This is a genomic window from Pseudoalteromonas sp. APC 3495 (assembly GCF_030407645.1).
Classification (GTDB): domain Bacteria; phylum Pseudomonadota; class Gammaproteobacteria; order Enterobacterales; family Alteromonadaceae; genus Pseudoalteromonas; species Pseudoalteromonas tetraodonis.
Window position 1 is genome coordinate 1 of the sequence record NZ_JASDDA010000022.1, and the last position, 51,359, is coordinate 51,359.

42 protein-coding genes and 2 tRNA genes are annotated in these 51,359 nt (G+C 40.5%); 19 read left to right on the forward strand and 25 right to left on the reverse strand.

All coding sequences use genetic code 11. The annotated features are described in order from the left end of the window. The first annotated feature begins 51 nt into the window (after positions 1 to 51). Complete coding sequence (locus QL984_RS10415) at positions 52 to 567, forward strand: hypothetical protein (RefSeq protein WP_290172653.1); 516 nt, start codon at positions 52 to 54, stop codon at positions 565 to 567. 447 nt (positions 568 to 1,014) lie between these two features. On the opposite strand, the gene QL984_RS10420 is transcribed toward QL984_RS10415, so the two are convergent. From QL984_RS10420 to lrp, 9 genes are all read right to left on the reverse strand, one after another. Then, positions 1,015 to 1,341, reverse strand: coding sequence for a YggL family protein (locus QL984_RS10420; protein WP_128583628.1), 327 nt, complete (start codon positions 1,339 to 1,341; stop codon positions 1,015 to 1,017). A gap of 426 nt (positions 1,342 to 1,767) precedes the next feature. After that, a complete protein-coding gene (locus QL984_RS10425; protein ID WP_128583629.1) occupies positions 1,768 to 1,989 on the reverse strand; it encodes a hypothetical protein in 222 nt (73 codons plus the stop codon). Positions 1,990 to 2,109: 120 nt separating this feature from the next. Next, a complete protein-coding gene (locus tag QL984_RS10430) occupies positions 2,110 to 3,705 on the reverse strand; it encodes a DUF4435 domain-containing protein (protein ID WP_208597486.1) in 1,596 nt (531 codons plus the stop codon). A gap of 383 nt (positions 3,706 to 4,088) precedes the next feature. After that, positions 4,089 to 5,393 carry a serine--tRNA ligase gene (gene serS, locus QL984_RS10435; protein WP_024601694.1) on the reverse strand — a complete coding sequence of 435 codons (1,305 nt, stop codon included), beginning with the start codon at positions 5,391 to 5,393 and terminating at the stop codon, positions 4,089 to 4,091. Between the two features lie 9 nt (positions 5,394 to 5,402). Beyond that, positions 5,403 to 5,783, reverse strand: a complete 381-nt coding sequence (gene crcB, locus QL984_RS10440; protein WP_010389726.1) for a fluoride efflux transporter CrcB — start codon at positions 5,781 to 5,783, stop codon at positions 5,403 to 5,405. Further along, positions 5,776 to 7,119, reverse strand: coding sequence for a replication-associated recombination protein A (locus QL984_RS10445; protein WP_013464762.1), 1,344 nt, complete (start codon positions 7,117 to 7,119; stop codon positions 5,776 to 5,778). Before QL984_RS10445 ends, crcB begins: the two co-directional genes overlap by 8 nt. Beyond that, the gene (gene lolA / locus QL984_RS10450; protein WP_290172659.1) at positions 7,112 to 7,738 is read right to left on the reverse strand and encodes an outer membrane lipoprotein chaperone LolA; all 627 of its coding nucleotides are present in this window, start codon (positions 7,736 to 7,738) and stop codon (positions 7,112 to 7,114) included. The genes QL984_RS10445 and lolA overlap by 8 nt, the downstream gene beginning before the upstream one ends. Beyond that, positions 7,738 to 10,227 (reverse strand): DNA translocase FtsK 4TM domain-containing protein, encoded by a 2,490-nt coding sequence (locus tag QL984_RS10455; protein WP_013464760.1) that lies wholly within the window; start codon positions 10,225 to 10,227, stop codon positions 7,738 to 7,740. The genes lolA and QL984_RS10455 overlap by 1 nt, the downstream gene beginning before the upstream one ends. A gap of 196 nt (positions 10,228 to 10,423) precedes the next feature. Next, complete coding sequence (lrp, locus tag QL984_RS10460) at positions 10,424 to 10,903, reverse strand: leucine-responsive transcriptional regulator Lrp (protein ID WP_008110073.1); 480 nt, start codon at positions 10,901 to 10,903, stop codon at positions 10,424 to 10,426. A 139-nt stretch (positions 10,904 to 11,042) separates the two neighbouring features. Between lrp and ald the strand changes: the two genes are divergently transcribed. Beyond that, complete coding sequence (ald, locus tag QL984_RS10465) at positions 11,043 to 12,164, forward strand: alanine dehydrogenase (RefSeq protein ID WP_273181747.1); 1,122 nt, start codon at positions 11,043 to 11,045, stop codon at positions 12,162 to 12,164. Positions 12,165 to 12,282: 118 nt separating this feature from the next. On the opposite strand, the gene pssA is transcribed toward ald, so the two are convergent. Next, positions 12,283 to 13,608, reverse strand: a complete 1,326-nt coding sequence (pssA, locus tag QL984_RS10470) for a CDP-diacylglycerol--serine O-phosphatidyltransferase (protein ID WP_028835872.1) — start codon at positions 13,606 to 13,608, stop codon at positions 12,283 to 12,285. Between the two features lie 276 nt (positions 13,609 to 13,884). Between pssA and trxB the strand changes: the two genes are divergently transcribed. From trxB to infA, 5 genes are all read left to right on the forward strand, one after another. Beyond that, positions 13,885 to 14,835, forward strand: coding sequence for a thioredoxin-disulfide reductase (gene trxB, locus QL984_RS10475; RefSeq protein WP_008110078.1), 951 nt, complete (start codon positions 13,885 to 13,887; stop codon positions 14,833 to 14,835). Positions 14,836 to 15,130: 295 nt separating this feature from the next. Further along, a complete protein-coding gene (locus QL984_RS10480) occupies positions 15,131 to 17,944 on the forward strand; it encodes a bifunctional aconitate hydratase 2/2-methylisocitrate dehydratase (RefSeq protein WP_081844607.1) in 2,814 nt (937 codons plus the stop codon). A gap of 180 nt (positions 17,945 to 18,124) precedes the next feature. Further along, positions 18,125 to 18,841, forward strand: a complete 717-nt coding sequence (gene aat, locus QL984_RS10485) for a leucyl/phenylalanyl-tRNA--protein transferase (protein ID WP_290172666.1) — start codon at positions 18,125 to 18,127, stop codon at positions 18,839 to 18,841. After that, positions 18,834 to 19,538: an arginyltransferase gene (locus QL984_RS10490; RefSeq protein ID WP_064663105.1), complete on the forward strand. Its 705-nt coding sequence runs from the start codon at positions 18,834 to 18,836 to the stop codon at positions 19,536 to 19,538. Before aat ends, QL984_RS10490 begins: the two co-directional genes overlap by 8 nt. A gap of 90 nt (positions 19,539 to 19,628) precedes the next feature. Beyond that, positions 19,629 to 19,847: a translation initiation factor IF-1 gene (gene infA, locus QL984_RS10495; protein ID WP_002962494.1), complete on the forward strand. Its 219-nt coding sequence runs from the start codon at positions 19,629 to 19,631 to the stop codon at positions 19,845 to 19,847. 192 nt (positions 19,848 to 20,039) lie between these two features. On the opposite strand, the gene clpA is transcribed toward infA, so the two are convergent. Then, positions 20,040 to 22,301, reverse strand: a complete 2,262-nt coding sequence (gene clpA / locus QL984_RS10500; RefSeq protein WP_016899877.1) for an ATP-dependent Clp protease ATP-binding subunit ClpA — start codon at positions 22,299 to 22,301, stop codon at positions 20,040 to 20,042. A 68-nt stretch (positions 22,302 to 22,369) separates the two neighbouring features. Next, positions 22,370 to 22,678 carry an ATP-dependent Clp protease adapter ClpS gene (gene clpS, locus QL984_RS10505; protein ID WP_008110102.1) on the reverse strand — a complete coding sequence of 103 codons (309 nt, stop codon included), beginning with the start codon at positions 22,676 to 22,678 and terminating at the stop codon, positions 22,370 to 22,372. 209 nt (positions 22,679 to 22,887) lie between these two features. Between clpS and cspD the strand changes: the two genes are divergently transcribed. Both cspD and QL984_RS10515 read left to right on the forward strand, forming a co-directional pair. After that, a complete protein-coding gene (gene cspD, locus QL984_RS10510) occupies positions 22,888 to 23,106 on the forward strand; it encodes a cold shock domain-containing protein CspD (protein WP_013464751.1) in 219 nt (72 codons plus the stop codon). 453 nt (positions 23,107 to 23,559) lie between these two features. Beyond that, the gene (locus QL984_RS10515) at positions 23,560 to 25,782 is read left to right on the forward strand and encodes an NADP-dependent isocitrate dehydrogenase (RefSeq protein WP_128583635.1); all 2,223 of its coding nucleotides are present in this window, start codon (positions 23,560 to 23,562) and stop codon (positions 25,780 to 25,782) included. A gap of 156 nt (positions 25,783 to 25,938) precedes the next feature. On the opposite strand, the gene QL984_RS10520 is transcribed toward QL984_RS10515, so the two are convergent. The 3 genes from QL984_RS10520 to QL984_RS10530 all read right to left on the reverse strand — a co-directional run bounded on the left by QL984_RS10520 (position 25,939) and on the right by QL984_RS10530 (position 29,461). Beyond that, on the reverse strand, positions 25,939 to 27,180 hold the full coding sequence (locus tag QL984_RS10520; protein ID WP_128583636.1) for an amidohydrolase family protein: 1,242 nt from the start codon (positions 27,178 to 27,180) through the stop codon (positions 25,939 to 25,941). A gap of 12 nt (positions 27,181 to 27,192) precedes the next feature. Next, positions 27,193 to 28,575, reverse strand: a complete 1,383-nt coding sequence (locus QL984_RS10525) for an amidohydrolase (protein ID WP_138764695.1) — start codon at positions 28,573 to 28,575, stop codon at positions 27,193 to 27,195. Between the two features lie 100 nt (positions 28,576 to 28,675). Further along, positions 28,676 to 29,461 carry a hypothetical protein gene (locus QL984_RS10530; protein WP_138764694.1) on the reverse strand — a complete coding sequence of 262 codons (786 nt, stop codon included), beginning with the start codon at positions 29,459 to 29,461 and terminating at the stop codon, positions 28,676 to 28,678. Between the two features lie 244 nt (positions 29,462 to 29,705). On the opposite strand from QL984_RS10530, the gene QL984_RS10535 reads away from it, so the two are divergent. Next, positions 29,706 to 30,068 carry a DUF3718 domain-containing protein gene (locus QL984_RS10535; protein ID WP_138764693.1) on the forward strand — a complete coding sequence of 121 codons (363 nt, stop codon included), beginning with the start codon at positions 29,706 to 29,708 and terminating at the stop codon, positions 30,066 to 30,068. 97 nt (positions 30,069 to 30,165) lie between these two features. Here the strand turns inward: QL984_RS10535 and QL984_RS10540 are convergent, their stop codons facing one another. Continuing rightward, positions 30,166 to 30,858 (reverse strand): hypothetical protein, encoded by a 693-nt coding sequence (locus tag QL984_RS10540; RefSeq protein WP_013464744.1) that lies wholly within the window; start codon positions 30,856 to 30,858, stop codon positions 30,166 to 30,168. A 122-nt stretch (positions 30,859 to 30,980) separates the two neighbouring features. Between QL984_RS10540 and QL984_RS10545 the strand changes: the two genes are divergently transcribed. Together QL984_RS10545 and QL984_RS10550 are read left to right on the forward strand one after the other, a co-directional pair. Beyond that, complete coding sequence (locus tag QL984_RS10545) at positions 30,981 to 31,850, forward strand: fructosamine kinase family protein (protein WP_076920906.1); 870 nt, start codon at positions 30,981 to 30,983, stop codon at positions 31,848 to 31,850. A gap of 213 nt (positions 31,851 to 32,063) precedes the next feature. Further along, complete coding sequence (locus tag QL984_RS10550; RefSeq protein WP_138764692.1) at positions 32,064 to 32,267, forward strand: CPXCG motif-containing cysteine-rich protein; 204 nt, start codon at positions 32,064 to 32,066, stop codon at positions 32,265 to 32,267. Here the strand turns inward: QL984_RS10550 and QL984_RS10555 are convergent. After that, on the reverse strand, positions 32,264 to 32,890 hold the full coding sequence (locus QL984_RS10555; protein ID WP_028835882.1) for a riboflavin synthase: 627 nt from the start codon (positions 32,888 to 32,890) through the stop codon (positions 32,264 to 32,266). The genes QL984_RS10550 and QL984_RS10555 overlap by 4 nt on opposite strands. 192 nt (positions 32,891 to 33,082) lie before the next feature. Between QL984_RS10555 and QL984_RS10560 the strand changes: the two genes are divergently transcribed. From QL984_RS10560 to QL984_RS10575, 4 genes are all read left to right on the forward strand, one after another. Continuing rightward, a complete protein-coding gene (locus tag QL984_RS10560; protein ID WP_033102521.1) occupies positions 33,083 to 34,438 on the forward strand; it encodes an MATE family efflux transporter in 1,356 nt (451 codons plus the stop codon). Beyond that, complete coding sequence (locus QL984_RS10565) at positions 34,416 to 35,465, forward strand: DUF3080 family protein (protein ID WP_033102522.1); 1,050 nt, start codon at positions 34,416 to 34,418, stop codon at positions 35,463 to 35,465. Before QL984_RS10560 ends, QL984_RS10565 begins: the two co-directional genes overlap by 23 nt. A gap of 112 nt (positions 35,466 to 35,577) precedes the next feature. Continuing rightward, positions 35,578 to 35,654, forward strand: a tRNA-Val gene (locus QL984_RS10570). 250 nt (positions 35,655 to 35,904) lie between these two features. After that, a tRNA-Val gene (locus tag QL984_RS10575) sits at positions 35,905 to 35,981 on the forward strand. A gap of 443 nt (positions 35,982 to 36,424) precedes the next feature. Here QL984_RS10575 and QL984_RS10580 read toward each other — a convergent pair. Next, positions 36,425 to 36,796 (reverse strand): transposase, encoded by a 372-nt coding sequence (locus tag QL984_RS10580; RefSeq protein ID WP_283241274.1) that lies wholly within the window; start codon positions 36,794 to 36,796, stop codon positions 36,425 to 36,427. Positions 36,797 to 37,451: 655 nt separating this feature from the next. Between QL984_RS10580 and QL984_RS10585 the strand changes: the two genes are divergently transcribed. After that, positions 37,452 to 38,225 (forward strand): transporter substrate-binding domain-containing protein, encoded by a 774-nt coding sequence (locus tag QL984_RS10585; RefSeq protein WP_033102523.1) that lies wholly within the window; start codon positions 37,452 to 37,454, stop codon positions 38,223 to 38,225. A gap of 36 nt (positions 38,226 to 38,261) precedes the next feature. Here QL984_RS10585 and QL984_RS10590 read toward each other — a convergent pair whose 3' ends face one another. After that, a complete protein-coding gene (locus QL984_RS10590) occupies positions 38,262 to 39,185 on the reverse strand; it encodes a hypothetical protein (RefSeq protein ID WP_013464737.1) in 924 nt (307 codons plus the stop codon). A gap of 196 nt (positions 39,186 to 39,381) precedes the next feature. Here QL984_RS10590 and QL984_RS10595 point away from each other — a divergent pair, with 196 nt between their 5' ends. Further along, complete coding sequence (locus tag QL984_RS10595; protein WP_138764704.1) at positions 39,382 to 40,281, forward strand: transporter substrate-binding domain-containing protein; 900 nt, start codon at positions 39,382 to 39,384, stop codon at positions 40,279 to 40,281. A gap of 47 nt (positions 40,282 to 40,328) precedes the next feature. Here the strand turns inward: QL984_RS10595 and QL984_RS10600 are convergent, their stop codons facing one another. The 6 genes from QL984_RS10600 to QL984_RS10625 form a co-directional block, all read right to left on the reverse strand. Then, positions 40,329 to 41,624 carry a diguanylate cyclase gene (locus QL984_RS10600; protein WP_138764705.1) on the reverse strand — a complete coding sequence of 432 codons (1,296 nt, stop codon included), beginning with the start codon at positions 41,622 to 41,624 and terminating at the stop codon, positions 40,329 to 40,331. 220 nt (positions 41,625 to 41,844) lie between these two features. Next, positions 41,845 to 43,020, reverse strand: a complete 1,176-nt coding sequence (prpF, locus tag QL984_RS10605) for a 2-methylaconitate cis-trans isomerase PrpF (protein WP_138686849.1) — start codon at positions 43,018 to 43,020, stop codon at positions 41,845 to 41,847. A 12-nt stretch (positions 43,021 to 43,032) separates the two neighbouring features. Further along, complete coding sequence (gene acnD, locus QL984_RS10610; RefSeq protein ID WP_138764706.1) at positions 43,033 to 45,642, reverse strand: Fe/S-dependent 2-methylisocitrate dehydratase AcnD; 2,610 nt, start codon at positions 45,640 to 45,642, stop codon at positions 43,033 to 43,035. Positions 45,643 to 45,755: 113 nt separating this feature from the next. Continuing rightward, positions 45,756 to 46,883, reverse strand: coding sequence for a 2-methylcitrate synthase (gene prpC, locus QL984_RS10615; RefSeq protein WP_138764707.1), 1,128 nt, complete (start codon positions 46,881 to 46,883; stop codon positions 45,756 to 45,758). A 25-nt stretch (positions 46,884 to 46,908) separates the two neighbouring features. Continuing rightward, positions 46,909 to 47,787 carry a methylisocitrate lyase gene (gene prpB, locus QL984_RS10620; protein ID WP_013464731.1) on the reverse strand — a complete coding sequence of 293 codons (879 nt, stop codon included), beginning with the start codon at positions 47,785 to 47,787 and terminating at the stop codon, positions 46,909 to 46,911. A gap of 336 nt (positions 47,788 to 48,123) precedes the next feature. Then, positions 48,124 to 48,837 carry a GntR family transcriptional regulator gene (locus QL984_RS10625; protein ID WP_024601689.1) on the reverse strand — a complete coding sequence of 238 codons (714 nt, stop codon included), beginning with the start codon at positions 48,835 to 48,837 and terminating at the stop codon, positions 48,124 to 48,126. Positions 48,838 to 49,101: 264 nt separating this feature from the next. On the opposite strand from QL984_RS10625, the gene rsmF reads away from it, so the two are divergent. Further along, a complete protein-coding gene (gene rsmF, locus QL984_RS10630) occupies positions 49,102 to 50,541 on the forward strand; it encodes a 16S rRNA (cytosine(1407)-C(5))-methyltransferase RsmF (RefSeq protein ID WP_138764716.1) in 1,440 nt (479 codons plus the stop codon). Positions 50,542 to 51,359: the final 818 nt, after the last annotated feature.

The window sequence follows — 51,359 nt, forward strand, 5'->3', positions numbered from 1 at the left end:
TTTTTCACCCAAATTTGTATGCTTATTAGCATAACATTTCTTTCTTAATGGGTGGCCAAAATCACTGTACCACTACAAGAACTAGGCAGAAGAGCCAAGCGAATAGTTCCATTTAGCTCTAATTTATTATTTAATGCGCCTGCTTGTTCAATGCTTGTAAAGGGAATAAATACAAAGGATGAAGGCTTACTTGGTCGCCTTCGAGATAACTTTGCTATTTTGCTTACCATTATAGAAAGCCGGATAGAATTTATTGAACAACAATTAGAAAAAGCGACGATACGCCAACAAGCTTTAAACACTCTAAAAAGTCAACTTGCTGATGATTTTAGTACCATAAAAAAGCTATGCTCAGAGCAAGATAAACAAATAAAAATACTCGTAAATGACTTATCTCAAGCTATACAATCAAAAATGATCACTCTAGGCTTAGATGAAGAGCAAGAGTCGGAGCTAGTAGGATTAGTTGATGAAACGAAAGAAATTGTAGAAGAAACCTTAATCCTGTCTTTTACACTAGAAGATAAATTACAAGCCATTACAAAACGCTTAAAAGCTGTTGAATAATATAAGTACAATTTATAGACCAAGCCCGACAGAACCATGACGTTAAAACTTCAACCTTACTTCGCTCTTTTACAATTAAGCTCAAGAGTCAGTGATTATTGTAGTGTTACTAATGACATTCATGACAATTTCGCTGCTTTTAAAGGGTTATAAACACATAAATTAGTAACTAAATTAATTAAATCATCAACTTGTGTCACCTAAATTAGAACTCTGTTGGGTGGCGCCTTCGGCTTAACCAACCTACCTTTTAACGTAGGTCGGATAAGTGGCGAAGCCACGCCATCCGACAAAAATGATGAATTGACTTGGGGCAACCCGATTTATCATGCTGTGCTTAATATGCAAAATAACGGCTTTTAAGCCTCTTTTGTAAATTTAAGTTCTGATATGTGAAGTTAATATTTGATCATTCTGTTCTTTAACCAAATAATTTTAGATAAATCATTACACTGCGTAGTTTGCATCAACTAATTGACTAACAACAATATTTGAAATATTTTTGTTAGACTTTAACCAAAGCTCAACGTCTGCTCTATCTTGGTTAGTCGCCGAACCATAACGATTAACAGAACAAATAAAACCACTGAATGACTTACAGTCACCTCCACCAGCAATACAAAGTTTTCTTTTATCGATGAATTCTAAAAGCCCATCTAGTAATAAATCAAATTCCGCTTCAGTAGCATTTAAATTACAAGTAAATTCAAAACCTAGAATAGCAAATTCATCTAAATACAATTTCTTGCGTAATCGTCTACTTTTAGTACTCATAAATATCCTTTGGCATATGACGCCAACTTATTAACCCGCCAATGAGGTATATAGAATAAGTTATAAAGAAACAAAATCCAAAGATAATTTACTATTTAACAAATAGTTAGAACATAACTAACTATTAAGTTGTTATCTGAGTGCTTTTTAATGAAGAGATTTATTCACAAAAAGGATAAGAGACGCTGCGCTTTTAGAGGAAAATAGCGGCTTGAATTAAGCCACTTTGAAGAATTTATGTTCTGATGTCTGAAGTCAAGATTTGACCCCTTTGGTTTTTTTATTCAAACCAAGGTGCATATTCACACCAATCGACGTCATTACTGGATGCATAGTCATATTTAAAGTGAGTTTAAAAAGTAACAACACTTGGTTTTTTGAATAAAAAGATCAAGAAAACACAGCTGCTTGCTTGACCGGAACTTTCTAATAAATAACCCCTTTGGTTTCAACATAGTATAAAAGTGCCAAAATATTAAAAAACGGAACGACACCTATTAATAGCGCAGTGACTTTATTTCTATTTTTACTTTTTGCTAATATTAAACAAAATGTTCCAACAGCAATAGCCTCTACGATAATGAGGTGTGGGACAATCACCGCCATTAAAGACAGTTCACCACTTCTTAACATCTCCATAATATCCATATACTTCTCCAATTCCTATCAGGTAGCTAACGCCCAAATAACAGGCTAAGTAATGGTTGGCTAAAATGTGTAGCGAAGCGTAACGTAGCCAACTGTTACGTGTCCTTGTTTATTTTCTTGTTATGTCATGTGTTGCTGAAAGTTACCAAAATATGGCTTTATGGCTGTTATTAATGACTCTTTACACTCTCCCTTTATCAGTCTTACTACTGTCTCAGGTAAACTACCATTAGATAAACCTAATGATGTACTAACTTGAGTACAAAGTGATTTACGATTATATAAGGCAAGTAATTGTTTATAATCTTTAGCTTCCAATACATCGGTGAATCGTTGATTTATATCTGAATATATTTGATTAACATCGATACTTGTTACTAAATCTTGTAGTGCTGTATTAATATTAGTAGCGCCTTTTTGGCTCACATCAAATACATTAAGTTTAAATTTTATTTCGCTTGATACATGTAGTGATACTTGTGTATCAAGTTCAGACTGGAGTCGACCAAAAATTGTATTAGATACTGTAGAGAAATCATTAGCTGAATCACGAGCAAGCCTTTCACTTACGATTTTTAATACCTCCTCTGCACAAAATAGATTTTCAACTTCAGCAACTTCTAGAACATATATAGAACCTTGCTCTAGCTGCGTTATTTCAGCTTGGAGGCGTCTATCTCTATCTATTACCCCAAATACATTTAAATGATGAATTTGCGAATTGGCTTTTAGTGCCTTTACAGATTGAATGACTTGTGTGCAACTACCGCGAGGAATGACAAGAAAGTTAGGTAATAATTCTCGGTAAAGACTGCTATCGAAGCTACCATTTTCTCCTTCGACAAATACAACTGGTTTTCTACTGCCTAATACTTCAATGAGCAGCTCATTCGGTAAATTTTCATCCTCATTGATAAGCTCCCAATCCCACTTTTGACCATCGAATGACTTCAACCAGATAGTTTTTGCTGCTTCTTTAGCTGCTGCAAAATCGACGTCATGGGTTAAATAAACAAAAAGGCAGTCTTGACGTAGTTTTTCTATAGCATCCCACAGAGGCGCTTGTACTGATTTATGTAAGTGTAATTCAGGTTCATCTATTACTATAATGCCATCTTTTGGAGCCGCTAAGCACTGCCCTATAAGATAAAATATAACTCTCTCTCCATCACTCATTTCGGAAGAATTATATACTTTGTCTTCTTGGCCTTTTATTCGTGTTTGAATCCGCAGCCCTCCAATAATCAATTCTCTATGAGGGAGAGTTTTTTCCCAAAGCTCTTTGACATGATCAATTTTAGTTTTTGGCGGCTCAACACGATCTTCCGAAGCAATGCACGCTCTTTTGAATTTGGCATTCTCTTCTGTTTCGTCAGAAAATAAATAAACCATGAGCTTTTGGAAGTCATTCAAAAATGTAGTTGCAGGCTTACTACTCCATTTATTTACTTTGTGATGATAATTCCACCCAGGATTCCCAAATAGTAAGTCTTTTTCCGCTTGCTCAATTGATTGTGGAGTCGTGGAATCCGGCAAGGCTAAAGATTTTTGCGCAGAGATTCTATGCACAAATTCTTTCTGTGGTGAATTTATTTCTATCCATGTACCTAATCTGGTTTTACCTGAACCATTAGCACCTATAAGTAACATACTTTGGCATACTTCAATGGATTCAGTTATATTTTCTTTGGGAAGGGTTAGTGCTTTAGTGACCAATTTTATCTACTCCATCAGAATGACCTAACAACTTTGTATCCGACATTTGTCGTTTTATAAACCGACAAATGTCTAAATATTACAATTAATCTAATGTAACCAGCGAATAAACACATGTAAACAATTAGTTAGCTCTTACTTGAATTTACTGGATGCAGAAAAACACCAAAATGGTAGAGATCAGTAATATTGGATAAAAAGTGTTGTGCAAATAAACAATAAAGGCAGGTTTATTATTTTTACTGACAAATAGCGTAACTTAGACTTTTATTTTCGCCTTGAGCCTTTCTCCTTGAACCTTTTACCTTTAACTTTTTATCCACAAAAAAGCCACTGTTCATTACAAACAGCGGCTTTCTTTATTAAAGCTGACAGCTAGTATTTTACGCTTTACCAATCACTTCAAGTCCACCCATGTATGGGCGTAATACTTCTGGTACGACTACAGAGCCGTCGGCTTGTTGGTAGTTTTCTAGTATTGCTACAAGTGTACGACCAACCGCTAAACCTGAGCCGTTTAGTGTGTGTAAAAGCTCTGGTTTTTTAGCGCCTTCACGACGAAAACGTGCTTGCATACGGCGTGCTTGGAAATCAACCATGTTTGAACATGATGAAATTTCGCGATAAGTGTCTTGTGCTGGTAACCATACTTCTAAATCGTATGTTTTAGCTGCGCCAAAACCCATGTCGCCCATACATAAAATCACTTTACGGTATGGCAATTCTAGCGCTTGTAAAATTTGCTCAGCATGGCCTGTTAGCTCTTCGAGTGCTTGCATTGAATCTTCTGGTTTTACAAGCTGTACAAGCTCTACTTTATCAAACTGGTGCTGACGGATTAAACCGCGTGTATCGCGGCCGTAGCTGCCTGCTTCACTTCTAAAACACGGTGTGTGCGCTGTTAAGCGAATAGGTAAATCGCTTTCTTCGTAAATTTCATCACGGGCGCTGTTTGTAAGCGGTACTTCTGCCGTAGGAATAAGGCTAAAGCCAGCTTGCTGCTCGCCATCATCGTTCACTAGGCCTAACGTGTGAAATAAATCGCCCGCAAACTTAGGTAATTGGCTGGTGCCGTAAAGGCTTGCGCTATTCACTAAGTACGGTACATACATTTCTGTGTAGCCGTTTTTATCTGTGTGGGTGTCTAGCATGTATTGGGTAAGTGCACGGTGCATACGTGCTACTTGGCCGCGCATTACGGTAAAACGTGCGCCACTAATTTTAACGCCCATTTCAAAGTCTAGGCCGTTTAGGTCTTGCCCTACGTCAACGTGGTCTTTAACTTCAAAATCGTACTTTTTAGGGGTGCCCCAAGTTAAAATTTCTACGTTGTCGTCTTCGTCAGCGCCTTCTGGTACCGACTCATCCGGTAAGTTTGGAATTGCTAAGGCAATTTGTTTAATTGCTTCTAACACTTCGTCTTGCTCAGCTTTAGCCGCGTCTAACTCGCTGCCTAAGTTAGCAACTGCGTCTAGCAATGGTTGTGCGTCTTCGCCTTTTGCTTTTGCTTGGCCAATGGCTTTAGCACTGGCGTTACGTTGACTTTGAAGTTCTTGCGTTTTTACTTGTAATGTTTTGCGTTTTTCTTCAAGTTCAGTCACTACCGCTACATCTAGCTCATAACCACGTGCGGCTAAACGTGCTGCAGTTTGTTCGACATCTTGACGTAAATATTTAGAATCTAACATGTTAGTTTTTTAACCTTTTTGCATTACTAGCTGAAGGCCCAGCCAAGCCATAAAAATACACACCATCACGTTTAAGATGATATTGAGGGCCATTTTAATAAAGTGACCTTGTTGTAATAACAACAACGAATCCATTGAGAATGTTGAAAAGGTGGTTAACGCACCTAAAAAGCCAATTCCGATGAGGGTTTTAGCAGGACTGACGGCAATAACTTGTTTATCTATTAAACCGTATAAAATGCCCATCAACAATGAACCCAGAATATTAACCGTCAACGTGCCAAAAGGGAATCCCCTACCGAGGAGTTTTAGCATGGTTTCGCTAATAAAAAACCGTAAACAGGCTCCTGACGCTCCGCCAAGGGCTATCATCATGTAAAGTTTAATCATGCTCATAACGTTTTATTGGGCTTTGTGCGTCGCGCTCTTTTAAATAATCGAGCTTTTGTTTAATTTTTTGCTCAAGTCCACGATCACTTGGCTGGTAGTATTGTTTGCCATCCATTTCTGGCGGTAGGTATTTTTCGCCAGCAGCAAATGCGCCTTCTTCATTATGCGCATATCGATACTCTGCGCCATAGCCTAAGTCTTTCATTAAATTGGTGGGGGCGTTGCGTAAATGCTCTGGTACTGGGTAGCTTGGCTCGTTTTTAGCGTCTTGTTTGGCTTGATTAAACGCCATATAAACCGCATTACTTTTAGGTGCACTAGCCAAGTACAAAGTGGCCTGTGCAATGGCGCGCTCACCTTCGCTTGGGCCAACACGTTGGAATATATCCCATGCGTTCAAAGCCACTTCCATCGCGCGTGGATCGGCGTTGCCGATGTCTTCTGTGGCAATTGCTAATAAGCGCCTTGCAACATAAAGCGGGTCGCCGCCACCGGCTAAAATACGGCAGTACCAATAAAGCGCACCATCGGGCGAACTGCCCCGTACTGATTTATGAAACGCCGAAATTAAATCGTAAAATTCATCGCCGCCTTTATCGTATTTAGCTAAATGCGTAGGGAGTACTTGGCTCAGTACCTGTTCGTCTACGTTGTACTTGCCGTTTTGCTCAGTGGTTAAATCGACTGCTTGCTCGAGTAAATTAAGCACTTTACGAGCATCGCCACCGCTTGCTTGACACAGCGCTTGTTTGGCGTTATCTGCAATCACGATTTGCTTTTGGCTAAGTTGTTCGTCTTGTTTGAGTGCGCGCTCTATTACTGTGTATAAATCGCTTTCCTGCAAGGATTTTAATACATACACCCTTGCGCGAGATAAAATCGCATTATTAAGCGCAAACGAGGGGTTTTCGGTGGTGGCGCCTACAAATATAAAAGTGCCATCTTCAATATGCGGTAAAAACGCATCTTGCTGAGACTTATTAAAGCGGTGTACTTCGTCAACAAACATTAAAGTGCGCTGACCGCGGCTTTGTAAGTTATCGCGCGCTTGGGTTACGCTATCGCGTATATCTTTCACCCCGGCAGTTACCGCCGACATTTGAATTAGTTCAGCGTCGGCATGGTTGGCAATAATTTGCGCCAGCGTAGTTTTACCTACCCCCGGCGGCCCCCATAAAATTAAACTATGGCAGCGCCCTGCTACTATCGCTTGATGAAGAGGTTTATCAGCGCTGAGTAAATGTTGCTGCCCTATGTAATCGTTAAGCGATAAAGGGCGCATACGCGCAGCGAGTGGGCGCACATCGGGCCCAAAGTTAAATCCTAAATTACTCACCGTTACTCTGATCGTCTATTTCTACACCCGCTGGCGGGGTAAATTCAAAAGTTGTTTTATCAAGCTCAGTATTAACCTGTGCATTGCTAAATGTAAACGCAGACAGCTGGCCTGAGTTATCTTTAACTACCAGTTTTGCAAGCCCTTGCTCGTTATCAGCAAAAGTAATATCAAGCTGCTCTACTTGGCTTTCTACGCCTTTATTTGGGGTAATCCTAAAGCCTAAATCGGTAGCGATCACGCTGTATTTTTCCCATTGCGCAGGGTCTTTAGAGGTGAGCAATATAAACGGCGTTGAGTCAATTAAACCGCTGGTTTTCATAATGGTTACTTGCTCAGCAAAGCTATCAAAGTAATAGGTTTTATCGCCGTTTGATACAAATAAAGTGTCGTCTGGGTTAGTTTGCTGCCAGCGGATCATTAATGGCTGTTGCAACGCAATATTGCCTTGACCTTGCATTACCAGTTGGCCTTCACCGTCGGTTACGTTTTGTTTAAATTGTGCTTTAAAGCTTTTTAAAGTCGATAACTTATCTTGTAATGCTTGGCTGTCGTCAGCAAAGCTTGGCATCGCCACTAAACTGCCCAATACCAATAATAAACTGTTTAATTTTTTCATTAATTTGCTCCATTAGGTACTAATACATCGCGCGCGCCGTTGTGTCCTGGTGCACTCACGATACCTGATGTTTCCATTTGTTCTACTAATCGTGCAGCACGGTTATAGCCTACACGTAATTTACGTTGCACTGATGATACCGATACTTTACCGGTTTCTATTACAAAGGCGACTGCTTCGTCGTATAACGGATCTGACTCTTCATCGCCATTTTCGCTGGCTTCCCCTGGTAATAGAATATCTTCCGTGGCATCACCATTTAAAATCTCGTCTATGTAATTTGGTTTAGCACGGGCTTTCCAATCGTTTACCACGGCATGTACTTCATGGTCGTCTACAAACGCGCCATGCACACGCTCTGGTACACTGGTGCCTGGCGGTAAATAAAGCATGTCACCCATGCCTAATAAATTTTCTGCGCCTTGTTGATCTAGTATGGTGCGCGAATCTATTTTACTTGATACCTGAAACGCCATACGTGTAGGTATGTTCGCTTTTATTAAACCGGTTATTACATCAACCGATGGGCGCTGTGTTGCCAAAATTAAGTGAATACCCGCAGCACGCGCTTTTTGCGCTATACGGGCAATTAACTCTTCAACTTTTTTACCTACAATCATCATCATGTCGGCAAATTCGTCAATAACCACCACAATGCTAGGTAATTTATCTAGCTCATCTGGGCCGTCTTTCATGCCATCGGTATCTTTAAATAATGGATCCATAATTGGGTAGCCCGCCTCTTTGGCTTCCATTACTTTTTGGTTATACCCTTTTAAGTTACGCACACCTAATGCCGACATCAGCTTATAACGGCGTTCCATTTCACCTACACACCAGCGCAGTGCGTTAGCCGCTTCTTTCATGTCGGTCACAACTTCACATAATAAATGCGGAATGCCTTCGTATACTGAAAGCTCAAGCATTTTCGGGTCAATCATGATCATACGAACATCTTCTGGGCCCGATTTATACAGTAAGCTTAATATCATTACATTAACGCCCACTGACTTACCTGAACCGGTTGTACCGGCCACTAATAAATGTGGCATTTTACCTAAGTCGGCACACACAGGTTGCCCTGCAATATCTTTACCTAGCACCATGGTCAGTGGCGATGGGTTTTGCTCAAACTTAGGCGCGTTTATGACTTCTGATAAACGTACAATTTCACGGTATTTATTAGGCAGCTCAATACCGATATAGGTTTTACCAGGAATAACTTCAACCACGCGCACACTAATTGCCGAAAGTGAACGCGCTAAATCTTTTGACAGCCCTGTAATTTTAGACACCTTAATACCCGGTGCTAAATCAAGCTCAAAACGAGTAACAACAGGCCCGGGGTAAACCCCAACCACAGTGGCTTGCACGTTAAAGTCGAGTAGTTTTGTTTCTACAAGGCGTGATACGCTATCGAGCTCTTCTTGCGAAATTGGGTTTTTTGCTTTGTCGGGCCTGTCGAGTAAATCCAGTGATGGCAATGGCCCCGGTGGTGGCTCTTGCTCTAATAATTGCTCAAACTTTTCTTTTGCAGTTGGCGGCGGTTGAAACCCTGATTTTGGCTTGTTAATTGGCCTTGCTGGTGAAACCACGGTTGTTGCTGGTTTTTCAGGTTCAACCACAGGGCTTTGATCCAGCGCGTTAAGTGCTGCCTCGGTGTCCATAGGTTCATCGTCTATGGCGCTAAAGCTAATTTCTTGATCGAGTATTTGGTCAAGCTCGTCAAACGGCATAAATTCGTCGTCTTGAGGGGCGTTTACTTTAGTTGTTGGTTTGTCGAGTGCTTTTGGTCTGTCTGCTTTTTTATCAGCAAGTTCAGGTTCTTGTTGGCGTGTATCGTCTTCAAAATAAGCATCGGGTTGCTCGTCTTGTACTTTACCTGCAATGCGTTCGCGTTGCATCCAGCCCCGGGCATAGGTCACCAAAAAGCGGTATAACCGAACAATTAAATCACCTAAGTAATCAACAAATTGTACCCACGACACACCCGTTAACAGTGTTAAGCCTGCAAAAAAGAAACACAGTAGTAAAATAGAGGTACCGGTAAAATTAAACGCTGGCATCATGGCTGATGCAATCACATCACCCACTACCCCACCGGATGAAAAGTTATAAATATCATCAAAATTAATACTGCTAATAGCGGTTGCTGAGGTAATAAACAGCGCAAAACCAATAATGCGTAATCCAAGTGTGGTGTAATCGAGTTGTAAAATACGGTGTGGCTGCTTAAACACCAAGTAACCTAGCAGCTGAATAGCCGCTGGCACAAAATAGGCAAGCCAGCCAAAGGTAAGTAATAGTATGTCGGCCACCCACGCGCCCGCTGTACCCGTAATATTTTGTACGTTGGTAAATTCACCCGTTTGCGACCAAGCAGGATCGGCAGGATGAAAACTAATTAAAGCACATAAAATAAATACCGCTGCAAAGGTGCTGACGATGAGCCCCGTTTCTAATAGTCTTTGTACACCGTTTAGGCGCATAATTACCTATCCCTCATTATTATTTTTTACACTCACTTGGCAATAGAATACCTTAGCAGGAAATGTATTTTGATGCACTTTATCTTAACCATGATGGCCTGATTATGAACAAGTTTTTATTATTTAGTCGTACACTTATTAAAAAAGCAAAGTTGGCTGCAACAATAAAAGTATATTAAAGGCTGTTACTCTATCATTAAGCAACAAAAGGACGGATCACCACGCCCTCTTCACCTTTTACTTCTTCCATGACTACATAAGTGCGGCTTTCACTCACATTAGGCAACTTTAATAGTATATCACCGAGCACGCCTCGGTATTCTGACATATCGTTAACCCGGGTTTTTAATAAAAAGTCGAAATTACCCGAAACCAAATGACATTCTATAATTTCTTCGTGCTTTCTAACAGCGGCACTGAACTCTTCAAATACGTCGGGCGATGTTTTGGTAATGGTTACTTCCACATACACAGAAAGCCCTTGACCAAGCTTGGCAGGATCAACCACGGCTTTGTAGCCTAAAATATATCCTTCGCGCTCTAGCTTTTTCACTCGCTCTAGACAGGGCGTGGCGCTTAGGCCAACTCGTCGGGCCAGTTCAACATTTGACAGGCGGCCATCGAGTTGTAATTCGACTAAAATCTTGCGATCAATACGGTCTAATAAGTTATGCATAGCTTTTTAGTTTTTTATTCTAATAAAATCGATTTAACAGATACTAACACTACAAAGACCTTAAAAAAAGGTGAGACACACTACCCTAGCATGAATATAATAGTGAAAAATTTTTATCCCGTTCTAACAAGGCAAAATTATGATTATTGGTGTACCTAAAGAAATTAAAAACCATGAGTACCGTGTAGGTATGGTTCCTGCGAGTGTTCGCGAACTTGTAAATCACGGTCACCAAGTGATTGTTGAAACTAACGCTGGTATGGGCATTGGTTTTACAGATGATGATTATGTTCAAGCAGGTGCTGAAATTTTAGAAACAGCTGCTGACGTTTTTGCAAAAGCAGAAATGATCATTAAGGTAAAAGAGCCACAAGCTGTTGAACGTGCAATGTTACGTGAAGACCAAATTCTTTTCACTTACCTTCACCTTGCACCGGATCTTCCACAAACTGAAGACCTTGTTAAAAGTAAAGCAATCTGTATTGCTTATGAAACAGTGACTGACTCACGCGGCGGTTTACCACTATTGGCACCAATGAGTGAAGTAGCGGGTCGTATGTCTATTCAAGCAGGTGCACAAGCGCTAGAAAAAGCAAACCACGGTCGTGGTATGTTACTAGGTGGTGTACCAGGTGTTGAGCCAGCTAAAGTTGTTGTTATTGGTGGCGGCATGGTTGGTCGTAGCGCTGCACAAATGGCGGTTGGCTTAGGTGCTGAGGTTGTTGTACTTGACCGTAACATCGACGTACTACGTGCACTAGACGCACAGTTTGGTAACAAAGTTAAAGCTATTTACTCAACAGCTGACGCGCTTGAAAAGCACGTACTAGAAGCTGACCTAGTAATTGGTGGCGTGCTTATCCCAGGTGCTGCTGCACCTAAACTAGTGACTGCTGAACACATTAAAGCAATGAAGCCAGGTGCTGCTATTGTTGATGTTGCGATTGACCAAGGTGGTTGTATTGCAACCTCTAAAGCAACTACGCACGCTGATCCTACTTTCATCGTTGATGAAGTTGTTCACTACTGTGTTGCTAACATGCCTGGTGCTGTTCCACGTACATCTACGTTTGCACTTAATAATGCAACATTACCGTTCATCATTAACCTTGCAAACAAAGGTTACAAAAAAGCACTACTAGATGACGCTCACTTCTTAAAAGGCTTAAACGTAATTAAAGGCCAAGTAACATACAAAGAAGTAGCTGAAGCGTTCAACATGGAATATGTTGACCCACGTACTGCAGTAGAAAACGCGTAACTATTATTGTTACCGCTTATACCTAAGTCATTATTTAGGTATAAGCATTAAAAAAGCAGCTAATTAGCTGCTTTTTTTGTATCTAAATTTTAGGGTCTGTGGTCAACAGACCCTCGTATTATATAAATCGTTTAATAATAAAATCGACTTTTACGCGCTTAGCTTGACCAAGCAGTTTTTTCACCGGCTGCGGGTAATCGTCCATGGTTTCTAAATCATTTGGACCGGTTAAACGACGACAATGCTTTAAAATTTCTTGGCGTTCATTATCAATGTCGCGCATTATCGTTTGCTCAGGATCTTCTATCAGGATGCCATTTTCGATATCGAGCCCCCACGCGCGCGGATTTAGGTTATGCCCGCTAAGTAAATGCACTTTACGGTCGCAGCAAATCCCTTTTAGATGGAACGAGTTACTCTCGTGTTTCCACAGGTATACGTTTAGGTTGCCATTATCTATGTGGCGTTTTTGCGATTTTACAAACTTGTGCAAAATAGTTTCGTATAAATAAGGCAGTGCACCAATTTTACTAAATGGCTCGCTAGGTGGCAGGTAAAAATCGTTTGCGGTTTTATCGCCCACCACAATAGTAACCTGCTTACCTTGCTTTAATAAGCGACGTAAAGAGCGCATTAAAGGCGCTGGAAAATTAAAATACGGCGTGTATAACACCAATTCTTGCTCGGTGGTATCAAATAACGCTTTAATTAAGCGATTGAGCTCGTTATTACGACGGCCTAACCCTAAAAATAAACGAATACCCATTGCATGGGTATTAAACTCTTGCGCATTTTTATAACTTGCCGATTTAAGCTCACGCATAAGTTGCTTTTGTTCAAGCTTAAAGTCAGCCATACGTTTAAGCGGTCGTTGATCAATTCTTGGTACCGCTTCAGAACTTAATAAAGTTGATTCGATAAAATCGACTACTGAGTCACATAATTCGCTTTGCGATACTAAAAAGTAGCGATCGAGCCGGTATCGGTCGCTATATTGCAAATACACATTATTTAAACTGGCACCGCTGTAGAGCAGTGTGTCGTCAATAACAAAGCCTTTTAAATGTAACACCCCAAACAGTTCTTTTGCCTTTACGGGGACACCATACACTTGAACGTTTGAATTAAATTTTTCTAAATCGTCGCAATATAAGCTTGCATTGCCCTCTGACTTTTCAGCTCCAATTAAACCGCGTTGCGCACGATGAAAATCCACCAATACTTTTATCTCAAGCGCAGGATTAGCTAACGAAGCACTGTGTAGTGCAGCTAATATTTCACGACCCGCTTCATCATCTTGTAAGTAGAGTGTGGTGATATAAATTCGTTTTTTTGCGTTGGCAATTAAATCTAACAATTGCGTACGGTATTCTTGCGCATTGGTTAAGACGTTAACGTCTTTTGAAGTCAACCCAAATGCGGGTTTCTCTTGCCAAAATAACATAGTTGCCTATTCACTTAGGTCACATAATTAAGCAGTGACAAATCAAAATTAGTTAAAAGATAACAAAAAAAATCAGGCTGGTCATGAATTAACGTCGTTTTATTGGCTAACAGTCTATTTATTAGTCGAGCACTGCCTATAAGTCATTTACTAGTACACATTAATGAACAGCTTCGGAATTTGCGAAAAAAAATAATCTCATCTTTTATTTACTTCCTGCTTGTTTTTCTTAGAATCGGGCGCATTAAAACCGTATTAAACGTTTAGGAAAAGATCATGACTGAAGCAAAACATTGTAAGTTACTTATTTTAGGTTCGGGCCCTGCAGGCTATACAGCTGCAGTTTACGCTGCACGTGCTAATTTAAACCCTGTTTTAATTACAGGTATTCAACAAGGTGGCCAGCTAACAACCACTACTGAAGTTGAAAACTGGCCTGGCGATGCACACGGTTTAACCGGCCCTGCATTAATGGATCGTATGAAAGAGCATGCAGAACGCTTTGAAACTGAAATTGTGTTCGACCACATCAACAAAGTTGACGTATCTAAGCGCCCTTTCACACTAACCGGTGACCAAGGTACTTACACCTGTGATGCTTTAATCATAGCAACAGGTGCCTCTGCTAAATATTTAGGCTTAGAGTCTGAGACTAATTTCCAAGGTCGTGGCGTTTCGGCTTGTGCAACCTGTGACGGCTTTTTCTATAAAGGTCAAAAAGTAGCGGTTGTTGGTGGTGGTAATACAGCGGTTGAAGAAGCGTTATACCTATCTAACATTGCTGATGAAGTTCATGTTATTCACCGTCGTGATAGTTTCCGTAGTGAAAAGATTCTTGCTGACCGCCTTGCTGAAAAAGCAGCAAACGGTAACGTTGTCATGCACTACAACCGTACACTCGATGAAGTGCTTGGTGACCAAATGGGCGTGACCGGCGTTCGCATTAAAGATGTGGCATCAGATGCTACTGAAGAACTTGATTTAGCGGGTGTGTTTATTGCCATTGGCCATAAGCCAAACACCGATATGTTTGAAGGTCAGCTAGAAATGAAAGACGGCTACTTAGTAGTTGAGTCTGGTCTTAACGGTAATGCAACACAAACTAGTGTGCCAGGCGTATTTGCTGCCGGTGATGTGTCTGATCATATCTACCGTCAAGCAATCACTTCTGCGGGTACTGGCTGTATGGCTGCACTTGATGCAGAACGCTTTTTAGATAATCTGTAATTTAGAATCTAAATTAGAAAAGGGCTGAATTTTCAGCCCTTTTTTGTGCCCAAACATAACTGGACTAACACCAAAATTCATTGTACTTATAATTGAAATTAGTTTTATTTATACAATTAATGGCTTAGGTGCGATAGGATCTAAGGGTGAGCAACAAATACCGTCAAATTATATAAGTAAAACTAGCTATAATTATCGTCAGGAATAAAAGCTTTATTCATTTAGGCATTACTAGAGACTGTAAAATCAGTTAAAATGCTTAACTTCATATCAAGTAAATTACCGAGAGTTTTCTATGAGTTTGTATACAAAATATATGGAAGAAATCCAAACCCGTAAAACGGAGCTTGGATTAAGCCCACAACCAATCGATAGCGCTGAACTAGTATCAGAAATAATTAATCAAATTAAAGATACTAATAACGAGCACCGTAAAGATTCACTGCATTTCTTTATTTATAATACTTTACCTGGAACAACTAGTGCTGCGGGCGTTAAAGCACAGTTTCTAAAAGAAATCATTTTAGGTGAAGAGCACGTTGCAGAGATCACTCCAGAATTTGCATTTGAACTGCTTTCACACATGAAAGGCGGCCCGTCAATTGAAATGCTAATTGATTTAGCATTTGGTGATGACGCAGCAATCGCAGCACAAGCGGCAGAAGTACTTAAAACTCAGGTATTCTTATACGATGCTGATATGGAGCGCATAAAAGCGGCCTACGAAGCAGGTAACGCAATTGCTAAAGAATTACTAGAGAGTTTCTCAAAAGCTGAATTCTTCACAAAACTTCCTGACATCGAAGAAAAAATCGAAGTAGTAACTTACATTGCTGGTGAAGGCGACATCTCAACTGATTTACTGTCTCCAGGTAACCAAGCACACTCACGTGCTGACCGTGAATTACACGGTAAGTGTATGATCACTGAAGAAGCACAACAAGAAATCGTTGAACTTCAAAAGAAACACCCTAATGCTAAAGTAATGCTTATTGCTGAAAAAGGCACCATGGGCGTTGGTTCATCTCGTATGTCTGGTGTAAATAACGTTGCACTTTGGGCGGGTAAACAAGCAAGTCCATACGTTCCTTTCATCAACATTGCACCTGTTGTTGCAGGTACTAATGGTATCGCACCAATCTTCTTAACGACGGTTGATGTAACCGGCGGTATTGGTCTTGATCTTAAAAACTGGGTTAAGAAAGTAGATGCAGACGGCAATACTGTAACTGATGAAAATGGCGATGCAGTGCTTGAAGAAGCTTATTCAGTTGCCACAGGTACTGTATTAACAATCAATACAAAAGAGAAAAAGCTTTATAACGGTGATAAAGAACTGGTTGATGTATCATCAGCGTTCACACCGCAAAAAGTTGAATTCATGAAAGCTGGTGGTTCATACGCTGTAGTATTTGGTAAGAAACTACAAACGTTTGCTGCTGAAACGCTCGGCATTGAAACTCCTCTTGTGTATGCACCTTCAAAAGAAATTTCACATGAAGGCCAAGGCTTAACAGCGGTTGAAAAAATCTTTAACCGTAATGCGGTAGGTGTTCTATCTGATACACCACTTCATGCAGGCTCAAACGTTCGCGTTAAAGTGAACATCGTTGGTTCGCAAGATACAACCGGTCCAATGACAGCACAAGAATTAGAAGCGATGGCGGCTTCAACGATTTCACCACTTGTTGATGGTGCTTATCAGTCTGGTTGTCACACTGCATCAGTATGGGATAGCAAAGCACAAGCTAACATTCCTAAACTAATGGCGTTTATGAATAAGTTTGGTTTGATCACTGCACGTGACCCGAAAGGCGTTTACCATGCAATGACTGACGTTATTCACAAAGTATTGAACGACATTACAATTGATGATCGCGCTATCATCATCGGTGGTGACTCGCATACTCGTATGTCTAAAGGCGTTGCCTTTGGTGCCGATTCAGGTACTGTTGCTGTTGCACTTGCAACCGGTGAATCAGCGATGCCGATTCCTGATTCAGTTAAAGTGACGTTTAAAGGCAAAATGGCTAAGCACATGGATTTCCGCGACGTTGTTCATGCAACGCAAGCGCAAATGCTTAAGCAATTTGGTGGCGAAAACGTATTCCAAGGTCGTATCATTGAAGTGCATATTGGTACCCTAATGGCTGACCAAGCGTTTACTTTCACTGACTGGACTGCAGAAATGAAAGCGAAAGCGTCAATCTGTATTTCAAATGATGAAACGCTAATTAAGTCAATTGAACTTGCTAAATCACGTATCCAAATCATGATCAACAAAGGTATGGATAACGAAGCGCAAACGCTACAAGGTCTAATCGACTTAGCTGACAAACGTATTGCAGGTATTCAATCTGGTGAAGAGCCAGCACTTTCTCCAGACGACAACGCTAAATACCACGCAGAAGTTGTGGTTGATTTGGACCAAATCGTTGAGCCAATGATTGCCGATCCAGACGTGAACAACGATGACGTCTCTAAGCGTTATACTCACGATGTGATCCGCCCTGTTTCTTTTTACAACGACAAACCTGTTGATTTAGGTTTCGTTGGTTCGTGTATGGTTCACAAAGGCGATATGAAAATTATTGCTCACATGCTGCGTAACCTAGAAAAGAAAAACGGTTCTATCTCATTCAAAGCACCATTAGTTGTTGCGCCACCAACATACAACATTGTTGATGAGCTTAAAGCGGAAGGCGACTGGGATATTCTTGCTAAATACGCAGGTTTTGAATTTGATGATGAAAAACCAAAAACAGCGGCACGTACTAAGTATGAAAATATCCTATACCTAGAACGCCCTGGTTGTAACTTATGTATGGGTAACCAAGAAAAAGCAGAACCTGGTGACACTGTTATCGCAACATCAACTCGTCTGTTCCAAGGCCGTGTAGTAGCCGATACATCTGAGAAAAAAGGTGAGTCACTACTAGGTTCTACGCCGGTTGTAGTACTTTCTACTGTACTTGGTCGTTTCCCGACTATCGAAGAGTATAAGTCTGCGGTTGAAGGTATTGACCTTACCTCGTTTACACCTGTTGAAGAAGCAATGACAACTAAGTTTAACGCTGGACAAGCAGTACCTGTAAAAGTGGTTAGCTAATTCGATTAGTTTACCATTTAATTAAGCGCGTTTTTTAACGCGCTTTTTTTATGTCTAAAATTTACCTAACAGGAATGTAAGCCCTGCTCAACCCTATGGACAACAAAATAATTTGTGGTTTGTGATTTTAAAGCAACAGGTTACACTTTACCTTGACCATGCAGTTATTCAATCGGTGTTATGACTAAACAACTCTATCAACTCGCTCAAAGCCACTTTGCTTTTCCTGATCCCAACCATGCATTAGATGATCCCGATGGTTTACTTGCCATTGGTGGATGCTTATCGGTAGCGCGATTAAAAAATGCCTACAGCCAAGGTATTTTTCCGTGGTTTAGTGAGCACGAGCCAATTATGTGGTGGTCGCCTAGTGAGCGCGGTATTGTTGAGCTCAATGACTTTCATGTTAGTAAAAGCCTACGAAAACATTTAAAAAAGCACCCGGTCACCGTAACCATTAATCATGCCTTTGAAGAAGTGATAGAAGCATGTCGCGATCAACGTATTGATACCGATGGCACCTGGATCACCCCACAAATGCAACAGGCGTACATTAAAGCCCATCACCATGGCCTTGCTCATAGTTTAGAGGTTTGGCGCGAGGGAGAGCTTGCAGGTGGCTTATATGGGATTATGCAAACAGGTGTTTTTTGTGGTGAATCAATGTTTCATCATCAAACAAATTGCTCCAAACTGGCTATGTGGGCGCTGGTTAATTGGCTTAAACGCCATAATGCGCACTTTATTGATTGCCAATTAGAAAATCCTTATTTAATGTCGTTAGGTGCTAGCGTTATTCCACGTGAAGAATTTTTAACTAAACTTAATAAAGGACAGTGTTACACCCCAGCTGCCAGTATGTGGCAGCCACAGGAGCTAATCGCGATTTATGAATGAACAACTTCCCGCTCGTATTGGCCTAAGCCAACCATTTGAATGCAGTTATTTGCCTAACCGCCAAGAGCAACTGTTGGTCATACTCGATCCGAGTTGTTACAGTAGTACTAAATTTGAGTCATTGTTAGCATTAGGCTTTCGTCGCAGTGGTAACCAAATTTACCGTCCGCACTGCCCTATTTGCAGCGCGTGTAGTTCTGTGCGCGTTTTAGCTGATGAGTTTATGCCGACAAAATCGCAAAAACGTAAACTTAACAAAGCAAAAAACCGCTTTGAGGTAAAATATTCTCAAGTTGAACGCGAACAATACTATCCACTTTACAGTAAATACATTAGCTTGCGCCACCAAGACGGTAGTATGTATCCACCTGATAAATCACAATTTCAAAGCTTTTTGTTTTGTAGCTGGTTAACCATTACCTTTATAGAGCTTTGGGATCAAGAAAACTTAGTGGCTGTTGCTGTAACTGATTGTATGGACAATGCTATTTCGGCAATTTATACATTTTTTGACCCTGACTATGAGCACTTTAGTTTAGGCACTGTAATGATATTACAGCAACTTAAATTTGCTAAACTACAACAAAAACAATTTGTTTATTTAGGCTATCAAATAGATGAATGCGACAAAATGAACTATAAAACGCAGTTTTTACCTGCTCAAAAACAGTGCAATGACCAGTGGCTGGCTATTTAATTTACAAAAATAGCCCCTGCGCCTTTACTTATTGGCGTATTTTGGGCAAAATCTGCAGCGTTTAACTATTAAAGAGGTGTTACGCTAAACATGGCGAAAGAAGACGTAATCGAAATGCAAGGGACAGTCCTTGATACTTTACCAAATACAATGTTCCGAGTTGAGCTAGAAAATGGTCACGTAGTTGTGGCTCATATTTCAGGTAAAATGCGCAAAAACTATATCCGTATTTTAACCGGCGATAAAGTAACGGTAGAAATGACTCCTTACGATTTATCGAAAGGTCGTATCGTATTCCGTGCTCGCTAAGTAAGTGCGTAAACGAGATTTAGTTTTTGGCTAGTGCAAACTAGCTTTAAGCGTTTATTAAATGTAATTAATGGATACTCGCCAGTAATTACATTTAATAAACAAAAAACCCAGCCTTTGCTGGGTTTTTTGTTGTCTATTTCTTTGGCAAATAAAAAAGCCTGCGCAAAGCAGGCTTTTGTATAACGACCATTAGGCTGGGGTTAAATCACTTTCGTAATCAAAACGCAGCTTTTTATCTTTAACCGATACTTTTACCGTACCGCCAGAAATTAGCTCACCAAACAGTATTTCATTTGCCAATTGCTTTTTAAGGTCTTCCTGAATAACACGTGCCATAGGGCGTGCGCCCATTGCTTTGTCATAGCCTTTGTCAGCCAACCATTCACGTGCTTTAGACGTCAGCTCAAGATTAACTGATTTCTTGTCTAGTTGCGCTTGAAGCTCCACAACAAACTTATCAACCACTTGTAAAATAACTTCTTTATCGAGGTGATTAAACCAAATAATGTTATCTAAGCGGTTTCTAAATTCTGGTGAAAATACTTTATTAATTTCACCCATTGCATCGTGCGTATGGTCTTGCTCACTAAAGCCAATCGACTTACGTGTGGTTTCTTGCACGCCGGCATTAGTGGTCATCACGACTACGACGTTTCTAAAGTCGGCTTTACGGCCATTATTATCAGTTAGCGTACCGTGATCCATAACTTGCAATAAAATGTTGTAGATATCTGGATGGGCTTTTTCAATCTCATCCAAAAGTACAACAGCGTGTGGATTTTTAATGACCGCTTCTGTTAGTAAGCCGCCTTGTTCAAAACCAACATAACCCGGAGGCGCACCAATTAAACGGCTCACCGCATGGCGCTCAACATATTCAGACATATCAAAACGAATAAACTCAACGCCCATACATTTAGCTAATTGCTTGGTAACCTCTGTTTTACCGACCCCCGTTGGGCCTGCAAATAAGAATGAGCCTACGGGTTTGTTCTCATTCGCTAAACCTGAACGCGACAAACGAATGGCAGAAGTTAATGCATCAATAGACTGATCTTGTCCAAACACTAACATTTTTAAGTTACGGTCTAAGTTTTTCAGCGTTTCTTTATCAGACGACGACACATTTTGTGGCGGGATACGCGCCATTTTTGACACAATCAGCTCGATATCAGAAACACCAATGGTTTTTTTACGTTTAGAGGTAGGTAACAAGCGTTGGCTTGCACCCGCTTCATCAATAACATCAATCGCTTTATCAGGCAGATGACGTTCGTTAATGTACTTAGCGCTAAGCTCGGCTGCCGCCTTCAACGCTTTTTGCGTGTAACGAATACCATGGTGTGCTTCATAACGCTCTTTTAAGCCGTTAAGAATTTTAGTGGTGTCTTCCACACTGGGCTCAAGCACATCAATTTTTTGAAAGCGACGTACCAAGGCACGGTCTTTCTCAAAAATGTTTTTGTACTCACCATAGGTGGTAGAACCCATACACCGTAATTGCCCACTGGAAAGTAGCGGTTTAATTAAGTTTGAGGCATCCATTACCCCACCCGATGCAGCACCTGCACCGATAATGGTATGAATTTCATCTATAAATAAAATAGAGCCTGGTTTAGCTTGCAGCTCTTTTAATAAGCTTTTAAAGCGCTTCTCAAAATCGCCTCGGTATTTAGTACCGGCAAGCAAAGCGCCCATATCTAATGAGTAAACAACCGCATCAGCAATAACTTCAGGCACTTGTTCGTTAACAATTCGATACGCTAAACCCTCAGCGATAGCGGTTTTACCCACGCCAGCTTCACCAACCAGTAATGGGTTGTTCTTTTTACGGCGACACAACACCTGTACAGTGCGCTCTACTTCGCTGTCGCGACCAACAAGCGGGTCAATGTTGCCCTCTTTGGCTTGTATGTTGAGATTAGTGGTGAAGCTGTCAAGCTTACTCGCTTCTTCACTGGCAACTTCTTGCACTTCTTCATGTATATCGTCAGTATCATCGCCTAATTCGTCGTCACCTTTGGCAATCCCATGAGAAATAAAATTAACAATATCAAGGCGAGAAATATCATTCTTTTTAAGTAAATAAACTGCCTGGCTTTCTTGCTCAGAAAAAATAGCCACCAGTACATTTACACCCGTCACTTCATTTTTTCCCGAAGATTGCACATGAAATACTGCGCGCTGTAATACACGCTGAAAACCAAGCGTTGGTTGAGTTTCGCGTTCTTCTTCTAAATCAGGAATAACCGGTGTGGTTTCATCAATAAATTCAAGTAACTCTGTTTTTAATCCAGAAATGTCAACACCACACGCATTAAGCGCTTCTCCAGCTGATGGATTATCGAGTAGAGCTAATAAAAGATGCTCTACGGTCATAAACTCATGACGACGTGTACGCGCTTCACGAAACGCGGTGTTCAAAGTTAGTTCTAAGTCTTTATTTAGCATTGGCAACCCCTTACAGAGATAATAATTTTATACCGCACTTCAAAGATGAAAGTTCACCTTTGTGGTATTTATTCCTGCTCACAACTACATAGCAGTGGATGCTCGTTATCCCTTGAGTAGCGGTTAACTTGCTCAGCCTTGGTATGTGCTACATCTGCGCTGTAAACACCACAAATGCCCTTACCTTGCTGATGTATTTGCAGCATCACATCAGTTGCTCTATCGCTATCCATATTAAAAAACGTCATCAAGATCTCAATTACAAAATCCATCGGCGTGTAATCATCGTTGTTTAAAACAACTTTATATTTTCGCGGTGGCTGCAACTTTTGCTTTTCACTATCGCGAACGGTGTCGATAACACCAGAATCTTTCATACCACTCATAATTAAATATAGTCTTGTCTTTGTAACTCAAGCAAACTTGAATAAAAAAATAAATAAAATGTTAAAAAATAACCCAAAACACTTGACTGGTTGCTTAAATAAACTACAGTCAAATGGTGATTGATTAAACCTTAGTCAGTCTAGCAAACAATACAGTTTAGGATAACTAAATTAGTCAACTTATAGAAGGATGTAGAAGTATGGCTTGTGGTAAAGTCAAATGGTTCAACAACGCCAAAGGTTTTGGTTTCATCGTAGAAGACGGTTGCGAGAACGACATTTTTGCTCATTACTCCACTATTGTAATGGACGGATACAAGACGCTTAAAGCTGGTCAAGATGTTACCTTCGAATTACAACAAGGCCCTAAAGGTCTACACGCTACTAATATAGCCCCTAACGGCGATATTTTAGAGTGATTGTAAATATGAGACTAAAGCGAGCGACCTATTTAGATCCTCGCTTAATTCCCTAAAACCCCTAACCACTTCTATATTAATTGCTTCATTGTTCGTTAATTCAACCCCACTCCTTGATTTTATTTTATCTACCCCAATAATTTCATTATTAGATGTTTAACTGCTGGCGTTTGGCGCGTAATCCTAGCCCTTTTTAGCCAAGCTTGTTACACTCTTTATCCTGTAAAACGTAATTACTTTAGCCTAATGGCTAGTTTAGATTTACATAAATTTTAGTTATAAAAGACACTAGTCCGTCAGGTGTGATTATTCTTACCTTGTTTAGGTTATACGAGTACCAACACCTAACAGACTACTCATTGCATACATTAATACTTTATTTATAAGGTATTAGGCGATGATTTCTTTGCATTGTTGAATTTGGCCAATGCGGCCTACTATCTAGGAATGATGATGACATCAAAAATTATCTATACAAAAACGGACGAAGCTCCGGCATTAGCAACGTATTCGTTGTTACCAATTATCCAAGCGTACACAAATGCGGCAGGTGTTGAAGTTGAAACACGCGACATCTCACTCGCTGGTCGTGTTATTGCGAGCTTCCCGGATTACCTAACAGAAGAACAACGCATTGGTGATGCACTTGCAGAACTTGGCGAAATGGCGAAAACACCAGAAGCTAACATCATAAAATTACCGAACATCAGTGCCTCAGTTCCACAACTTCGCGCTGTAATTAAAGAGCTTCAAGAAAAAGGTTACGCATTACCTGAGTACCCTGTAGAACCTAAAAACGATGAAGAAAAAGCGATTCAAGCCGCCTATGACAAAATTAAAGGCAGTGCAGTAAACCCTGTACTTCGTGAAGGTAACTCTGACCGTCGCGCACCAAGTTCAGTAAAAGAATATGCACGTAATAACCCACACTCTATGGGTGCATGGAGCAAAGATTCACAGTCTTATGTTGCAAGTATGGAAGAAGGTGACTTCTTTGGTTCAGAGCAGTCACTAACTGTTGATGAAGCAACGGATGTTCGTATTGAACACGTAGCGGCTAATGGCGATATCACTGTACTTAAGCAAAGCACACCGCTACTTGCTGGTGAAGTTATTGATGCATCACGTATTAGTGCTGCAAAATTACAAGCATTCCTTGAAGCTGAAATTAATGCAGCTAAAGAAAAAGGCGTGTTATTTTCGCTTCATATGAAAGCGACCATGATGAAAGTATCTGATCCGATCATCTTTGGTCACGCTGTAAAAGTATTTTACAAAGACGTTTTTGCAAAACACGGTGCACTTTTTGAAGAGCTAGGTGTTGATGTAAATAACGGTTTAGGCGATGTGTACTCTAAAATTCAAACTTTAGATGACGCTAAGCGCGAAGAAATTGAAGCTGACATTCAAGCTGTTTACGCTGACCGCCCTGCTATCGCAATGGTTGATTCTCATCGCGGTATTACAAACTTACACGTACCAAGTGATGTGATCATCGATGCCTCTATGCCTGCTGCAATTCGTTCAAGCGGTCAAATGTGGAATAAAGACGATAAATTACAAGACACAAGCTTTGTAATTCCAGATCGTTGTTACTCTGGCGTTTACCAAGCAACGATTGATTTTTGTAAAGAGCACGGTGCATTTGATCCTACGACTATGGGTAGCGTACCAAACGTTGGCCTTATGGCTCAAAAAGCAGAAGAGTACGGCTCACACGATAAAACATTTGAAGCAAAAGCTGACGGTACTATCCGTGTTGTAGACACAAACGGTAATATGTTACTTGAGCACAGTGTTGAGAAAGGCGATATCTGGCGCATGTGTCAGGTTAAAGATGCACCTATTCAAGATTGGGTTAAACTTGCAGTAAACCGCGCTCGCGCAACAGGTAATCCGGCTATTTTCTGGTTAGATGCAGAACGTGCACACGATGCTGAGCTAATCAAAAAAGTAAATAAATACCTGCCAGATCACGACACTGCTGGCCTAGATATTCAAATTTTATCGCCAATGGATGCAACCTTGTTCTCACTAGCACGCATCAAAGAAGGTAAAGACACAATTTCTGTAACGGGTAACGTGTTACGTGATTACTTAACAGATTTATTCCCAATTTTAGAATTGGGTACCAGTGCTAAAATGCTTTCAATTGTGCCACTAATGAATGGCGGTGGTTTATTTGAAACTGGTGCGGGTGGCTCTGCACCTAAGCACGTTCAACAATTCGAAAAAGAAAACCACTTACGTTGGGATTCTTTAGGTGAATTCTTAGCACTTGCTGCGTCACTTGAGCACCTAAGCACAACAACGGGTAACAAAAAAGCACAAGTACTTGCAGATACACTTGATAAAGCTACCGGCACATTCTTAGCTGAAAACAAGTCGCCTTCACGTAAAGTAAAAGAGATTGATAACCGTGGTTCTCATTTCTTCTTATCTTTATTCTGGGCACAAGAGCTTGCTAAGCAAAATGATGACAGCGAGCTTAAAGCGCAGTTTACGCAAATTGCTAGCGACCTTGAAACTAACAAAGAGCAAATTGTTAGCGAGCTAAACGATGCACAGGGTCCAGCAATGGACATTGGCGGATACTTCCAGCCAAATGACGATGCAGCTTTTAAAGCAATGCGCCCAAGCACAACATTTAACGAGATTTTATCTAAACTGGTATAAATCCATTAAATGAATGAAAAGGCGCTCCAAAGAGCGCCTTTTTTTGTGCCTAATAGATATTCGCTTATTTAAGTGGTTTACTTTGCGGATTAGTATAAGTAAAAGGCATTCGTAAAAAAGGCCGCTAATGCGGCCTTTATATTCAACTAAACAAGTTTATTTAGTGTATGCACGTGGCATGTTTGATTCTGTTGTATAGCGCTCACGCAGTTTATCTTGGCGAGATTCAGTACTTACCTCAACCCCATTAATAAACATTTTATTTACGTGGCTGCTCAGCTCAAACGGGTCATTACTCCACATTACAACATCAGCGGCTTTACCCACTTCTAAGCTACCAGCATTAATACCAAATACATCAGCCACATTTGAAGTCATCGCTTTTAATGCGCCTTGCTGGCTCATACCGTAAGACACTGCATTACCGGCATCATAGCGGAGCTGGTAAACATTATGACTGGCATCGCCACCCACAGTTAAAAGTACTTTAACACCTGCTTTTTCTAGTATGCCGGCATTATTTAGGCTTGCATGTAATGAATCAAAACTGCCTGGTAAGTTATCCATTGCACTGATGATCACAGGAATACCCGCTTTTGCGATACGATCTTTAACTACAACGGCATCTTGCGCACCATTAAGAACAATATTTACCCCAAACTGCTGTTTCACTTTTATAAGTTCAACAATATCCGATGCACGCGACACACTAATTAGTAATGGCATATCGCCTTTTAGTACTTTAGCCATTATTTTATCTTCAGCACTTGGCTTAGCATCGTCTTTTTTAGCTTCTTTGCTTGCTTTAGTTTGGTGATCATCTAACTTATTGATCAGTGTTTGCAACGTAAATGCACGAGAGCCTTTGCTACGCTCACCCAAATGAACCACTAATGCCGCTTGCTTTTTGTTTACGCTTTCAAAGCTACCACTTAAATCCACCACACTGGCAAGGCCCGCAAAAATACTGTCACCACCGTATGGAGTGATTAAGTCACGAGTAACACCGCCTTTACGTGCATAAGGGATTAGGCTTGAACGAGGGTTAAATGCCAAGCTTGCATCAAAATCAATACCTGCTTTTTCCTCTCCTGCATCGCGAGAGCCTGCAACCGCACCTACTTCAACTAAACCAAGTTGATTTACAGTGGCAATAAAACCAGGGGTCACGATTTGACCTTTGGCATCAATAATTTTATCTGCTTTAACATCGCTAGGATTGATTGCAGTAATTTTGCCATCATTCATTACGATGCTGGCAGACTCTAATACGCCTTGATCTGATGATGTATGTAAAGTTGCATTAATAATAGCAAGAGATTGAGCGCTCACCGCACCCGATGCTAGTAACCCTGCAGCAACCAGAGAAAGCGAAAACGAACGTGATAATTTTTTCATTCTGGGTGCTCCTTATTGTTGACCTAACATAAAATCACTTTGTGCTTGGAATGCGCTATCGTTTCTATCGTAAACTTTTGCGCCATCAACAAACACTTGCTCTGCTTTTGCGTAAACGCTAAATGGGCTTTGATTCCAAATAACCACATCAGCTTGTTTACCTGCTTCAAGTGAGCCTGTTTTATCTTCAATGCCGAGTGATTTAGCGGCATTAGCCGTGATCCACTTAATTGCATGCTGCTCAGAAATATCAAAACCATTTTGGTTTGCACTGTACATTACTTTTGCGGCTTCTTGATTTAAGCGCTGAATCGTCGTGTCTGAGTCTGAATGCACAACGGCACATGAGTTTTTAACTGCATCAACAATCGCTACGTTCTCTTGTACCATATCGTAGGCTTCCATTTTAAAGCCCCACCAGTCTGGCCAAAGTGCTGCACACGAGCCATTTTCAGCCAGTAAATCTGCGATTTTATAGGCTTCAATACCGTGATGGAATGTACCCGCATGGTAATTAAACTCTTTAGAAAGGTCGATCATCATCGCCATTTCTTCAGCTTTATAACAGTGATTGTGAATACGAACCTCACCTTCTAAAACACCGCGTAATGTATCGTATTTAATATCGCGATGTGGAGCTTCTGGGTTTTTACCCGCAGCGTAATCAGCATCGTATTTGTCCCAAGCACGCTTGTACTCTTGCGCACCAATCCAAGCTGTGCGATAGCCTGCCATATTACCCATACGTGTCATCGGTAATTCACCTTTACGGCCATAAACGCGTTTAGGGTTTTCACCACACGCCATTTTTAAACCGTATGGTGCATCAGGAAACTTCATCCCTTGCATGGTGTGAGCCGGTACATTTTTAAGGGTAACGCCACGTCCACCAAATAAATTAGCTGAACCTGGTAAAATTTGTAACGAGGTAATACCGCCTTCACGTGCGCGATTAAAGCCTGGATCTTGTGGCCAAATTGAATGCTCAACCCATACTTCTGCTGTATTTGGGCTAGTCATTTCGTTGCCATCTTGGTGAGACTCAACCGACGGATTTGGATAAGCACCTAAATGAGAGTGAACATCAATAATACCTGGTGTTACCCATTTGCCTTGCGCATCGATAGTGGTGTTTGCGTTAGCGGTTAAATCTTTACCAACTTGCTGTACTTTACCATCAACAAGTAATACATCGGCTTCATCTAAACGCTCACCCGTGCCCGTTAATACAGTGGCATTGGTAATTAATGTGCTTGATGTAGCAACGGGTTGATAAGTACTTGGGTATGGGTTTTTATTAATGGTTACTTTTGCATCTTGCGGGCCGCTTTCTTGGCAACCAACAAGAGCCGCTGCTAAACCAACAGCTAACAATGAGGGAGCAAATTTTTGCATGTTTTTAGGTTCTCCTGTTTTTTTACTACTTTAGCGAAAGCAAACGCATAAAGCTAAAAAAACAGGTGAAAAGGCGGTTATTTAAGGTGAGTTTCTGTAATTATTTTTTTATATAATTGTTATAAAGCTTATCCAGTGCCCCTTCTGTGGTGAGCGATGGATCTTTACTAATAAAGTGTTTAACCGTTCGGGTTACAAAATCCGAATTTTGCTTATGTAATTTTGAAAAATCTTTAATTAATGTATTACCATCTTTTGCGGCGGTGACTTTATCATGACGATGCCTGTATTGGCTCAATGCCTTATTAAAATCGCCTTGATAATCCTCGACTAAAATTTTATAAAAGTCACTTTTTTGCACCTTCAATACATTAATGCAATAGTTAAGCGCTTCTTTAAAGTCTGTAAATATGCTGCCTTCTACATCAAACTCTTTGGTTTTTTCACGCACCGTGACACGCGCTTCTTCAGTGGCATAACTAAAACCTGTAAATGCAAGGCGCTCTGACGCTTCTTTACCGAGTTTCATGCCCGCTTGAATGCTGTGCGCAAATTCATCGCTCATGTCGCCAAGCTCGCTTTCTTCCCACATGTTGTACACACGTAAGGGCTTGGCGTATTTATTTGATAGTTTCTTTTTAAGCTTACTAAAACGCTCATCAATGGTCATTAAGCGTTCATTATGAAGTAATGCATGGCATTCATAACAAGCCGCAATAGCAACAAAATCCGCTTCTTCACCTAGATCAATAATACTTTGTAGCATATGCAATGGCGGGCAATGATCGCGCTCTGTTGCCTCACAGCCGCAATAAAAACATTGGTTAAAATGCTGTTGCTCACACGCATAGGCTTGCTGGTAGTAACTGGCTAACGTTTTATTCACAATTGCGCTCCAAAAAGATAAAATGCCACAAATTTAGGGCGCGATAATAACAGTCTGAAAAAATATTTCAGTAGGAAAACGTTAAAGTGTGTCAAAAATAAATTATTTATGAGCAACTTTTCATACACCTACAAAATAGCACAATTTACATACACATTTTCTTACAGCTTGTCCCATTCAGTTAACAACATTTTGGCTACATTAAGCAATACTTAAGTTGCACATAAACAAAGAGGCAAACACAATGATTTCTCTTAAAGCAACACTATATTCAACTGTATTATTAGGCGCAGCAACATTAACAGCACCTGTAATGGCAACCACATTTATTGCCGCTGACTCATCACCTGGTACACAAGTTTGCATGGCCGTTGCATCTAACAAACAACTGACACTGCACAAAACAATTAAAGAGCTCCATACCAACAAGCATGTAATTGGCAAAAAATTACGCTGCAATGATTTATCAATGAATGATTTTGTAGCGCTTTATGATTTAGACAAATCTGCACGCTTTTTCAATATTGAGGCTACCACCAGCACATCAATAAGGGATTTGGCAAAGGTAAATAAACTGATGGTGGTTATTATGGCGGGATCTAAATAACCTAAATTATGACTAGGGAATCGGTTTTAATACGTTCAATTTACACGAATCAAACACGTTAAGCAGGGCTTAGTACCTGCTTAACGTGTATTTATTATTAAATAAGCGCTGCCAACAAACCAAACAAGCCACCAAATACCCCACCCCATACAACGAGCCAACCTAAATGCTCACGGATCATGGTTTGAATAATTTCTTTTACCATTTTAGGGGTGAGTTCATCTAGGCGTTCATCCACTAATTTAAGTACCGTATTATGTAAGCTTTCCGCGTTATTTCCTTGAGTAAGCATGTCGCTTAGTAGCATTTTAAAATCGTCGGTGTCGCTTATTTGTACCAGTGATAATTGCATTTTTTCGATAAATTTTTCTCGCATTGGCTCTACCGCCTCTGTACCGCCAAACATTGCCAGCATGCTGCCAAATTGTGATTGCTCTATCACCACTAATAAATTATCGAAAGCAGGATTTAAATCTACCTTTTCAATTACCGATTCAAAGTCTATCGTTGGCTGCGCCTTGCTTAGAAGCTTATCTATTTTATGCTCAGAAAAGAACTCCGTAAGTATTAAATTTCTTATAGCTACTTTAAAGCTTTCAAACTTGAGCGCAATCACCCCCGATCCATATAAAAACGGGACTTTTTCAAATAGCATATGAATAGCGAGTAAGTTTGTAACCGCACCAGAGAGTGCAAATAAGCCCACCGAAAGTACAATGGCTTGATCAAATACAAAACCAATAACAACACAACACGCTGCCAATAAGTTAGTGATAAAACTTTTATTCATTTTTATTCCATTTCAGTGATTTGTATTAGAAATTGATAGTCTTAATTTTACACCGATTAATTTGTTTATTTAATCCCTTTTTGCCATAGTTTATTTATAGGTTTAAAAGGTGAGCAATTGTTATGTGGAAAACAATCAATCAACAGATCAGCCAAGCTATCCATTACGATTTTAAACACACCCATAAACGTCAGTTGCAAAACACATCAACCGATAAGCTTTTCCATATAAGTGATGGCAAGCACAATTATTTAGTTAAAATTGCGCAAAAGAATGAGCTCGATCGCTTTGAAGCACAAGCACAGGGCTTAAAACAACTCACTCAAAACAGTATATTTATGGTGCCCGACTGTATTACAACTGGCGCCAATATAGAATATGCGTTTATTGTATTAGAGTGGCTTACACTTGATGACCTTCCCCACACGCATTGGTCAACGATGGGTGAACACCTTGCCATGTTACATCAAAAACACGAGCAAGCGATGTTTGGTTTTGATACAGACAATTATTTAAGCTCTACGCCTCAACCTAATCAATGGCATAAAAAATGGGATGTATTTTTTGCAGAAGAACGTATTGGTTGGCAATTACAGCTATTAGCTGAAAAAGACATTGTGCTGGCAGACCCCGAACAACTGATAAATTTAGTAAAAGAGCAACTGCATAATCATCATGTTTTGCCCTCGTTATTACATGGCGACTTTTGGCGCGGAAACATGGGATTTGTAAATAATATTCCGACCCTATTTGACCCTGCCTGCTATTACGGTGATCGGGAGGTCGATATTGCTATGAGTGAGCTTTTTGCCCCATTACCCGATGAATTTTATAACGCCTATGATCACCATTATCCACTCTCTCAGAACTACCAACATCGCAAGCTTATTTATCAGCTTTACCCTATTTTAAACCATGCCAATATTTATGCAGGCCATTACTTAAATCAGGCTAAAGAACACGTTGAAAAACTACTAAACTTAAATAAATGAGTAAACAAAATATAAGCACTATACTTATACTTGAACTCTACAAAATAAATCTATTCGAGCGTTATTTTTAACGCTAATTGCATTAAATTTACTTGTAATAAGTCACTGTTGAGAGCTCAATATAAGTAAATCATTTAGTCAGAGTTCAAGCTACTTAGTATTAAGCCGTTATGTGCTATCTAGGTAAAATAACTTAATTTTTAAGGGGGTGTTATGAAAGACTTTTTATCACAACGTATCGCCTGTCCACATTGTGGACAGCATATTCATTTAGACCTTGATGCCAGTATGGGCGACCAAGACTACTATGAAGAATGCAGTGCTTGCTGTAATCTAATTCATTTAAATATGCATATAGACTATGCACGTAATAAGTTAGAGTTACACGTGGACAGCGATGACGAACAAATATTTTAGCTATGTTGGCGCATGTAGTTTTCGACGGTGTTTATAATAGTGTATGTTTGCTGATCAACTTCTATATTAAATTCATCACCTACAACAGCTGCACCTAAATTAGTAATATCGAGTGTTTCTGGTATTAAGTGTAACCAAAAGCCATGCTCATCAATATTGCCAACCGTTAAACTGGCGCCATTAATAGATACAAACCCTTTATATAAAACATATTTTTGCCATTTTTTTGGAAGGCTAAGCTGCATTTTGTAGTTATTTTCTAGTTTAACTATTTGCACTATTTTGGCAGTACAATGAATATGACCAGAGACTATGTGCCCACCCAGCTCAGTACCAAACGACACCGAACGCTCGTAATTGACTAAACTACCCAATTCCAGTTGTCCAAGGTTAGTAAGCTGCAAAGTTTCGTCAATAACATCAAAATGCACTTGAGCCACCACATCTTGATTACTAAGCTCTACTTTAACTACCGTTAAGCAGCAACCATTTATAGCGATGCTAGCACCTAAGTCTAAATGCTTTACGTATTGCTCATTAACAGAAACGACTAAACGTAATACACCCTGCGTATGGGTTCTAGAGACTACTGTTGCTTGAGTTTGAATAATACCGGTAAACATAAAAATCGCTTCTCTTTCTAACAAAGTGCTAGTTTAACGTATCAATCGCTAAAATAATTCACTTAATAGCACTTTTATTCGCAACAAAAGTAAGCTTATGCAGCAATTTAATAGATTCGCTGATTGTCTACATAGATAGAGCAATCACAATAGATTACAATGCGCCCATGTTTTTCTGAATAGCTGTTTTTTATGACTTTTTGTAGTTGGGAAGCTAAACGTTTACTTTCCCTCGCCTTTCCCGTTTTTTTAGCACAAGTGACCTTAGTATTAATGTCAGTGGTTGATACCATTATGGCCGGACAAGTGAGTCCAACCGATCTCGCTGCCCTCTCAATTGCTACAGGAATATGGAACCCAATTTTATTAGCAATACAAGGTATTCTATTAGCCCTAACGGGAGTCATTGCTCAATTTGCGGGTGCTAAAGATCGCAACGGCATTAGCCATTATTTTCAGCAAGCGCTTTATTTAACGCTCCTTTTGAGTATTGCAGGTTTTTGTGCTGCCCAGCTTGCCAATACCGTTATTTTACAGCTTGATACTAGCCCGGCGATTGCGGGACTTGCTTTTGATTACATTCATTTTGTTAAATGGGGTGTATTTGGTTTTTTAATTTTTACCGTGTATAGAAATATGACCGAAGGTATGGGGATGACCAAGCCTGCGTTTTATATCAGCCTACTCGGACTTGCGGTAAATATCCCACTCAATTATATTTTTATTAAGGGCTTATTTGGTCTACCCGCATTTGGGGGCGCTGGCTGTGGTATTGCCACCGCACTGGTATTTACTGTAATGGCTATTGCGCAAGTTACTTATTGCCAGCTGAGTAAAAAAATAGATGCCAAAGGCTTATTAACTGGCTTTGAAAAACCCAATTTTAAAACCATTGGTATTATTACCAAACTCGGTATTCCTATTTCACTCGCTACTTTTTTTGAAGTGACCTTGTTTGCCTGTATTCCCCTGTTTATTGCGCATTTGGGTGCGGTGGCTGTGTCTGGCCATCAAATTGCAGCCAGTGTGACTGCACTATTATTTATGATGCCTCTGAGCCTCTCAATTGCCATTAGCATACGAATTGGTAATTTATTTGGGCAAAATCATTTAGATCAATTAAAAGTAGCAGTATCAACAAGTTATATTATGGCGGCTATGGTTGCGTTGTTTATCGCTTTTATTACATTTATAGGGCGTGATGTGATCAGCCAATTATATAGCGATAGCCCTGCGGTACTTGCGCTTGCTTCATCAATTATGATTTTAGCCTGTATTTACCAACTTCCTGATGCATTACAAGTAGCTGCAAACGGTATTTTACGTGGTTTAAAACACACAGCGCCGATTTCGTATATCACTTTTATTTCTTATTGGTTAATCGGCTTTAGTTTAGGCTACGTATTAGCAAGAACAGACATAATAGTGCCAGCAATGGGCCCTCATGGTTTTTGGATAGGTATTATCGTTGGCTTATCAGTTGCAGCTATACTACTGATGCTGACCGTTCATAGGCGATTTAAACGTGAACCATTTATTCTCTCTTAAACAATCAATCTATACCAAACTGCCGCTTAATTGGTTATTGGCGGCATGTTGTATGGTGCTTTTGGGCTGCTCAGAGCAGCCCAGTGAGGCAAATAAAACCTATTTGTCTCGCTTGAGTAATACCTTACAAACGCCTGAGCCACACACAAAGCCACTGCAACAATTAGCCTTAGTAAAGCCAGTTGAAGCGTTGCAACCTGCGATTAAAATTGGCATAACTGAACTAGCTGGTATTAGCCAATGTAAACTTAACGTTCTGATAAGCGAGCATAATAATCAATTAGGCAAAACAGCCACCGCTGCTAGTAAATTGAAGTACCAAATAGATTTTATTCAAAGCGCGCAAAACTGTTTAAACACCTTAGATAAACAAAGCAACGTTCACAGTAAAATTACAGCGGCAAAAAACCAAAAACAAACTCAACTCACTCATTATTTTAATAATGTTTTATATAGTGAACCTGAACTGAGCAGCACTTGGCAGCTAACTGGCCAAGAACTCAGCACCCAACCGGCTGGGTTTAGTGACACGGTTGAGGCGCTTAAAAAGCTAACGACCATTAAACACCAAATAGAAACTAAAGGGAGTATGGCAATAAACAGCGATGATATTTTGTCAGCGCTTGAACCGCTCAACAGATACAAATTTGACCAACAGCTTATTCAAGCTGCGCGAGAACAAATTAGCTTAAATCATACAGCAACCCAGTTTGTAAATTCATTAGTAGTAGAAGATATCTGCCCTAAAGGGAAAAACAAGCAGCAGGCTAAAATTGTCAGTAATATATTTAATAAATATTATTTAAAACAAATACAGCCTTATCAAGCACAGCTGAGCGGGTATTTAGAAACATTGCAGCCGCTTTATATGCAGCTATGGTTTAATCAAGCAGTGAGTAGTGAAGCGGTAAATGCCCTACTTGACCCAAATTCTAACAACTTACTCTCTCAGCTAAAAGCGTCAGCAAAAGAGCATGTTATCTGGTGGCAAAAATTTTATAAAACGTGCGAAATCAGTCCAATATGAATAAAAAAACGGCAAATAAACTTAAAAACCATAAACATGCTTGATTCACCACTCATCACGCTATATATTAGCGACCGTTGTTAAGCAATTAACAATTTTTAAATACAGAAGTACGACTGTAGCTCAGTTGGTTAGAGCACTACCTTGACATGGTAGGGGTCGGTGGTTCGAATCCACTCAGTCGTACCAAATTTTTAAAGATTTAATTAAAGTACGTTGAAAGAAAAAGCACTACCTACTCTTGATCACCCGGTCCAGAAGTCGGTGGTTCGAATCCACTCAGTCGTACCAAAATGAGTAAATGCTGTATTTAAAGTACGATAAAGGAAAAAGCACTACCTACTCTTGATCACCCGATCCAGAGGTCTGTGGTTCGAATCCACTCAGTCGTACCAAAATGAGTAAATGCTGTATTTAAAGTTTAAGAATTTCATATTGTACGACTGTAGCTCAGTTGGTTAGAGCACTACCTTGACATGGTAGGGGTCGGTGGTTCGAATCCACTCAGTCGTACCAATTCAAAAAAACACCTCAAGAAAAAGCACTACCTACTCTTAATCACCCGCTCCAAGGGTCAATGCTCCAAATCCACTCAGTCGTACCAATTCAAAAAACACCTCAAGAAAAAGCACTACCTACTCTTAATCACCCGCTCCAAAGGTCGGTGGTTCGAATCCACTCAGTCGTACCAATTCAAAAAGAACGTAGGTCGGTTAAGTGGCGAAGCCGCGCCACCCGACATTAGGTTGCATTCCAACACCAAACGCCATCCAACATAAAGCAAAGCCTGAACCGGTAATGACCAATACCAACATCGTCGGATGGCGCCTCTGAATTATCCAACATCGTCGGATGACGCCTCTGAATTATCCAACAGCGTCGGATGACGCTTCCGGCTTATCCGACCTACGTTCATTATTGTTAACGTATGTGAAACACCCGACATAAAATATATTATATTATTCCCCACACCAATTACGGCTGTACATTCCTGATGCGACCGCTTTATGAAAGCTTGAATAAGGCCAATCAACTACCCGTTCAACCAAACCATGTTTAAGCGGATTAAAATGAACATAATTTACATGGTGCCAATAATCACGTTCATCAACAATGGTATGCTCCCAAAAACGGCGTTGCCAAATTCCTCGTTCATTTTTATTAATGCGTGCGAGTGATACATGTTCGTTTTTAGGCAAGCCTTTAGAAAAACGTTTTTTAATTTCGCGCCAACGGCCAGAATAATCGCTATCACCTTTGGGTAAAGTTAACACTGCATGCATATGATCAGGCAACACCACCCACGCATCAATATAAAATGGTTTATGCATTTTACCCAGCGCACAGCCCCACGCAATAAATCAATATGCTCAACCAATAATGACTCTTTACGATCCTGCAAATTAACCGTAAAAAAATACGTTCCTCCCGGTTGATAATTTCTACGATATCTCACAAAAAATCTCCTTATAATAAACGGCTAATACCTCTGGGTTATTCAATACCTTAGGATAACGCCTTTGAATTATCCAACATCTTCTGATGGCGCCTCTGGCTTATCCAACATCGTCGGATGACGCCTTCGAATTATCCAACATCGTCGGATGACGCCTTCGAATTATCCAACATCGCCGGATGGCGCCTCCGAATTATCCAACATCGTCGGATGACGCCTCCGAATTATCCAACATCGTCGGATGGCGCCTCTGACTTATCCAACCTACGTTAATTATTAAGGACGTAGGTCAGTTAAGTGGCGAAGCCGCGCCACCCGACATTGGGGAAACACCCGCCATCAAGCAACGCCAACATCAAAAAGCTCCAAAAAAGCGCACACGCTCTAAACTTCCTTAATAAATATTAGGTAACATCCATTTAATCACGTTGCAAAGTCAGAATTTATTGCTTGAAAATTAATACTATGTTAACAAGTAGGCTATCTTATAAGATGAAATATCAGAAAGTATTCTAGGAAAGGATTTACCTGTGAAGTCTGCCGCACTCATTACATTACTATTGCTATTTATTTTTGCTGGGCAAGTTCAAGCTAAAACCCTAGTCAAAGTGGGTGGCTATGAATTTCCTCCCTACATAGAGATTGTTGACGGCCGTGCTTCAGGCCTTACCGTAGAGCTAATTAGCGAACTCAATAAAATACAATCTGACTATCATTTTGAGCTTGTGCTCACCACACCTATTCGGCGCTTTAAAGATTATCAGCAAGGTTTGTTCGATGCGGTATTTTTTGAAGATCCAAACTGGGGGTGGCTGCAAGGCAACCATATAATCAGTAACTCCCCTGTGATAGCAACAGACAGCGAAGTATTTATTGCTTTAAAGCAATTTGCAAAGTCACAAGCTTGGTTTGATAACTTAGACGATAAAACCCTCATTGGGATTTTAGGCTATCACTATCAGCTAGCAAACTTTGAAAACAATCCATCAATACTTGAAAACGAATATAAAATGACGTTACTGAGCAGTCATAAAAAAAGTATTGAATTAGTATTAAAAAAACGCAGCGATATGGCGATTGTTACCCGTTCTTACTTAAATCAATACCTGAATAAATACCCAGAAAGTAAAAAAAAGCTGCTTATCTCTGAACGCGTCGCGCAAACCTATAAACACCAATTATTAATTCGCCCTACACACCAACTTAATGTAAACACACTTTATAAAATAGTAAAAAAAACACTTGCACAAAATACCCTAGCAACCAAATTAAAGATACTTAGCCTACAACAACATGATATTTAGTGGTGCTGCTTTAATACTAATAACATTACTAATAACTTAATGGCAATAACTAGAAAATTTGCTATTTTCATCGTGTGTCGCAAACTCAACCAGCGTCATCAATAAATCACTGTGTTTATGGGTAAAGCCAGTACTAGAAAGGCGTTTTTCTAAATAGGACGTAAAGTTTTTTCGTTGCAGGTGTTGGCTATGTAATTTTATTAACAGCTCTGACTGCTTTTGGTTAATTAACCGTGTCTCGTAAATCGGGTCTTCATCTGGCCAATTTTCTACAGGCGAGCCCTTTTGCTTAAACACAAAATCACTAAGTGAACGCTCGATTTGATTATAATCGTGCTCCCCTAGCAGTTTTTCTATTTCCTTTAATAAGCTTGAGTACAAAACACGCGGGAAAAGCTTGTAAAAATCATGATTTTTAAAGGGCTCTCCTTGTGGAGTTTGCTGCCAATTTTCAAAACTTGCTCGCAAAGCCTGAACTAATATACGTCCTACATAATGGCTTTTTTGGAATGAGACACCTTGCGATTCTAGCCTTGAAAGTACGTGATTTAAACGTTGCTTTAAGCTACGTACTTCTAGCTGCAATTCGCTTTTTTCTGTCTCTAATAATTGTATTTCTTGAGCACTGGTTGTTATTTTTTGCTCTAGTTTATTTATTTTAACTTGCGCGCCATAAAACAAATCACGGGTATCATTAAGCTCAGCCATAACACTGGCATTTTTTAATTTAATACTCGAATTACCCTCAATAGCATAAGTAGTAAGCTGTTTGCTCTGAGAGAGCGCTTTATTTAAAGTACTTTCTAACTTACTCTCAATAACTTGCCCAGACTTACTGCCTTTAAGTAAAGAATGTAAGGTTGAAGAAATATGCTTTTGGTACCAATTTTGGATCTGCTCACACTGCACATCAGATAAATTAGCAAATGGATTGTCTTCACTTATTGGCTTGTTAGCCATAAAAATTCCCTCTAGTAAAAAGACTTTTTGTTGTTATGTCGTATTAAAGTGAAATTACCTACCTTTGCATGTTAATAGCTATCGCTTTTTAAGGCTATATTTAATTGTTTGTATACTAGAAGAACCTCACTATTTAAGTTGTTTATTCCAAATAACGCACTAAACTTAAAATTAAAGATAAAAATGCATTATCCTTATGAGAATATTTTTAATCGCTGCCTTAGTACTATCATTTTTCACTTACGCACAACCTGCGCCAGTAACCTATACGGTCGACAATAAAAATATCACACTTCCCGGAGAGAAATACAAAAGCGGCTATGGCTATAATTTAAAAGCCGATACAGTTCTTCGCTTAGTTACACTTAATTGGCCCCCTTATATAGACGATCACTTATGCAATAAGGGCTGGCTATATCAACTTACAGTAAGCATGTTAGTAAAACGCGGCTATGGTGTACATATAGAGTTTTACCCTTGGGCGCGTGCCGTTCGTGAAGCTGAATTAGGTAAAGCTGATATTTTATTTCCTGAGTATTTTATTAGTGACGATGTAATGTCAGAAAACATTTTAACCAAAACACGTAATCAGTTATTGGCGTTATCTGAGCCCATTCCTGGTGGCGACTTATCATTTGTAGCATTTAGAGATCACAGCATAAATTACGATGGCAGGATTGAGTCTGTAAAAAACAGGGTTATGGGGGTGGTACGTTCATATAAAAATAGTAAAGAATTAGATGAACTTATTGAACAAGGCGAAATAAAAACCATCGTTGCTAACAGTGAGTATCAGCTTATTCATTTGCTTTTAAATGGTCGGGTTGAGCTTATTGTTGCCGACTTAGAAGTGCTAAGAGCCAGTATTTATAAATCACTATTATCAGCTAGAGAAAAAAAGAGGATGCTTAGTGCGCTAGTTGCATTAACGCCAAGCATAGAATACAAAGCCCTGTATTATGAAATCAGTAAAAGTACACCTAATTGGCAATTTATCTTAGATGATATCAACGCAGAAATAGCGAATATGCGTGCAAATAATGAATTTGAGCGCTTTATAAAAAATAAAAAACAGCAGTGTTATAACCTCGATTAAGCCGTAGGCAGCTAAATTTGAGCGTGCCTGTTTTCAGTTATATCTACTCATAGTCTAAGGCTTTGGTTAAACACCACCGTTTGGTTCCGTCCGGTTGTTTTTGCATTATAAAGTGCTGTATCGGCATTTCTTAATAATCCCTGCAGCGAACACGACTCAGAAGTCAAACTTGATACACCACTGCTTATTGTATAACTCACCTGCCCGCCACTTGATAACTGCACTGGGTTATCTTTTAAATGATCTTGCAACTTTGCTAAGGTTTTAACAACGGTACTGACACATTTGGTAGGCGAAACAATGCAAAACTCTTCTCCTCCTAAACGCGCTATAATATCATCACTGTCACAAAATGATTTAAACGTAGCAGCTATGCTTTGCAACACACTATCTCCGCCTTCGTGTCCAAATTGATCGTTAATGCGCTTAAAGTGATCTATATCTATCATCGTAAGGGTTAAGTGCTGGCTGTCTTTAATACACTCATCAAGTGCAAGTTTAGCTGTTTCCATAAACCCTCTTCGGTTGAGCAAATTAGTAAGCGGATCTTTAATGGTTAAATCTTTTAGTTGTGCTTGATACCGCTTCATTTTTGTAATATCGCGCTCAATCGCTGCATAGTAAGCCACCTCACCTAACGCATTTTTTAATGGAAAAATATTCATATCAATCCAATAAGGCTCACCTGATTTTTTATAATTTAGTATTTGCTCAGATACTTGCTGTTTATTTTCTAGCGCATGCCTAATTTTATCGCGTGTCGCTTGTTGAGTTTTAGCGCCTTGTAAAATGCGCGGCGTTTTACCTCTAACTTCATCTAAATGATAACCCGTTACTTTAGTAAACGATTGGTTTGCATAAACAATTTTAGGGCCATCATTAGTAATAGGGCTTGCCTCGGTAACTAAAATAACGTCGCTGGCTAATTCAACAATTTCTTTAAATGGAATAGCTTGTTTTTGATGAGTAATATCGATAAAAGTGACGACTATTTCAGCAATGTTGTTCTGCTTGTCAAACTCTGGATAAGCGTTACATAGCACCCATGTAATTTCGTCGCTTGAGCTATCACATATACCTATTTCAAGATTCATCAATGGTTTTTGGGTTTTAATAACAACACTAACAGGATACTGAGAATTCTGCAGTGGTTGACGAAATTCATCCAGTAATTTCCATTTACTATCAAACGAGTCGCGCCCTAACGCTTGCTCTTTTGTTAAACGTAAAATATTTAAAGCCGCAGGATTTGCATACAAAATTCCTGTGTCTGGTGCATGCACCACCACACCGGTTTGTAAGTTTTGTATTAACCTTTCTGCATTTAGCCTTGATAAATCCATTAATGCACTCCGTACAAACTGTATTGAAAAAATACACGGGCTAATATTCATTTTAATATAAGTGAATATTTGCCGACATAACAGAAAAAATGTTGCTGTTTATTGAGCACCCCTCAACAAAGTACATTTTACAACCTATTGAATGACTGAATAAAAAAGCCGCAAACTAAGTTAAGTTCGCGGCTTATTATTTTACTATAGTACGTATTTTGGGTGCTAATTAGTCATAATCAAATGGCGCTCTTACCCAGCCTTCCATTAATACACGTGCGCTGCGGCTCATACTCGCTTTAGTCACTTGCCATTGGCCATTTGTAACAACCGCCTCGGCACCTACTTTAAGTGTGCCCGATGGGTGACCAAAGTTAACCTCGTTAATAGCCCCGCCACCAGCGGCCAAATTAACTAATGTTCCGTCAATTGCGGCTGCTGTGCCAATAGCGACGGCGGCTGTGCCCATCATCGCATGGTGTAACTTACCCATTGACATTGCACGTACTAACAAATCTATATCGCTTGCATTAACCTGCTTACCACTTGATGATTTGTAATTAAGCGGTGCAGCCACAAACGCCACTTTAGGTGTGTGTTGGCGTGCTTGCGCTTCATTAATAGTACTAATTAGTCCCATTTTTACCGCGCCATAGGCACGAATGGTTTCAAGCTTAGTGAGTGCGGCTTCATCAGCGTTTATATCATCTTGTAGCTCAGTACCGGTATAACCAATATCGCGGGCATTTACAAAAATAGTCGGGATACCTGCGTTGATCATAGTTGCTTTTAATGTCCCCACACCTGGTACTTCTAAATCATCAACCACATTGCCTGTTGGAAATAGCGCACCATCACCATCAGCAGGGTCAATAAATTCAAGCTTTACTTCAGCGGCAGGAAACGTCACACCATCTAACTCAAAGTCACCGGTTTCTTGTACTGCACCGTTGGTCATGGGTACATGCACTAAAATACTTTTTTTAATGTTCGCCTGCCATACGCGCACAATAGCAATACCATTATCCGGTACGCGAGATTTATCCACTAAACCATTGCTGATGGCAAACGCGCCCACAGCAGAGGTTAAGTTTCCGCAGTTACCACTCCAATCAACAAACGCTTTATCAATGGCGACTTGACCAAATAAATAATCAACATCGTGATCGGGCTGTTCACTCTTACTCAAAATAACCGTTTTACTGGTACTTGAGGTTGCTCCGCCCATGCCGTCGGTTTGTTTACCGTATGCATCTGGGCTACCAATAACGCGTAATAATAAGCTATCGCGCGCCGCACCTGCCACTTGGGCTGGTGCGGGTAAATCGGTTAAATTAAAAAAAACCCCTTTACTCGTGCCACCACGCATATAGGTCGCAGGCACTTTAATTTGTGGTTTAAACATAAACGTGTGTCCTTATGATGCTTGCGTGGCTTCTAAAAAGTCTTGCGCAAAGCGTTGTAACACACCGCCTGCCGCATAAATAGAGAGCTCTTCTTGCGTATCTAGTCGACATTTCATTGGTACGTTTAATACCTCGCCATTTTTACGTGTAATAACAAGCTCTAGGGTTGCACCTGGTGTTGGTTCGCCCTTCACGTCGTAGCTTTCGCTACCATCTAGATTAAGTGTTTTACGCGTTGTGCCTGGTTTAAATTCAAGCGGCAATACGCCCATACCAATTAAATTAGTACGGTGAATACGTTCAAACCCTTCGGCTGCAATAACCTGAACACCAGCAAGCCTAACGCCTTTTGCTGCCCAATCGCGCGAAGAGCCTTGGCCGTAATCAGCGCCTGCCACAATAATGAGTGGCTGTTTACGCTGCATGTAGGTTTCGATTGCTTCCCACATACGCGTGTTTTCACCTTCTGGCTCTATGCGTGCGTACGATCCTTGCTTCACTTCTCCGTTTTCATCTAATACCATTTCGTTCAATAGTTTAGGGTTTGCAAATGTAGCTCGTTGTGCGGTTAAGTGATCGCCTCGGTGAGTGGCGTATGAGTTAAAGTCTTCTTCTGGTACGTTCATTTTAGTTAAGTATTCACCTGCTGCGCTGCTGGCCATAATTGCATTAGAAGGTGATAAGTGATCGGTTGTAATGTTATCGCCAAGTACTGCTAACGCGCGCATACCTGTCATACTGCGCTCACCTGCCAAAGCTCCTTCCCAATAAGGTGGGCGGCGAATATACGTACTTTCTGGGCGCCAATCGTAAAGTGGGTCGTTATCTTCGCCGTAATCAACAGTTAAGTTAAACATTGGCTCGTATACTTTTCTAAACTGCTCTGGTTTTACGCTTTGTTTGATAACCGCATCTATCTCTTCATCAGATGGCCATAAATCTTTTAAGGTTACATCGTTACCTTGTTGATCTTTACCGAGTATATCTTTTTCTATATCAAAACGAATGGTACCCGCAATTGCATAAGCAACTACTAAAGGTGGTGACGCTAAAAACGCTTGCTTTGCATACGGATGAATTCGGCCATCAAAGTTACGGTTACCCGAAAGCACAGCCGTTGCGTATAGGTCGCGGTCAATCACTTCTTGTTGAATTTTAGGGTCCAACGCACCACTCATGCCATTACAGGTAGTACAGGCAAAACCCACAATACCAAAACCGAGTTGCTCTAGTTCAGTGAGTAAGTTTGCATCTTCAAGGTACGACTGCACCGCTTTTGAACCCGGTGCCAGGGATGTTTTAACCCACGGTTTACGCATTAAGCCTTTAGCGTTTGCATTTCGCGCTAATAAACCTGCGGCAATTACATTGCGCGGGTTACTGGTATTAGTACAGCTGGTAATAGCGGCGATAATACAGGCGCCATCTGGCATTAAGCCTTCTTCATTTTCAACAACACCCGAAATACCTTGCACTGCTAAATCGCTGGTAGATACACGACGATGCGGATTTGAAGGCCCTGCAATGTTGCGCCCTACACTTGATAAATCAAACTTAAGTACACGATCGTAATGAGCGGTTTTTAAGCTATCACTCCATAAACCCGCTGTTTTAGCGTAGTTTTCTACCAGGGCAATTTGATCTTCATCACGGCCTGTTAAACGCAAGTAATCAATAGTTTTATCGTCAATGTAGAACATAGCAGCGGTGGCGCCAAATTCTGGGGTCATGTTCGAAATGGTCGCTCTATCACCCAGGGTTAGTGCATCGGCCCCTTCACCGTAAAACTCAAGGTAAGTCGATACCACACGTTGCTCACGTAAAAATTCGGTAATCGCCAGTACAATATCGGTTGCAGTTATGCCAGGCTGGCGTTTACCGGTAAGCTCTACGCCCACTATATCTGGTAAACGAATATATGATGCGCGCCCAAGCATTACGCTTTCGGCTTCAAGGCCACCTACGCCAACAGCAATAACACCTAAAGCATCAACATGTGGGGTATGGCTGTCGGTACCTACTAAGGTATCTGGGAACGCAATGCCATCGCGGTTTTGAATCACCGGCGACATTTTTTCAAGGTTAATTTGATGCATGATGCCATTACCCGGTGGGATCACATCAATATTTTTAAACGCGGTTTTGGTCCAATTTATAAAATGAAAACGGTCATCGTTGCGTCTATCTTCAATGGCGCGGTTTTTTTCAAATGCATCGGGATCAAAACCTGCGTGCTCAACAGCTAATGAATGATCCACAATCAGTTGAGTCGGTACAACCGGATTTACTTTTGCAGGATCGCCGCCTTTTGCAGCGATAGCATCGCGCAGGCCCGCTAAATCAACCAGTGCGGTTTGGCCTAAAATGTCATGACATACAACGCGTGCCGGATACCACGGAAAATCTAAGTCTTGTTTACGCTCAATTATTTGGTTAAGCGCATCGGTTAGCATTTCGGGCTCACAGCGACGCACTAAGTTTTCGGCAAATACACGCGAACTGTAAGGTAGTGTAGCGTATGCGCCAGGTTTAATGGCATCGACGGCGGCTTGGGTATCGTAGTAATCAACATTTGAGCCCGGTAAAGGCTTACGGTATTGGGTGTTATTAATAATGGTCATAATAAATTCGCTAATTTGGTGACGGAGGAGAGTACGCTAAAGCGCTATAATGAGTAATCATCAGCGCTATAAACAATAAAAGGTGAGCTAGGCTCACCTTAAACGCTAACTAATTAGCCTCTTGATTCAATTGGCGTGTAGCTACGCGCATCTGGCCCGGTGTAATCAGCACTTGGGCGAATAATACGGTTATTTGCACGTTGCTCTTTTACATGCGCTGTCCAACCGGTTACACGGCTCATTACAAAGATAGGCGTAAATAACTTAGTGGGAATACCCATAAAGTGGTACGCCGATGCATGGAAAAAATCAGCATTACAAAACAGTTTTTTCTCACGCCACATAACTTCTTCACAGCGAACTGATACCGGGTAAAGCACATCATCACCCACTTCTGCGGCGAGTTTTTCAGACCACTTTTTAATAATAACATTACGTGGATCTGACTCGCGGTAAATTGCGTGGCCAAAGCCCATAATTTTATCTTTACGCTCAAGCATCCCCATTAGCGCGTCTTCAGCTTGATCGGCGCTGGTAAAGCTTTCAATCATATCCATGGCGGCTTCGTTGGCACCACCATGAAGTGGACCACGTAAGGTACCAATTGCGCCAGTTACACATGAGTGAATATCAGAAAGCGTTGATGCACACACGCGACCGGTAAAGGTAGAGGCATTAAATTCATGCTCTGCGTACAAAATTAGCGATACATTCATTACTTGTGCAAATAATTCACTTGGCGCTTTATCGTGTAATAGCGTTAAAAAGTGAGCGCCTACTGAATCGTCATCAGTTTGTGTTTCAATACGAACACCGTCATGAGTAAAGCGGTACCAATAACAAATAATACTTGGGAAAATTGCCACCATGCGGTCAATCGCATCGTTTGCTTCGCTAAAGTCATTTTCCATTTCAAGATTACCTAGCATAGAACAACCTGTGCGCATTACATCCATTGGATGCGCGTCTTTAGGAATGTTCTCAAGCACTGTTTTTAGTGCCTCAGGTAAACCGCGCAAGCTTTTAAGTTTAGCTTTGTACTCTGCCAGCTCGCTTGATGTTGGTAACTCACCGCGAGAAAGTAAAAACGACACTTCTTCAAACTGCGCTTTTTCAGCCAGTTCACTAATATCGTAACCACAGTAAGTTAAACCAGAACCTGTTTGCCCTACTGTACATAATGCGGTTTGTCCTGCTACTTGGCCACGTAAGCCTGCGCCACCTAATGCTTTATCTACCATGATGTGTCTCCTGTTGAAATTTTTATTATTTGTCAGATTTTGCTGAAAAAAGGTTATCGAGCGTGTTTTCGTACGAGTGATAATCTAAAAAGTCGTAAAGCTCTGCACGCGTTTGCATGTTTTCAATTTGGCTTTGTTGCGACCCTTCATTCAAAATAGCCGAATACACATTGAGTGCGGCTTTGTTCATTGCTCTAAATGCACTTAATGGGTAAAGCACCATTTCTACGCCCACATCGCTTAGTTGCTCTTTGGTGTAAATTGGGGTTTGGCCAAACTCGGTAATGTTGGCCAAAATAGGCACATTAATCGCTTTGGTAAATGCTTGGTAATCAGCAAGGTCATGAACCGCTTCTGCAAAAATCGCATCGGCACCGGCTTCAACACAAGCTGCTGCACGGTCTATCGCCGCATTTAAGCCTTCTTTTTGAAACGCATCGGTACGCGCCATAATGTAAAAATCGCTATCGGTTTTAGCATCAACCGCCGCTTTAATACGGTCTACCATTTCAGCTTGGGTAACTATTTCTTTATTAGGGCGATGGCCACAGCGCTTTTGCGCCACTTGATCTTCAATATGAAAACCGGCTGCACCTGCTTTAGTCATTTCTTTAACAGTACGGGCAATATTAAACGCCCCGCCCCAACCTGTATCGGCATCCACTAACAAAGGTAAATCGCTAGCACCGGTAATACGGCGAATATCTTCAAGCACGTTATCAAGGCTGGTCATCCCTAAATCTGGCATACCAAATGAGGCATTAGCCACACCCGCACCCGATAAATAAATAGCCTGATGGCCCATTTTTTCAGCCATCATCGCGGTGTACGCGTTAATAGTACCTACCACTTGTAGCGGGTGGTTATTTGCAATTGCCTGTTTAAATTTTAATCCTGCTGACATTACTTTCTCCTAACTTTGAACGGGGCTGCTCTTTGGCAACTTAGTATTTTTTAATAATGTGACATCTGTATTAGGGTCTATTGACCTTTCAAAATTTAATTTGCAGCAGCCTGTTTGGTATTTAGGCAAGGCAGAGCCTATGTGGTGTGGTTATTCCCCATAAATAGGCGATAACGCAGCATCAATACTAAACAGGCGCTGCCCTTCGGGTTCTGCCTAGGAGCGATTTACTCTTTGTTGCTCGGTTTTGACTTAGCCCACTAGGTTACAAACCTCGCGCCGTGATTAAACCGCTCCTAGTTTGAACAAATTATAATCCGCAAAGGTCAACAGACCCTAGTTAGCCATTTCATTTTGAGTGGCTTGTACTGATTGATATCTATCAAATTTTGTTTGGATATTTGCTTGTGATGCACTGATATGGCGCTTCATTAACATTTCGGCCAGCTCACCATCATGATTTTCAATGGCGTTAATAATGGCTAAATGCTCATCAAACGCTTTCGATACCCGCGGCCCTACCATACCCATTTGTACACGATACATTCTTATTAACTGGTACAGGTCGTGGCATAACAAATGAATTAAGTGCGCGTTTTTACTGCCTTTGATTATTCTGTAATGAAAATCTAAGTCGCCTGCTTCTTGATAGTACGACTCACCTTCTTTAACACGCTGAGTTTGCAAATGCTGATTAAGTAATTGTTTCAAGCCTTGTACTTCATCTGGTTCCATATTGTCGGCGGCTAACCTACATGCAAGTCCTTCAAGGGCACTGCGCACTTGATACACCTCAATTAAACGCTCTGCGGTTAATGCCACAACACGGCAACCTATATTGGCTTTGCGCTCAACTAAATAACAACTTTCTAAACGGTTAAGCGCTTCTCTGAGCGTTGCACGGCTTACACCGTAACGCTTTGCTAGTTCCGGCTCAGATATTTTACTGCCTTGTGCAATGCTGCCCTCTACAATTTCGCGGCGCATGTCTACAAACACTTTATCGGAAGCGGTTGTGATAGATGTTTCATTTAACAAGTGCTGTGTCATAAAGTATTTTTATATTGTCGACAATTTATGCTCTAACTATGTGCTTATTATTTATACCTGTCAACCCTAGAACCACTTAAATCGAGTGAAAAACCACCACATTGTCGACATTATTAGCCAAAAGTATAATAAAAAATTGTAGTTAAGCTATTTTACTAAACAAGATGTCGACACCTTTTAAGGGTTACTATTTCGTTTTTAACACTGAAAAAAATCGTTAAAAATGCTATTATCCTGCTTTATTTTGACTGTATGAGCCAAATCGTGGACGCAAACACTTACATCCCTGAGCCATTTATTAACGACGTAAAAACCTATTTACCCAAGCACCTAAACTTAGATGATTTTTTAAGTGCGTGTCGTCGTCCACTGCGTAAATCTGTTCGCGTTAATACATTAAAAATGAGTGTTGAAGAGTTTAAGCAACAAGCGGCTAAAAAAAATTGGCAACTTACCGCTATTCCTTGGTGCGATGAAGGTTTTTGGTTAGAGCGCCCAAACGATGAAGAGCAAAACCTAGCGCTGGGCAATACCGATTTACACTTAAGCGGGGCTATGTACGTGCAAGAGGCAAGCTCAATGTTGCCGCCAATGGCACTAAAGCAAAGCCTTAAAACCAGTAACACAGTGCTCGATATGGCCTCGGCACCGGGCTCTAAAACCTCACAACTGGCTGCACTAATGAACAATCAAGGTGTTTTGGTTGCAAATGAGCTGTCGTCATCACGTTTAAAAGTACTCAGTGCCACGCTAAAGCGTATGGGTGTAGGTAACTGCGCGCTATCGCATTTTGATGGTGTGGTATTTGGCAATTACATGTTTGAGTGCTTCGACAGCATTTTACTTGATGCGCCCTGCTCTGGCGAAGGCACGGTACGTAAAGATAGTGACGCGCTAAAAAATTGGTCTATCGAGTCAAATATTACCATTGCCCAAGTACAAAAAGATCTGATTAAAAGTGCATTTTACGCACTTAAACCCGGTGGCACATTAGTGTATTCAACCTGTACATTAACCCCTCTCGAAAACCAGCAAGTATGCAGCGCATTATTAGATGAGTTTGGCGAATATATAAGCCCTGAGCCATTAAGCGACTTATTCCCAGGGGCTGATAAAGCCACCACCGCAGAGGGCTACTTACATGTTTGGCCGCAAACCTTCGACAGCGAAGGCTTTTTTATTGCCAAATTTAAAAAGCACAGCAGCTGCGAAAACCAAACATTAAAAGTTAAAAAAGGCGCGTTCCCCTTTAGTGACTTTGATAGTAAACAAAGTGCTGCGTTTATGAGCTTCCTTAAAAAGCAATTTGGTTTAACGAGTCTGCAAGGTACGTTAAAACAACGCGACAAAGAGCTTTGGCTGTTTCCTGATGAATTTGAAGCAATACAAAATAAAATTAAATATGCGCGATTAGGGGTACAAGTAGGCGTTATTCATAAAAATGGCGTACGCCTAACGCACGAATTTGCCACCGTATTTGGTAAGCAGTGTAAAAGTAATGTACTGGCATTAACCAATGAACAGGCTAACGATTACTTTAATGGTAAAGATATACGCCTAGAAGAGGTAACCAAATCCAGCGGCGAGGTGATCCTAACTTTATGTGGTTGCCCTATTGGCTTAGGGAAATGGCAAAAAAATAAAGTTAAAAACTCTTTACCACGAGATTTAGTACAAAATACGCAGTTAATAAACTGGGCGTAAATTCTAATAAAGGTGTGTATAACAAATGTAACTCACTGTAATTACTGCAGTATAAAAAATGAACAAAAATGTGTGTTTTTAGCACTTTTGACTATACTTAAATAACTTTCTTCTTCTCCCTAAGAATCTGAAAGTGTCTTTAGTTAGCGCAGGGCTCAAATACGAGCCCCTCTATAACCCAGAGTTCTTATAGCTCTGGGTCTTTTTTTGTCTAGGCGAAAGTTAACGATCTGCAGGGGTCGGTTTACTAGCTTAATCACTCACCCGGCTATTATTACAATAAGAACTTAGTGATTTATTTACCACAGAGGATAGGAGAAAACAGAGAAAGTGATTAAAGACAAAGATTAAAGAACTGTTGTTAGTTATTAGATTTCCAAAATTGAAGCTTTTTCTCTGTGCAGCGCGAAGCGCCTCGGTGCTCTCTGTGGTTCAAAAATAAAGGTTTTAGGAGATAGCTAACTGGTTGCGGGGATCGGACAACCGGACCTAGGCATTACAATAAGCTCTTAAAAATTTATTTACCACAGAGGATAGGAGCACACAGAGAAAGTAATTAAAGACAAAGATTAAAGAACTGTTGTTAGTTATTAGATTTCCACAATTGAAGCTTTTTCTCTGTGCAGCGCGAAGCGCCTCGGTGCTCTCTGTGGTTCAAAAAAGGTTAAAGTTCAGAGTAGACGAGCTGCAGGGGTCGGTTTACTAGCTTAATCTCGCAACCCGCCGCGAGCTTTACAATAAGAGAAAGTGATTAAAGACAAAGATTAAAGAACTGTTGTTAGTTATTAGATTTCCAAAATTGAAGCTTTTTCTCTGTG

Coding starts and splice junctions, on each gene's coding strand:
- ald (WP_273181747.1), top strand. CDS start 11,043: ATGATTATTGGTGTACCTAAAGAAATTAAAAACCATGAGTACCGTGTA.
- QL984_RS10600 (WP_138764705.1), bottom strand. CDS start 41,624: ATGGATTTATCAAGGCTAAATGCAGAAAGGTTAATACAAAACTTACAA.
- prpC (WP_138764707.1), bottom strand. CDS start 46,883: ATGGTAGATAAAGCATTAGGTGGCGCAGGCTTACGTGGCCAAGTAGCA.
- QL984_RS10550 (WP_138764692.1), top strand. CDS start 32,064: ATGAAAGACTTTTTATCACAACGTATCGCCTGTCCACATTGTGGACAG.
- QL984_RS10545 (WP_076920906.1), top strand. CDS start 30,981: ATGTGGAAAACAATCAATCAACAGATCAGCCAAGCTATCCATTACGAT.
- prpF (WP_138686849.1), bottom strand. CDS start 43,020: ATGTTTAAACCACAAATTAAAGTGCCTGCGACCTATATGCGTGGTGGC.
- aat (WP_290172666.1), top strand. CDS start 18,125: ATGACTAAACAACTCTATCAACTCGCTCAAAGCCACTTTGCTTTTCCT.
- pssA (WP_028835872.1), bottom strand. CDS start 13,608: ATGTTATTTTGGCAAGAGAAACCCGCATTTGGGTTGACTTCAAAAGAC.
- QL984_RS10580 (WP_283241274.1), bottom strand. CDS start 36,796: ATGCATAAACCATTTTATATTGATGCGTGGGTGGTGTTGCCTGATCAT.
- QL984_RS10480 (WP_081844607.1), top strand. CDS start 15,131: ATGAGTTTGTATACAAAATATATGGAAGAAATCCAAACCCGTAAAACG.
- cspD (WP_013464751.1), top strand. CDS start 22,888: ATGGCTTGTGGTAAAGTCAAATGGTTCAACAACGCCAAAGGTTTTGGT.
- clpA (WP_016899877.1), bottom strand. CDS start 22,301: ATGCTAAATAAAGACTTAGAACTAACTTTGAACACCGCGTTTCGTGAA.
- crcB (WP_010389726.1), bottom strand. CDS start 5,783: ATGATTAAACTTTACATGATGATAGCCCTTGGCGGAGCGTCAGGAGCC.
- QL984_RS10515 (WP_128583635.1), top strand. CDS start 23,560: ATGACATCAAAAATTATCTATACAAAAACGGACGAAGCTCCGGCATTA.
- lrp (WP_008110073.1), bottom strand. CDS start 10,903: ATGCATAACTTATTAGACCGTATTGATCGCAAGATTTTAGTCGAATTA.
- QL984_RS10595 (WP_138764704.1), top strand. CDS start 39,382: ATGAGAATATTTTTAATCGCTGCCTTAGTACTATCATTTTTCACTTAC.
- QL984_RS10555 (WP_028835882.1), bottom strand. CDS start 32,890: ATGTTTACCGGTATTATTCAAACTCAAGCAACAGTAGTCTCTAGAACC.
- QL984_RS10560 (WP_033102521.1), top strand. CDS start 33,083: ATGACTTTTTGTAGTTGGGAAGCTAAACGTTTACTTTCCCTCGCCTTT.
- trxB (WP_008110078.1), top strand. CDS start 13,885: ATGACTGAAGCAAAACATTGTAAGTTACTTATTTTAGGTTCGGGCCCT.
- QL984_RS10455 (WP_013464760.1), bottom strand. CDS start 10,227: ATGCGCCTAAACGGTGTACAAAGACTATTAGAAACGGGGCTCATCGTC.
- QL984_RS10520 (WP_128583636.1), bottom strand. CDS start 27,180: ATGAAAAAATTATCACGTTCGTTTTCGCTTTCTCTGGTTGCTGCAGGG.
- clpS (WP_008110102.1), bottom strand. CDS start 22,678: ATGAAAGATTCTGGTGTTATCGACACCGTTCGCGATAGTGAAAAGCAA.
- QL984_RS10420 (WP_128583628.1), bottom strand. CDS start 1,341: ATGAGTACTAAAAGTAGACGATTACGCAAGAAATTGTATTTAGATGAA.
- QL984_RS10625 (WP_024601689.1), bottom strand. CDS start 48,837: ATGACACAGCACTTGTTAAATGAAACATCTATCACAACCGCTTCCGAT.
- serS (WP_024601694.1), bottom strand. CDS start 5,393: ATGTTAGATTCTAAATATTTACGTCAAGATGTCGAACAAACTGCAGCA.
- QL984_RS10540 (WP_013464744.1), bottom strand. CDS start 30,858: ATGAATAAAAGTTTTATCACTAACTTATTGGCAGCGTGTTGTGTTGTT.
- QL984_RS10425 (WP_128583629.1), bottom strand. CDS start 1,989: ATGGATATTATGGAGATGTTAAGAAGTGGTGAACTGTCTTTAATGGCG.
- QL984_RS10535 (WP_138764693.1), top strand. CDS start 29,706: ATGATTTCTCTTAAAGCAACACTATATTCAACTGTATTATTAGGCGCA.
- lolA (WP_290172659.1), bottom strand. CDS start 7,738: ATGAAAAAATTAAACAGTTTATTATTGGTATTGGGCAGTTTAGTGGCG.
- infA (WP_002962494.1), top strand. CDS start 19,629: ATGGCGAAAGAAGACGTAATCGAAATGCAAGGGACAGTCCTTGATACT.
- QL984_RS10490 (WP_064663105.1), top strand. CDS start 18,834: ATGAATGAACAACTTCCCGCTCGTATTGGCCTAAGCCAACCATTTGAA.
- QL984_RS10525 (WP_138764695.1), bottom strand. CDS start 28,575: ATGCAAAAATTTGCTCCCTCATTGTTAGCTGTTGGTTTAGCAGCGGCT.
- prpB (WP_013464731.1), bottom strand. CDS start 47,787: ATGTCAGCAGGATTAAAATTTAAACAGGCAATTGCAAATAACCACCCG.
- QL984_RS10590 (WP_013464737.1), bottom strand. CDS start 39,185: ATGGCTAACAAGCCAATAAGTGAAGACAATCCATTTGCTAATTTATCT.
- acnD (WP_138764706.1), bottom strand. CDS start 45,642: ATGACCATTATTAATAACACCCAATACCGTAAGCCTTTACCGGGCTCA.